Here is a 56318-nt window from a genome sequence, read left to right on the forward strand (position 1 = left end):
AACGGGGTCGATCGTAGCCATCGAAGTCAACTACCGCACTCGTATGAGAGCGGCCGGGTCGGGATGGAGCGCCTGCCTCCGCGCCGGGATTCGGCCGGAGGGAACGCGGCGGGTGCGCCACGTCGTTCGCATTACTGACGAGTGCCCGGCGTATATATAAGGCCATCGTCTCGATCGGCGAGTGGTCCACGTTGATCGTTCCCGAGCGAGCGAATCACGAAGGGTAAGATCTTCCTACGCTCGAGCAAGCGTGTAGTTCGATCGCGCTCCGGAAGGGAAGTAAGCGAAACGCGCACGAGACGGCAAGATCGACTCGAGACTAGCCCGATCCCGATCTCGGGCTGGATACCCTCCTAGTCCGAGGTTGTCCGTTCCCCCCCTAACGGCGATCGGTACGATTTAGCGGTAACGGGCTGTAGGGTCGCGTATGGATCGTTCGGGGTTCGTCAGACTCGCTCTCGTCGCGCTCGGACTCGTCGTCCTGAGTTTCTTCGTCCGCGGGTTCAGCCAACTGCTGTTCGGTCGTGGCGTCGCGGAGGTGCTCCAGGCGCCGTTCGCCGTGGTCGGGTTCGCGTTGCTGGTCTATCTCTTCTTTAGAGCGACTCTCGACGCGACCGGGATCTGGCCGATCGGACGCTCGGAGTCGTGATGGAAACGGTTTTTCGAACGCCGCGCAAAGGGCGGGATATGACAGTCGAGATGCGGGAGATCGCCGATCTCGGACCGGACGACCGGGTCGCGTTCTTCGAGCGCGACGCCGGTATCGAGGCCGTCAGGGGAGACGTCCGGGAGATCGTCGACAGAGTACGGGAGGAGGGTGACGTCGCCGTTCGGGAGTTCACGAGCGAGTTCGACGGCGTCGAGGTCGGCAATCTCGAGATCACCGACGACTGCGAGCGCGCTCTCGAGGAGGTCGACGACGAGCTGCTCGAGGCCATCGAGACGGCCGCGGCGAACGTCCGGGAGTTTCACGAGGCCCAGCTCCCCGAGGACTGGCGCGAGGAGTTCGGCGACGGACGGGAACTGGGACGGCGATTCCGTCCGCTCGAGCGCGTCGGCGTCTACGTCCCCGGCGGCTCGGCGGCCTACCCCTCGAGTGCGATCATGGGCGTCGTTCCGGCGGTCGTCGCGGGCGTCGACCACGTCGTCGTCGTCACCCCGCCCGCGGAGGAACTCAGCCCGGCGACGCTGGCGGCGATCCACGTCGCAGGCGCGGACGAAGTGTTCAGCGTCGGCGGCGCGCAGGCCGTCGCGGGGCTGGCGTACGGAACCGAGACGATCACGAGCGTCCAGAAGATCGTCGGCCCCGGAAACAAGTGGGTCACGGCGGCCAAAGCCGAGGTTCGGGGTGACGTCGAGATCGACTTCCTCGCGGGGCCGAGCGAGGTCGTCGTCGTCGCCGACGGGACGGCCGACCCGGGACTCGTCGCGAGCGAACTGGTCGCCCAGGCCGAGCACGATCCGAACGCGTCGGTCGTAGCCGTCACCGACGACGAGGCGACCGCGGCGGCCGTCGCCGACGCCGTCGACGAGCAGACGAGCGAACGCGAGCGCGAGGGCGTGATCCGAGAGGCGCTCGCGAACGACGCCAGCGGCGTGCTTCTCGCTCGTTCGATGAGCGAGGCGATCCTCTTTACCGAATCGTACGCGCCCGAACACCTGTCGATCGTCGCCGAGGACGACGAGTCGATCCTCGAGCGCATCGACAGCGCGGGCAGCGTCTTCCTCGGTCCCGAGACGCCGGTCGCGGCGGGGGACTACGCGAGCGGGACGAACCATGTGCTGCCGACGAACGGTTCCGCCCGGATCACCGGGGGGCTCTCGACCGAGACGTTCCTGCGGTCGACGACCGTCCAGCGCCTCTCCGCCGGGGCTCTCGACGACCTCGGGGAGACGGTGACGACCCTCGCCGACGCGGAGGGACTCGAGGCCCACGCCGAGAGCGTTCGGATCCGACTCGATCGGGAGCGGGACGCGTAGCCCGATCCTACGCGCGGTAAGCACCGTCGATACACGTCACTAATCTGTAATTGGATTTACGTAGCTGCGGAACAGAGTACCAGAGGAAATGGAGCCGTGTCAGGTCGATCCGACCGATGCACGCGTCCTCGAGCGAAACTACGACTACGCACAGAAGAACGTTCGACTACTCTCGATGTGGTACGAGTGCGAGCTCGAACGGATGATCGAGCTGCTCGCAGAGAACGATGTTGAACTCTCGGCGAACGACGAACGGCTGTTCGGGACGTACTATCGGTCGGTTCAGCAGCGCCCGCGCGTATAGGGCGCAGAACGGGGTATCGATGGTTGGCGACGGACTCGGAGCGGTGCAAACCGCGAGTCGACCCGCTTTCAGGGGTCGGAAATTCGGCGTCAAGGTTAACACCGTTGCGCGGGAAGGGACGTACATGAGCACTGATAGCGTGGATGGCGCGAGCGCGGAGACGCGTCCAGAGATCGAGGTAACCGAGACGGCAGCCGAGCAGGCGCTGTCTCTGCTCGAGAGCGAGGGGCTCGACGCCGGAGTAGCCGGTCTTCGACTGTTCGTCCAGCAAGGCGGCTGTGCGGGGCTGTCCTACGGGATGCGGTTCGACGACGCGCCCGACGAGGACGACACGATCTACGAACACCATGAGCTTCGGGTGTTCGTCGATCCGGCGAGTCTCAAGTACATCGAGGGAAGCATCCTCGACTACGAAAGCGGACTGCAAGCCGAGGGGTTCCACGTCGAGAACCCGAACGTCGTCAGCGAGTGTGGCTGTGGCGAATCGTTCCGGACGTAGTTACTCCTCGAGTTCGAACGCGACCGTTACTTCGGCCTGATACTCCCGGTTCTCGGCGCTTGCGATCTCGACGCCGAGTTCGTCGACCTCGACCCAGTAGACGTTCTGGAGGGTGTTCTCCGCGCGGTCGATCGCGTCGTCCGCGGCGTCGTCGAAGCTCTCCGTACTCGTGCCGATCAGCGTGATCTTCTTGAATACCATCGCCCGTAATCGTACACCGCTGTGGGTATTCAATGTATGGTCGGTAATAGCAAGACGCCGGTGGGCGAGGCGGTCTCCGCTGCCCCACAGAAGGTTCGTCAACGCTTTTGACGTCCCCACCGCAGTGCGAGATATGAACGGTTTCGACGATTCGATCGACGTCACCGAGATCGACGAACTGACTCCACCGGACCGGACGCTGATGGGACCGGGTCCCAGCGACGTCCACCCCCGCGTGTTGCGAGCGATGAGCACCCCGCTCGTCGGCCATCTCGACCCCTCGTTCGTCGGGATCATGAACGAGGTACAGGAGCTGCTCCGATACACGTTCCGGACCGACAACCGGTGGACGATCCCGGTCTCGGGGACCGGGTCGGCCGCGATGGAGGCGGCGATTGGCAACGTCGTCGAGCCCGGCGATACGATGCTGGTGCCGACGAACGGCTACTTCGGCGGCCGAATGGCCTCGATGGCTCGCCGCGCCGGCGGCGACGTCGTCGAGGTCGACGCGCCGTGGGGTGAACCGCTCGAGCCGACGGCCGTCTCGGACGCGCTGGCCGAACACGATCCCGACGTCTTCGGCTTCGTTCACGCCGAGACGAGTACGGGCGTGCTCCAGCCCGGCGTCGCCGAACTCACGGCAGCGGCTCACGACCACGACGCGCTGGTGATCGCCGACACCGTCACCTCGCTGGGCGGGGTCGAACTCCGCGTCGACGAGTGGGACATCGACGTCGCCTACTCCGGCCCCCAGAAGTGTCTCTCCTGTCCGCCCGGCGCGAGCCCGCTGACGCTGTCCGAGACGGCGATGGAAAAGGTCCTCTCCCGCGAGGAGGAGACCCGATCGTGGTACCTCGACCTCTCCCTGCTCGAGGGGTACTGGGGCGACGAGCGCGCGTACCATCACACTGCACCCGTCACGAACGTCTACGCGCTGCGGGAGGCGCTGCGGCTGGTCGCCGAAGAGGGGATCGAACAGCGCTGGGAGCGCCACGAGCGTCTGGCCGGCGCGCTGAAAGCCGGCGTCGAGGGGATGGGTCTGGAGATGAACGCCCCCGACGAGTACTGGCTCCCGAGTCTGAACGCCGTCCGAGTTCCCGATGGGGTTGACGACGGCGAGGTCTGTACCGAACTGCTCGAGCGCTACGATCTCGAGGTTGCGAGTGGACTCGGCGATCTGGAGGGCGAGATCTTCCGCATCGGCTGTATGGGCCACTCCGCGCGACCCCAGAACGTGATCTACGCGGTGACGGCGTTAGGCGACGTCCTCGAGTCGATGGGGGCGGACGTCGACCCGGGCGCCGGTGTAACTGCGACGCGCGGGGCACTGGAGTGACTTGCTCGGAAAAGGGAACGAGGGTATCAGGCGGAGACTGGCGGTCCCGACGGAACCCGTTCGACCTGATAGTCGTCGCCGTCGACGACGATGATTGCCCACTCGTAGCTCGGATTCGTGCGCTCGAGTTCGCGCTCGAGTGAGTCGGCGTCTTCCGGTCGGGCGACGAAACAGTGGAACTGTCCGGCCGCGGACGGAAGCGTTCCGGGCTCAAGGACGGGATTGACGTGGACGACCTTCCACTTTCGTTCGGCGCGGAACACGGGGCCAGTGCCTTCGACGGTGTAACCCAGGTCGGCGAAAATCGACTTGGCCTGTTCGACGAGACGCATGTTAACAGGTCCCATTCAGTACAGAGTATGTGACCCACCCTCATAAATCTATGTCTGGCACATGCATTCGGCTCGGGAGCAAAAGATCGCGAACTAATATCGCCGAGCGGACAACGACTACAAGCCGACTGTCCGTCCGGACGACAGTAAGACGCGATTGTCGTCGGTAGTCGCCGAACGTGGCACGTCACCCCTCGAGTCAATCGCGGTTACTCGTGGGCGGCGTCCCACTCGGTCGGCTTCCGGAAGTTCCCGCATTGGTTACACTGAATACGTCCCATCGAGTCCATCGCGTTGTCGAAGCTCTCGCAGTTGGTACAGAACCAGCCGTACCGTCGCCGTGCCTCGGGCGACTCGTAGGCGACGAGAAACGGTCCCTTGGATCCCCTGTCGCCGTCCGTCTCCGAGACGTAGACGGTGTCGCCGTCGGCGGTCGACCTCGTTTCCATACCCGCCGTAGTATCGCTCGGAGTAAAGGACTGTCTCTCCGGATCCGTGCGAGTTAGTGCCTTTCGTGTGAAGGATTGGCGTGCAGAACTGTCCCAACTGAAAGGTTTACCCGGGCGGATACCGTCCGACTTTGTGATGACGCTGGTCGTGGTCCCCGTCCGATACCCCCTGTCGAAACACTCCAGACGAACCCTCGAGCGGGCGATCGAGGTCGCTCGCGAGCGCGACGCGGAGCTGACGATTCTGCACGTCGATCTCTACCAGAACGGGAAGAAGGTGAGCCGCATCGACCTCAAGGATGCCGTCGAGTCGACGTTCGGTCGGATCGAGAACGCCCGGTACGTCGTCCGGACGGGGTTTCTCGTCGAGGAGAGCATCCTCGACGAGGTCGCCGCCGAGGAGGCCGACGCCGTCGTGATCGGAACCAAACAGGCGAGCCGGCTGCGCCGTCTCTTTCGGCGGTTTACCGACAACCCCGACATCGACGGCTACCTGCGAACGCATCTCGACTGTGAGGTCATCACCGTCGAGGGAGCCCGCGCGAGGTAACGATTACCTATCGGGGTTGGCTGTGTCGCCGTCGGCGTCGACTGTGGGACCGACGTTCGGACGGGCCGTCTGGGAATCGTCGACGACCACTCTTGCGGTTCCACTGTCTGCATCGAAGACGTGGTGGCGGTGGGGGTAGGCGAACTCGATGTCGGCGTCGGCGAAGCGTTCGCGGACCGCCGTCCGCACCGCCGACCGAGCGACTGCCTGCTTGTAGGGGTGTTGAACCCAGAAGAACAGCTCCAGCACGATGCCGTTGTCGGCGTACTCGCGGACGTTACAGATCGGGGCGGCGGCGTAGCGTGCGCTTCCGATCCGGATGTCGGGTCCGCCGGTGATGACGACGTCAACCGACCGCGCCGCCCGCTTGGCGTGGCTGCGGGCGGCTTCGAGGTCGCTCTCGTAGGTGATCTCGAATTCGAGGGAGAGCCGCGTTCGCTCGTCCTCCGCCGAGTAGTTGATCACGTCCCGCTGCTGGATCTCGGAGTTCGGAATGACGATGAAGGTGTTCTGGACGGTGAAGATCTTCGTGTACCTGATCGTGATGTCCTCGACGAACCCGGTGTGGCCCTCGTCGACGATCTCGATCATGTCGCCGATCTCGTAGGGTCTGTCGGCGAGAATGAACAGGCCGTTGACAAAGCTCCCGACGAGCGGCGCGAGGACGACCGCGACCACGGCCGAGATGACGGTCACCGAGAGGAGGATCTGCGTGTCGCCGACGCCGAGAATGCCGGCGACGACGATGAGGGTCACGAACAGGACCGAGAACCTGACCGCTCGCAGGACCGTTCGCGTCACGCTCGGGCGCTCGATGCGGCGCGCGACGGTCCGGCCGGTCAGCCGAACGACGAGCTTCGAGAGGTACCAGCCGACGACGACCACGACGGCCGCGAGGAGAAGCTGGCCGACGATTCCGGGAATCGCCTCGGGAAGTATCTCGTTGGTGCGCTCGAGGGCTTCCTCCTCCGGAACCTGTGCGACCTCCAGCATGGCAGCACACTCATGGCCGGCGTGGTTAAGGGTTCTGACCGTCATCGACGCCGAACGATGACTCGATTTTCGAACGCGGTAGTACTCGCGTTGTAATAAATCATTTATCCGTCCGAATCCTGCCATCGGGTATGGCACCAGACGAACTTCGCTCGACCGTCGAGCGGGTCGGGGATCGGTTCAACCTCGGCGAGTACGAGATCGACGCCTACCTGACCGTCCTCGAGCAGGGACAGCTGACCGCAAGCGAGATCGCGGATCGGACCGAGATTCCCCAGCCCCGCGTCTACGACACCGTCCGTAGCCTGAGCGATCGGGGACTCGTCGAGCTGCGTGAGTCCCGACCGATGAAGGTCGTCGCGATCGATCCGGCCGACGCCTTCGACGAGGTCCAACACTCCCTCGAGCAGATGATCGACGAACTCGAGGCCCGATACACGGCGCCCGCGCGAGACACGGAGGCGGTGTCGCTCGTCAAGTCCCGCTCGACGATCCTGCGCTATCTCGAGGAGATCATCGCCGACGCCGAGTACGAACTCTCGCTGTCGCTGACGCCGGATCTGCTCACCCGATTCGAAGACGAACTTTCGGGGGCACTCGATCGGGGCGTGAGCATCGATCTGATCGTGACCCCGGCCGCAGAGGCGCCCGCACCGGACGATTTCGACTACACCGCTATCGCGACGACGACGCGTGCCCGACGCGGGATCACGACGCCGGTGCTCGCCGTCGCCGACGGTAACTACTCCATCTACGCGACCCAGGACGCGCTCCGAGACGACAAGGACCGCTACGGCGTCATCTTCAACCGCTCCGCGCTCGGGTTTCTGGTCTCAGGCTTCTTCGGTACCGTGCTCTGGACGACCGCCGAGGAGACGCTCGGCGAGGACGCGGATCCTCGAAGCTACCCGCGAAAGTACGCCTCGATCCGACGCTGCGTGAAGGACGTCATCGAGGAGGGGGGAGAGTTCTACGCGACGATCGTCGGCCAGGACGTCGCCGTCGGCGGTCAGCGGATCGTCCGCGGGCAGATCATCGACGTCTCCTTCGAGGTCAGCGAGGAGGTCGCCGCGATCACCCTCGAGAACGAGGACGGCTCGGAGGTGACGGTCGGCGGCCGGGTCGCCGCTCTCGAGGACGTCGAGGCTCACGAGATCCACATCGGCCGACACCGACCGCCCGAACTCGAGGAGTAGTCGCTCGAGTGTGATCTCCTCGGAGGGGTTGAATCTCCGATCGTAACGGTATTCGACGATTACGCGGTCCGTTCGTGGAGATTTTCAGTACATTGTGACCTTTATACGCCAACGATTAAGGTTCTGAATGTAGTCGCGAACAGGGATGGTGAAAGACAGGTGTGAACACACAACACCCACCGGCGTCTCTCGCCGATCGTTCGTCGCGGCGGCCTCGGCGGCCGGCGCCGGGTCGGTCGGGATAGCGGGGTGTCTCGGGCGCGGGGCGGAGGAGGGCGCTGTCGTCGCCTACGGCGACACCGACTTTCAGGACATCATGGATCCGGCGGGGGAGCTACATCGGGCGCTCTGGGACGCGGGTCTTGACGAGGATATCACCGTTGCGGTCCGCACCGGGCCGGACGAGACCGAACAGCGCAGATCCGCCGCACAGTCCGCGCTCCAGGCAGAGCGGTCCGAACCGGACATTTTCATGATGGACAGCGGATGGACGATCCCGTTTATCCTGCGCGGCCAGACGGTCGACCTCGAGGATCGGCTCTCGAGTGACACCCTCGGCCTGATCGAGAACGACTACCTCGATGCCGCAGTCGAGACCGCTCGCCACCCCGAGAGCGGAGAGCTGCACGCGCTGCCGCTGTTTCCCGACTTTGGGACGATGCAGTTCCGGCGTGATCTCGCCGAGGACGCGGGGTACGACACCGACGACTGGGGGACCGAGCCGATGTCCTGGCAGGAGTTCTCCGAGGTCGCGGCCGACGTCCGCGTCGACGCCGGGGTCGACTTCGGATTCACCACGCAGGCGGCCGCCTACGAAGGGCTGGCCTGCTGTACGTTCAACGAGGTGATAAGCACCTGGGGCGGCGCGTACTTCGGCGGCCTCGACGAGCTGTTCGAGGCGGGCAACCGCGAGGTTACGGTCGACGACGAACCCGTCCTCGACGCCATCCGGATGATGCGGGCGTTCGTTCACGGCGCCGAGGACGAGCACGCCCTCGAGGGGTACGAGCAGATCGCACCGACAGCGATCGCTCAGTACACCGAGGAGGACGCTCGCGGTCCCTTCGCGGCCGGCAACGTCGTGATGCACCGCAACTGGCCGTACTCAATCGCGATTGCTCACGACGACGGCATGGGCGACCAGGTCGGGATGATGCCGATGCCCTACGGCGTCGAGGAGGACGAGGCTGCCTACGACGGCCTCGGAGGGACCGCCGCCGCGCTCGGCGGCTGGCACCTGACGCTGAACCCCGCAAGCGAGAACCAGGAGGAGGCGCTCCAGGTGCTCGAGGCGTTCGCGACCGAGGAGGTCATGCTCACGATCTTTGCGATTCAGGGCTGGATCCCGCCGATCGTCGAGCTGCTCGAGGAGGTCGATCCCGAGGAGACCGGTCCCGTCGCGGAGTACGCCGAGACCATTCAGATTGCGGGCGAGAACGCTGTCCCCCGGCCTGTAACCGACATCTGGCCGGAGCAGTCGGCCCACATCTACCAGGAGGTGAACAGGGCCTACCGGGGCGTGAAGTCGCCCGAGGAGGCGATGGCCGACCTTGCGGACCGACTCGAGGCCAGCGAGGCCGACGTAGGTGAGCAAGATGTCGAGTGATACCGGAATCGGAAGCGAGACCCCCGAACGCGAACGAACTGGCAACGCCGTCGTCAACTGGATGGAGGGGCTGAGCGAGGCGGCTTACGCCTACCTCCTGTTGATCCCGGCGTTCCTGCTGCTCGCCTTCATCGCCTTTTACCCGCTGCTCATGACGTTCGTCATGTCGCTCCAGGAGGACCGAACGCGGGGCGCGGAGACCCTGGGCGGCTTCGTCGGCGTCGAGAACTACGTCAATGTTCTCACGGGCGACGTCAGGCTGGCCCAGCAGTTCATGGACGTCTCGCTGTCCGCGTCGTTTCCGTTCGTCGACTTCGGCGTTCCACTCCTCCAGCAGGCGCTGTTCGTTACCCTCGGCTTCGCCGTCATCAGCGTCTTCTTCGAGACGGTCTTCGGCTTCGGGCAGGCGCTGATCCTCGACCAGGAGTTCCGCGGCCGGCGCTGGGTTCGGGTCGCGATCATCCTCCCGTGGGCCGTCCCGATCGTCATCCAGGGGATGATCTTCTTCCTGCTGTTCCAGCCGGAGGTCGGCTTCGGGACCGATCTGATGCAGTGGCTCGGTCTGTTCGGACCAAACCCGCTCGCCGACAGCGGGGACGCGTTCGTCATCGTCCTCGTCGCCGACATCTGGAAGTCGACGGCGTTTATGGCACTCTTGATTCTCGCCGGACTCCAGAGCGTCGACCGGAGCCTCTACGACGTCGCCCGGGTCGCGGGCGCCTCCCCCTGGCAGCGATTCAAGCTGATCACGCTGCCGCTGATTCTGCCCGCCTTACTGGTCGCAATGTTGTTCCGGACGATGGACGCGATGCGCGTGTACGGGCTGATCGAGTCGAGCGTCGGCTGTACGACGGTGCCGTCGCTGACGTGTATGGTCGTCGAGGCGATGTTCGGCGGCACGCGCATCTTCGGGACCGCGGCGGCCGTCGCGTTCATGACCGCGCTGGTGATCGGACTGTTCATCTCGGTGTACATCGCCCTGTTCCGGGATACGGAGGCGGGATTCTACTGATGAGCCCAAATGACTACGACGAGACACGAGACGACGGAACCCCCTCCGAATCGAGCGACGAGAGCGCCAACGTTCGTGGAAACCGGGCGGATCCGCGCCGTCATCTCCCGGACGGCGGTCGGGCTCCGAGTCGTCTCGCCGACGGTGGCGCCACACTCGGGGCCGGCGGTGACGCCGAACTCGATCGCGGCCCGTTCTCGCGGTGGGTCGACCGATCGATCCAGAATCCCCAGCGCGTCTACCGGGCGATGTTCTACGTCGCGGCGATCTTTTTCCTGTTCACGACGCTGTTTCCCTTCTACTGGCTGTTGATGGTCGCGCTCACGCCCGAGGGACAGCTCCGGGACATCGTCTTCACGCCGAACGGGTTCAATCCGGGCGCGTTCGTCGAGGTGTTCCAGACCCTGCCGTTTCACTGGTACATGTTCAACAGCTTCGTTATCGCGACGGCCTCGACGGTGCTGGTACTGGTCATCGCCAGCCTCGCGGGCTACGCCTTCGGTCGCCTCGAGTTCCCGGGGAAGACGCCGCTGATGTTGCTCGTGTTGGTCGTGTCGTTCTTCCCGCCGGCGGCGTTTTTCATCCCGCTGAACGACCTGTTCAACACCCCCGTCGAGATCCTCGAGCCGGTGATGAGCGACGGGACGCTGTACAACACGCCGGGGGCGATGGTGATGCCGATCTCGGCTATCTTCATGCCGCTGGCGATCTTCATCCTCACGACCTTCTACGCCCAGATTCCCGACGGGCTCGAGGACGCCGCTCGGGTCGAGGGAACCACCCGATTAGGCGCGCTGTTTCGGGTCATCATCCCGCTGTCGGCGCCCGGCGTCGCGACTGCCGGCGTGTTGACGTTCATCGCGGTGTACAACGAGTTCTTCTTTTCGTTCCTGATGACCGACGGCGAGGCAGAGAACTGGGCGCCGATCCTCGATGGGATTCTGGGCTACCAGGGCCAGTACGAGATCCTGTTCAACCTGATGGCCGCTGCGAGCATCATCGGCGTGCTCCCGGTCGCGATCCTCGTGATCGTGGCCCAGGAGAAGATCGTCAGCGGGCTCACCGCGGGCGCACTCAAGGAGTAAGACACTATGGCACGAGTACGACTCGAACACGTTACGAAACGCTACGACGATGTCGTCGCGGTCGACGACATGAACGTCGAGATCGAGGACGGGGAGTTCGTCTGCCTCGTGGGTCCCTCCGGCTGCGGGAAGTCGACCACGATGGAGACCATCGCCGGGTTGACTCGCCCCTCGGAGGGAACGGTGTACATCGGCGACACCGACGTCACGAACCTCGCTCCCAAGGATCGGGGCGTCGCAATGGTCTTCCAGAACATCGCGCTGTTTCCCCACATGGACGTCTTCGACAACGTCTCGTTCGGCCTCCGACTGCGGACGTTCGACGACGACGAGGTCGAACGGCGCGTCGAACAGGCCGCCGACATCGTCCAGCTCGAGGGGATGCTCGACCGGATGCCCGACGAGATGTCCGGCGGCCAGCGCCAGCGGGTCGCGATCGCCCGGGCGATCGTCCGCAACCCGGACGTATTCCTGATGGACGAGCCGCTCGCGAACCTGGACGCCAAACTTCGGGTTCACATGCGAACCGAACTCCAGCGACTCCACCGCGAACTGGAGACGACGATCATCTACGTCACGCACGACCAGGCCGAGGCGATGACGATGTCCGATCGGATCGCGGTCATCAACGCGGGCGAACTCCAGCAGATCGATCCGCCGCTGGTCTGTTACAACGAGCCCGCGAACCTGTTCGTCGCCGGCTTCATCGGCTCGCCGTCGATGAACTTCGTCCGGGGCGAGGTCGTCGCCGACGGCCTCGAGACGAAGAACTTCACGCTCGAGTTCGACCCCGCGGGAGCGACCGGCGTCGGCGTCGGCGACGACGTCACCCTTGGGGTCCGGCCCGAGGACGTCCACCTCTCGAGGAACGCCGACGATCTCTCTCGACCGACCAGGGGGATCGAAGTGACGACGGACGTGCTCGAGCCGATGGGCGACGAGATCTTCGTCTACCTCGTGCTTGACGAAGGAGCCGAGCGGACGATGGAGGAGGACCCGTTGGATTCCCCGGACCAGCTCCTGATGAGCGTCTCTCCGGACACCGACATCAGCGAGGACGAGACCCTCGAGGTCGTTCTGGACGGGTCGAAGATCCACCTGTTCGACACCGCGAGCGGCGAGGCGCTCGTCCACGGAATCGCCGATCGTTCGGGGTCGGATCCGGGGACGGCGCCGACCGAAGCCGAAGACTGAGTTTCGTTTCGTTGCCGGTTCGATAGTTTCGACCGCAGCCGAACGGCGGCGGGCCGATAGACTCTCCTACATAGAGAATAGCTACCAGTAGACCGAGCGAAACGTGTTCGTGTCACGGGAGGCGTCAGTGAACGAACGACGGAACAAAGGAAATCGAATACCAAACCCCGCACGACTCCCCGAATTCGAACCGCCGCTCGAACCACCACACCCCAAGCATGACCACATGACAACAGCACGAGGCGACATCAGAACCGGTATCGTCGGACTCGGGAACATCGGTCGCTACCACGCCGAACGCCTCCTCGAACTCGACGTTCCGCTGGTCGGCGGGATGGACGTCGCGGCCGACGCACGAACCCGTTTCGCCCGTCGGTACGACGTCGACGTCTACGACGATCACCACGAGCTGTACGACGCCGTCGACGCCATCATTATCACGACGCCGAACAAGTACCACGAGGAGTACGCCGTCGACGCCTTCGACCAGGGTCTGCACGTCCTCCTCGAGAAACCGCTCGCTCACTCCCTCGAGAGCGCCGAACGGATCGCGAGCGCTGCGGCCGACAGCGACGGCTACTGCATGGTCGGATTCAACAATCGGTTCGCAAACACGGTCCGAATCGTCAGCGACCGGATCGAACGGGGCGAACTCGGCGACGTGTCACACATCGAGGCGAACTACGTGCGCCGACGGGGGATTCCGGGGCGCGGGTCGTGGTTCACCCGGCGCCAGATCGCGGGCGGCGGCGCGCTGATCGATCTCGGCGTCCACGCCATCGACCTCTCGCTGTACCTGCTCGGCGACCCGCCCATCGTGGAGGTAACCGGCGTCACCCGCGGCGAGTTCGGCTCTCGAGAGGAGTACGCCTACCTGGACATGTGGGGCGACGACGCGGGACCCGCCGGCTTCGACGTCGACGACTCCGCCAGCGCGTTCATCCGGACTGCGGACGATCAAACGATCTCGCTCGAGGTCGCCTGGGCGACCAACCGTCCGGAGAACAACGAGTTCGTCGTTCGCGGAACCGAGTCTGCCGCGGTGTTCGACCTCCTCGACGGCGATCTCTCCGTTCACTCCGCGAGCACCGCCGGCCCGGACCACCTCGAGGATACCTCGATCGAGACCCGGCAGAACGACACCCACACCGAGGAGCAGCGATCGTTCTTCGACTCGATCGCGGCCGGCGAGGTCGACAACGAGAGCATTCAGCAGGCCCTTACCGTCCAGCGGGTGATCGACGGGATCTACCGCTCGAGCGAGACGGGTCGGACGGTCGCGATCGACGAGGAGTAGCCGGGGCTCACTCACGAAAGCGACCGACGGTCGTTTCTCCCGTCGACTGATCGGTCACGTCGACCCGACCGTTACCGGAAACGGTGATGTCGTATCCGGCGTACTCGAAGGAGAGTGATAGCTCGGTCGATGGATCGCTCCGAAACAGTGCGTCGAGCGCCTCGGGATCGACAACGGCGTACAGCGGTTCGTAGGCCGGCGGCTCGATCGCCGTCACGTCGACCCCCTCGTGTTCGGCGACTGCCTCGATGATCGCTCGTATCGGATACTCCGCTCCGTCGGCCGCCGACGGAGCGCTCGGAGCAGTCATACGAGCAGTACCAGACACCTACCGATAAGGGTGGTGGTCCGTGTACGTTTCTGACAACCGTCCAGTACGGTCCGCCTACCCCTCGTCGCGGGCGTTCTCGAACGTCGCGATCGCCTCCTCCCGCCTGTTCGCGTGATCGACGATCGGCTCGGGGTAGTCGGGGGCGAGTTCGGCTCGCTCCTCGGTGTCGAGGCTGGGCCACTCGTGGATCCGATCAGCCGGGACGTCCTCGAGTTCGGGGACGTGTTCCTGGATGTAAGCAGCGTCGGGATCGTACTCTCGACCCTGTTTCGTCGGATTGAACACCCGAAAGTACGGCTGGGCGTCCGCTCCGGTCGAAGCCGCCCACTGCCAGCCGGCGACGTCGCTCGAGGTCTCGTGATCGGCGAGGTGGCGCCGGTACCAGTCGTACCCCTCGCGCCAGTCGACCAGGAGATCCTTCGTCAGGAACGAGGCGACGAGCATCCGGACCCGGTTGTGGACCCATCCCTCGGAGCGAAGCTGGCGCATCCCGGCGTCGACGATCGGGTACCCGGTCTCACCAGCCCGCCAGGCTGCCAGTTCGTCCGGATCGTTTCGCCACTCGAGGTCGCTCTCATAGCCGCTGAAATCCTCCGTGACGGTCTCGGGATTGAACGCCAGCAGGTGAACGTAGAACTCCCGGAACGCTAGCTGCCGGCGAAACGCGACGACGCTCTCACGGGCGTCCTCGTCGGGTGCGTCCTCGAGCGCCCGGGCGGTTTCGACGTACACCTCACGGGGACCGATCGTTCCCCACTTGAGGTGCGTCGAGAGCCGGGAGGTCGACCCCGCGGCGGGGACGTCCCGTTCGTCCGCGTAACGGTAGATCGCGTCCGAGAAGAACGTCTCGAGGCGCTCCCGCGCCGCGTCGCGGCTTACTGTTGGGGGGTCGGCGTCGGGCTCGTCGAACCCAAGCTCCGAAAGTGACGGGATCGGGTTGGCCTCGCTCTCGCTTGCGTCCTCGAGGTCGGCGAGTTCATCGGTTGTCGGCGCCGGCGCGGGATCGGCTTTCTCCCGGTCGCGCCACTTCTTCCAGAAGTAGGAAAACACCGAGTAGTGGTCGCCCTCGTTCGGCGAGATCGATCCCGGCTCGTGGTGAAGGCCGTCCGTAACCGACTCGTGATCGATTCCCACCTCTTCGAGGGCCGCCCGGACTGCCTCGTCGCGCTCGGCGGCGAGTCCGCTGTAGTCCTCGTTCCAGACCACTCGAGCGGCGTCGCGCTCGGCTGCGAGTGAGGGAATTACCTCCCTCGCGTTCCCGCGGACGACGAGGAGATCGGAGCCGCGGTCGCGGTACCACGCCCGGAGGTCGGCGAGCCCCTCGAGGAGACAGGCGACGCGGACCGGCGAGGCGTACTCGAGAATCGTCGGGTCGAGAACGAACACGGGGACGACCCGATCGGCTCGGGCAGCCCGGGCGAGGGCGCGGTTGTCGACGCCCCGCAGGTCCTTGCGGTGCCAGTGAACGATCATATTCGGTGCGACACGGCTAAGGGGGAAAGTTTTGGACCCTTACTCGATTGGGAGTCACTCGCTCCCTGGCTTCCCGATCCGATCGAATCGTCTGGCGAGGTACCGGCGACCGGTGGAGACGATCCCGTCGACGGTGTAGTTGACGCCGATGTAGACGCTGATCAGGGCGAGGACGGTCCCCGCGACGACGTCCAGGAACCAGTGAATACCTAAATACATCGTCGACAGCGCGACACTGATGGCGAGAAAGCCCGACAGCGGAACCCACAGCGGGTACCGGTCGCGAGTCAGCCAGGCCAGGAAGAACACCGTCATCGATAACGACGTGTGCAGCGACGGGAAGACGTTCGTGTTCTGATTGACCTGGTTGGTGAGCGCCCGCGACTGCGGGAAGGCGTCGTACAGCAGTGGCTCGAACACCAGCGGATCGAAGTTCCGGGGACCGTAGGCGATAAAGAGCATGTAGCAGACCAGACCGATCCCGTAGTTGGCCGTAAACGCGAGCAGCAGCGTCGACAGCTCCTCCATCTCCTCGAGCGCGAAGTAGGCGACGATCGGGAACAGCAACAGGAACGCGTAGCCGTAGATGTAGATGAAGACGAAGAACTCGGTCAGCGCCTCGGTCTGGATCGACTGGAGGAAAACGACCGGCGTCTCGCCGAGCAGTCGCTGCTCCAGTGCGAACAGGGTGTGAGTGATGTTGTGTCCGACCACCCGACGCTCGAGACGCAGGGCGACGTCCCGGGTGGACCACCGCAACGCGAGCACGACTCCGAGCGCAGCGATCGGCAGCAGGCAGGCCTCCAGTCGCCATCGATAGCCCCGAACCGCGGCGACGAGACGTCGGGGCCCGACGAACACGAGCGTCGCCGTGACGAGCATCGTCGTCACGACGAGCGCGAGTTCGAGGACGACCTGGGCGAGGCTCATACGGGATACGTACGTCGCGGGAGACATTAATACGGCCCGGTCGGATCATCGCCGTCTCGCACGAACGACCGGACATCGTTTTTGGACCGACGGACGTCGTTTTCGGAGCGACCGCGAGCCGTGCTACGGTCGTTCCGGACACTCGGGACGGCAGACCGTCCGGATACTCGGGACGACAGACGGTCTCACTCGAGCAGGGCGCCGTCCTCGTACCGATAGTTTTCGGCCTCGAAGAGCGACCGCGCCTGCTCCGCGTCGACCTCGCCGTCCGAGCCCGGAAAGGTGGTGAGTTCGGTCTCCTCGTCGGTCAGTTCGCTCTCGTAAACCCCGAACAGCGAACCCAGCGATCGGGCCGGCTCCGCGAATCCGTCGAGGAGCTCGGCAGCGGCGTGATCCCGGTCGAGCAGTCGCGAGAGAAGCCGACGAAAGTGGGGGTTGCCGAGCTGTTCGTGGTGGCTGTTGTAGCCGACCATGTAGAACTCGTCGGTCTGTTCGGTTAGCACGGACCCGCCCGGCAGATCGCTGACTCGTCCGGTCTCGTCGGCCGGGAGCGGGGTCCCCGTGAGGTCGATCTCCTCTTCCTCGAGCAGGTCGACGACCGCCCCCGAGTTCGGCGCGACGACGAACCTGATCCCGTCGAACTGCGGAAACTCCTCGACGACGGAGGGTCGATCGTCCGCGTCGTAGAATACGTGGTCGGTAAACGGAACCAGCTCCACCTCGGTGTCGTCGGTGACTGCCTCGAGTTCGAACAGTCCCGAACCGATCGGTTCCTCGTTGTCGTGGACGAGCGCTTCGGTCTGACGTTCGCCGACGACGGTCGACCGGGGTTCCCAGACGTGAGCGGGCAACACCGGAACCTGAAACGCACGGATCGCCGTCTCTCGGTTCGTGGTTCGAAGCGAGAACTCGACCGTCCGGGAGTCGACCGCCTCGACGCTCTCGACGAGACTCTGCTGGCCCCGATACTGGGGTGCGGGGACGCCGCTCTCGGTATCGCCGAGGGACGTATCTCGAAGGAATCGGTGGGTGAACGCGACGTCCTCGGCATCGAGAGACTCCCCGTCGTGCCAGCGCTGGTCGTCTCGCAGGGTGACTCTCGCCTCGAGCAGCGAGCCGCCGTCCCACTCGACGTCCTCGGCCAGCCAGGGGATCGCCCCGTCGTCGGTCCGATACACGAGCGGGTCGTAGAGTAGCGCCAACAGCGCGGGAATCTGGTTGGAGTCGACGACGATCGGATTCAGTCGGCTGGTGAGCGCCTCGCCGAAGACGCCGACCTCGAGTGGGCGGTCCTGTGGCCCCTCGTCGGGAGGCTCCGAGAGAATCTCGAGGTAGTCGATCGGTCGGTACGGCGGGCCCGAAACGGTCTCCGACAGCGTCGTTCCGACGGCGCCGATCCGGGACGGAAAGGCGACGACCGTGTACGGAACCGTCTCGGTGAGGTGGTCGAACAGCTCCGAGAGCACCCGGTCGCGGTCCTCGTCCGCGGTGGTAAGCTGGGTCTCGAGCAGATCGTCGGCGGTAACGTCCGAGAACTGAAACGGGTTCTGCCAGCCCGCTTCGGTGGCGTACCGGGAGTGCAACAGCCCACGAAGCGCGTCGTACTCGTCGATACCGGCGTGTCTGGCGACGAAGACGTCGTAATCGCCCCCCAGCAGAACGTTGCGGTGTAACTCCGCTTTGGCGATCGGCTCGAACGTAGCGTCGATTCCGGCGGTCTCGAAGTTCTCCCGGAGCTGGCTCGCGATCTTTGCGGCGATGATGTCGTCGTCCGCGGGGACCGCCTTGATCGTCAACGAGACCTGGTCCGGACCGGGGCTCTCGGCGCGGGACCAGAGCCTCTCGGTGCAGCCGGCGAGGGAGCCGGCGATACCGGTTGCGGTCCCCGCGAGTAGCCTCCGACGCGTCGTCGGAGAACCGACGTCCTCCATATACGCAACGGTATGGTACCGCGGTGTATAGGACTTACTCCCAAATCGACAACTCGTATATCTGCCGTACGGAGGATCTACCGCGCCATACCACGACCTGGAGCAGCTCTGCTAGGCGGAGGAAACGTTAAGAGAGTTGATTGTGTACGTCAGATCCGTCTCCCGTCGCGACTCCCGGCTGGGACCGATCGGTCCGCGATCGAACGCGTCGGAGGCCGACAGCGTGATCCCGATGACAGACAGAAGCCTTCACCTTCCGGTCGCAGCACAGCCCTCGGTCGACTCGCTCGTCGAACTCGCGGCGTTCGGCGAGTCCCACGGCTACGAGTACGCCTGGCTCCCCGAGACGTGGGGCCGGGACGCGGTCACCGTCCTGACCGCGATGGCCCGAGAGACCGACGAGATCGGACTCGGCCCGAGCATCGTCAACGTCTACTCCCGATCGCCAGCGTTGCTCGGCCAGACGATGACGACACTCCAGGAGGTCGCCGACGGACGGCTTCGGGCGGGGATTGCGCCGAGCGGCCCCGCCGTCATCGAGGGCTGGCACGGGATCGAGTTCGACCGTCCCCTCCGGCGGACCCGCGAGTACCTCGAGATCATGCGCGCGGTGATGAGCGGGGAGACGGTCAACTACGACGGTGATATCTTCTCGCTGGCGGGGTTTCGACTGCGCTGTGAGCCCCCGTCCGAACCCGTCCCGATCGACGCCGCGGGAATGGGACCGAAATCGGTCGAGCTCGCCGGTCGGTTCGCCGACGGCTGGCACGCGATCGTCTTCACCCCCGACGGGCTCGAGGACCGTCTCGAGGATCTCCGGCGCGGGATGGAACTCGGTGACCGCGACCCCGAGGACGTCCGCGTCACGCTCTCGGTGACGGCCTGTGCGCTCGAGGACGGCGATCGCGCCCGCAACCTCGCCCGACAGCACCTGGCGTTCTACGTCGGTGCGATGGGAACGTACTACCGGGAGTCACTCGCCCGGCAGGGGTACGAGGAGGCGGCCAACGAGATCGCCGCCGCGTGGGCCAGCGGCGAACAGGACCGCGCCGTCGAGCGGATCCCCGACCCACTGCTCGACGACCTCGGTGCTGCGGGAACACCCGAACGCGCCCGCGAGGAACTCGAGAAGTTCGCGGCTATCGATGGCGTCGACGATCTCGCAATCGGGTTTCCTCGCGGCGCCGACCGCAACGAGATCGAGGCGACGATCGAAGCGCTCGCACCCGACCACTGAAAGAGCGGACGAGAGCCGTCGCTACGGGGAAGGCGAGGATGGGAACGGACCCGTAGCCGACACGAGGAGCTGCAAAACTGAGCGGAAATCCCTCGGTGCAGAGATCGATCGCTGCAAGCATCGGGCGCCGGTCCCGCTACCGTGACGAGATCCCGTAATCGACGTGTACTTCGGGTGTGCTCGCTGAGTCGGACATCTCGACGCCATTCCAGTCGACGACGTAAACGTTGGCCATCTGGCCCGAGAAGCGAAACCGCTGGACTCCGACCTCGATCGTTCCTTCCGCGACGCCGCCCGAGACGACCGTCCCTTCCGCAACGGGATCGTCCGCGAGCATCTCGATCTCGCCGCCGACCGCGATCTCGAAGTTCGACGGCACCCCGCGGCCGACGATCGTAACCAGATTCGGAAGCCGATCGTCCCGGCTACCGGAAGCGTCGTTCTGCACCGAAGTTTCTGATGACATAATTCCATAAGTTGAGCATTCCGGCATAAGCTTTCTTGTATAATAAAAAGCAGCTCAAAATTAAATACAACGTTTCGAGCGGAACGGTCTCGGAAACCTCAGTCGTGGTTACTTCGCCCTCTAGGCCGTATATCGGCTGCTATCGGAAGACTGTTCATCGTACATCATAATAAGGATTTCTGATACTGAGCTGCGGGTGAGGCGTCCCCGGTGTCGCGTCACCGACCGATGGTGGGCCGTCTCGAGGGGCGAATATAGGCACGATCACTCGATCGGGAGCGGAGTCGTCTCGATGCACCCTCGCCGTCCGTCTAGCACGTCGAACCGCTCCCCCCGTCGGCGCTCGAGCCAGTGTAGCAGTCGCTCGGCCCACTCGAGTTTGCGGGCCTTCGTCGGGTCGACGGACGGGTCGTCGAACGTCCAGCCGACGAACCGGAGTCGGGCGGCTCCGAGGTGGTCCGCGAGAAAGGCGGCCCGATCGCCGTCGGTAAAGCCGCCGGGATTCCGAACCGAACCGCGGGGCGCGACCTGCGTCGTCGGCAGGAGCCACTCGCCGCGACAGTCGGGTACGACGGCCCGGAGCTGCGGGACGTTGTCGCCGTGGGCGTGAACCGCGGCCGGTGTTTCCCGCTCGGTCAACCGCCTGACGGTGTCGGGGTTCTTGTCGAGATCGGTGACCATGCAGTCGACGCCGACGCCGGCTTCGAGAAGGGTGTCGGCGGCCGTCGAGGCGGCGAAGACGACGTCGGCCTCGCGGGCGTCGTCGAGTTCGTCCGACAGGTTCGGGCCGGCCCCCGCAATCGCGACGGTCGCTCCGTCAGCTGCGTCGAGTCGCTTGAGGTCGAACGGCTCCGTGAGTGAGGCCAGGACGTCCCGTGCGCGCTCGTCGCCGTTGCGGTCGTAGCCGAAATCACGGCGAATCGCCTCGTACACCGGTTCCCACTCGTCGAACTCCATACGCGTACTCTACGCTGCTGGCGTATGTGTCTGTGCGTTCCACTGATGGCGTATGTGTCTGTGCGTTTCGCTGCCACTATCTGTATCCGTGCGTTCGACGGAGATTGGCGTCGTCACTGGTCGACGTAACGACACAATAATTCCGTGTTGTGGGCCGGGCGTCGCCTCCAAAGTACCCCTACCCGGGAGACCGCCCGGCGTCCATCACGTCCTTTCGGAGCCTCCGACATAAGCTTTCTCTTGACTTACCAGTTCGATTGAACGGCTCCGAACGGACCGATACCGTCCCCTCTCCCGCGAGAATCGCGTCGAAACCGCCGAACGCCGAACGGTCCGTGCTCCTCAGTCGGTCCGCCCGCCGAACGCGTCGGCGATCACGGCCGCGTCCTGCGTCTCCGCCACGTCGTGCGTTCGGACGACGTCGGCGCCGCGTTCGATCGCCATTGCCGTTGCGGCCAGACTCGCCGGGAGGCGGTCCTCGGTCTCCCGGCCGACGAGATCGCCGAGGAAGTTCTTCCGGTTGATCGAGACCAGTATCGGTCGCTCGAGGGCCCGAAACTCCGCCAGCCGACGGAACGTCTCCCGGTCGTCCTCGAGCGTCTGGGCCTCGCTCCAGCCGCCGAAGGCGGGATCGACGATCGTCCTGTCGGTGAGCCCGTTCTGTTTCAGCGCCTCGTACACCTGATCGACGTACTCCGCACGTTCGGCCCACTCCGGGGACTTCCGGGTGGCCCAGTCGGTTTCCTCGACCGCGCCGGGACGTTCGAGGTAGGGTGGGCTTGCCATCTTCCCGACGGCGGCGTCGTGGGCCTCGCAGACGGCCGGCATCTGCGGATCCGCGAACCCGCAGATGTCATTGACCATGTCGAACCCCCGCTCGAGGGCCGCGTCTGCAACCTCGTGATACCGGGTTTCGATCGAAAAAACCGCCTCGCCCTCGACGCGGTCGATCGTCTCGCAGGCGACGTGGAGCCGCTCGAGTTCCTCCTCTGCCGGCAGCACCTCGAAACGCTTGTTCGCCGACTCGAGGCCGACGTCGACGATGTCGGCACCCTCGCCGATCAGTTCCTCGTCTACGTATCGGGCCGCCTCGCCGGGGTCGTCGTAGACGCTCGGATCGTACGGCGACTCCTCGCTGACGTTCAAGACGCCCATGATCCGGGTCGGGTAGCCGTTGCCGATCCCGAGTCCGGCCGCGTCGACGCTATCCATACCCGGCCCTGAGAAAGCGAAGTAAAAAGGCATCGCGGTCCCGGCGAACGACGCGGTCGGGGTGTTACGGTCCCGAAGAGGAGAACGGACGACGAACGCGGTTCCGAGGAGAGCAACGAGCTGCCGACGCCGATCGGTCGCCTACGAATCGTCCTCGAGGGGAGCCAGCCGCGAGTCCCGCAGCAGGACCTTCTTGACGATGACGGGGTTCTCGAGCAGGCGGTGTTTCGCGTGAGCGCCTCGTCCGCGCCCGCGACCCTCACGCTCGGACTGGATAACGTTCAAAAAGTTCTGCTCCTGGAGAATTTCCTGGACCCGTCGCTCCGAGAGAACGTCGAAGCCTAGCCGACGGGCGACCTCCTTGTACTGGTTGTAGATGATCTTCGTCGGAAACTCCTTTTCCGTGCTGTTCTCGGTCAGAATCGTCAGCGAGTAGAGGATCGCCTTCGCCTGCTGGGGCGAGCCCTCGATGAGTTCGTTGAACCGGTCGGCCTCGGTCTTCTCCTTGGCGTCGCGAACGTGGTCGGCGGTGACGCGGTCGGCGTTCTGTTTCTTCGCGATGCGGCCTGCGTTCCGGAGAATGTCGATCGCCTTGCGCGCGTCGCCGTGTTCCTGGGCTGCGAGGGCGGCCGTCAGCGGGATCACGTCGCCCGAGAGCACCCCGTCGTGGAAGGCGTCTCGGCGTTTCTCGAGAATTTCGACGAGCTGGTTGGCGTCGTACGGCGAGAAGACGAGCTCGTCCCGCGAAAGGCTCGATTTGACCCGCTCCGAGAGGTGATCGGGGAAGTCGATCTTGTTCGAGATGCCGATGATACCGATGCTCGAGTCCGAGATCCGTCGGTTCTCGCCCGCGCGCGAGAGCTTTCGGAGCACCTCGTCGTCCTCGAGCATATCGATCTCGTCTAAGATGACGATCGTGACGTCGGTACAGCGGTCGACGGCCTGCCAAAGCCGCTTGTAGTAGTCGCCGGTCCCCAGCCCGCGATCGGGAACGGTGATCCCGCTCTGTTCGGGATCGTTGACCAGCTGGGCGATCGTCTTGACGATCGAGGCCTCGGTGTTCTGTTCGCCACAGTCGATGAAGGCGTAGTTGACCGTGACGTCGTCGCGTTTGGCCTCCGAGATCACCCGCTTCGCCACCGACCTCGAGATCAGGGACTTGCCGGTTCCGGTCTTGCCGAAAATAAAGAGATGGTTGGGCTCGCTGCCGAATATCGCGGGGTTCAGGGCGTCCGCAACGCGTTGCATCTGCTCATCGCGACCGACGATCCGGTCCGGACCGGGCAGGTGCGTGATCTCGAGCAGCCGCTCGTCGGCGAAGATCGGATCGTCGTATCGGAAGAGCGGATCGCGGTCGTCGTTCGCGGACATTGCAGTACACCGTCCCTTCCCACCGAACTGAAATAAAGGTATGGAGATTGGTCGCGGATGTAAAACGGGTTCGTGGGGCGTTCTGGACGGTGTTTTGAGAGTGTGCGCTCGCTTCTACCGATATCGCCGTCCTCGCGCTTGTGAGCGGGTAGATGCGTGAGAACTTCCGACGGGCACCCCCCTCGCGGATGTAACGGGTTCCAAGCGCGTCTCCCCCGCGGAAACTGCTGGTGGCTCTTCTAACCGAGCCGAGGGTCCGAAACTGAAAACCGAGTATCGTCGTTCCAGGGTCCAGAGGTCGGTATGTCGACGTTTGCGTAACCTATCAGCCGATTCGCTCGGGACACACACCCCCGTCGCGGATGTAACGGCAAACAGGTGGGGGGGGTCTCGAGCTGAGAGCCGAAAATCGCCCGCTCTTCTCGCTGAGAGAGAAGATTTACAGCCGCGACGGAGGTGTGTAACCAAACAGAACCCCCACGCTCGTTCAGCGTTACAAACGCGAGGGGGGTGTGTCCCCTCCGACCGTCGCGTTCGATCGGAATGACCTCCTCGAGCCCGCTCCAGCCGTCGGCTACGGGGGAAAACAAACGAGAGCGAGGAGACCCTCTTCGGGTTGCAAGCGGCGGATCGGAAGGTGACACTCGAGTTGAATGAGGCCTCAGAGCGTGAAGGCGGGACGTCCCTCCTCTTTCCTCCTTACTAGACTAGTACTCTACTCTACTACTACACAACCAATACAATCAACACAGACAACACAGATAGCACAGACGGCACAAACTACATCTAACCCACCTATGGTACCTATCGTAGCTATTTCAAACCGCCTGCCATTTGTGACTATAGTAGGTATTGTAACTATTGTAGCTAACCCATCCATTCCAAGCGAGTGAGTGTCCGATCGGTAGTGGGGCCCGACGAATTCCGATACGGAGTCTTCAACACGGCTCGGCCGGCCGAACCGACGTCGCCTCAAGGGCAGTTCTCGAGCCACCTCCCGCCTCGAGGTGCGTTCGGGACCAGTCGACTTTTGCAAGCGGCCTCGCTACCGACGGTATGAACCTTCGCTTCCGTCCTCTCCCTCGAGTCGACGACCGGTCCCGAGGACGCCGAGACAGCCTCCACCAGCGACGTCCGATCCATGACTGAACCAGCCGAGACGAACACGGATGATCCGAACGCGACCCCCGCCGACCGAACGCCGCCGGCAGTCGCCATTGTCGACGCTGAGACCCCGGGAAACGTCGGCACCATCGCCCGCGCGATGAAGAACTTCGGTTTCGAGGACCTCCTGCTCGTCGATCCGCCGGAGCTGGATCCCGACGGCGAGGCGTACGGGTTTGCAGGGCAGGCTCGAGAGGATATCCTCCCGAATGCGACCGAGCTATCGTTCGGCGAGCTCGCCGAGAGCTATCACACGATCGGCTGTACCGCGGTCACGAACGAGGACGACCGAAGTCACATGCGCTATCCTTACTCGACGCCGGCCGACTTAGCCGAGCGACTGCCGACCGTCGAGGCGTCGACGGCGCTAGTCTTCGGTCGCGAGCGGGTCGGGCTCACCAACGAGGAGCTCGCGCGGATCGACGAGGTCTGCGCGATTCCCGCAAGCGAGGACTACCCCGTACTGAACCTCGGTCAGGCCGCGACGGTGACGCTGTACGAACTCCGTACGCTCACGCTTCCCGCTGATGGAACGCAGCTACCCGACCTCGAACGCACCCGAGCACCGGAGCCGACGCTCGATCGGCTCTACGACCAGTGGGGTGCCCTGCTCGAGGAGCTCAACCATCCCGACGAAAAACGCGACAAGACGATGCGGATGCTCCGGCGAGTGTTCGGCCGCGCGGATCTAACCGAACGCGAGGCGAACACGCTGCTCGGGATCCTCCGCAGGGCGACGGAGCGCCCCGCCGAAGACTGAACGTCGCTTGCGCTCCGAGAACGGATCGGTGAGTCTGACTTCTTCCCACAACTGAAGTCGTAGACTTTCCCCTCGAGTCTCAGATGCAAATCGATCGGAGGGTCGCGGTTCTGCGGATTCGCGGTTCGCGGCTCTATCGATCCGAAAGCGCCTTTGTGGGCTTCCGATCCGAGACGCGTTCTACCGGGGCCGGCGCGTAGCCGCCATCCTCGGTAATCGTTCCCGTCCATCCGCAGTCCGGGCAGGCCACCAGCCCCTGTCCGTCGACGAGCCGTTCGCCGCAGTCGGGACAGTCGTTTGATCGCGGCGACGGTGCCGTCTCGGCGCCGGTGTCATCGCGCTCGAGACCGTTCGCCTCCACGTCGCTACCCTCGCCGATACCGATCGGAGCCGCCGATACGAGACCCTCGCCACACCGGATGCGGGCGATCACGTCCTCGGTCGTGATCGTCTCGTCGTCCGTCGAGTGTGGGTAGACGGCGACCAGTTCGTCGTCGGCGTAACATTCGAGACACAGCAGCGGGGTCACGAGGACCTCGCGACGCTCGTCGGTCACCTGCGAGGTCGTGGTTCGGATCCGAAACGGCGGCCGGATCGAGACGTTTCGTCGGTCGGCCCACTGTTCGAACCGGTCGTACGTCTCGAGGACCTCCTGGTAGGGACTGTTCTCGGAGAGTCCCACCTCCTTGGGCCAGCTTCGTACCAGCAGTTCGTCGATCGTTCCCTCCTCCTCGCAGGCGCGCAAGCTCTCGACCTGACTGTCGACGGGCTCGAGCAACAGCGGCGCCCGGACGTGACATACCACCGTTAGTGTTCGTGTCTGTGCGTTCATACTGGATCCCCTCTCTCGTGTGAGCTAGCCGACGTTATTTCGTATAAACCTTTGTGGAGGTGTTTCTCGAGGCATTCGGTACCACTTAACGTAGAAGTTCGTCGTCAGCGGCGAGTCCTCAGTCGGCCCTCGACTCCGGACTGACGGGCTCGGTATCGCGAGGAACACCGCCGTCGGTTCTAGCCTCGGCAGGGGACGAGCGACGAGTCTCAGTCGGGTTTCGCAGCGTCCGAATCCCGGTGACCGGACGCCGGAGTACCTCTGGTCGACGTTCGAGGACGCGAGCGAGCCGTCGACGCTTGATGACGGCGAAGCCGGCGAGGATCGTCACCAGCCCCAGTACCGTCAGCGAGTCGACGACGTAACCGAGCAGGACCCAGCTCACGCCGATCGCGACGGCGGGCTCGGCGTACCCTACCAGCGCGACCTGGGTCGGGCCCGCTCGGTCGAGGAGCTGGAAGTACAGCAGGAAGGCGAACACGCTCGAGACGAGCGTCAGGTAGGTAAACGAGAGCAGCGCCGTCGGCGTCACGTCGATCGCTGCGACCGACTCGCCTCGGAGCGGGGCGCCGACCAGCAGGACCGCCGCGCCGACGAGCATCGCCCAGGCCTGCAGCGTCTCGAGGGGAAGCCCGGCGTCGAGCGGCCGCGCGAGAACGGTCCCGACCGCGAACGCAATCGCGGCGCCGAAGACGAGTCCCGCACCCAGCAGGAGTTCGGTGTCGAGTCCCGCCGGCGAGGGGCGAACGACGGCGACGACCCCGATCAGGCCGAGCACGAGCCCAACGACCCCCGCGGACGAGAGTCGCTCCCGCGGCAGGATCGCTCCGGCGAACGCCGCGGTGAGGATCGGGGCGGTGCTGGCGACCGTCGCCGCGATCGCACCCGAGACGTACAGCTCGCCGACGTACAACAACGCGTGGTAGAACGCGATGAGGAAGAGCCCGGCGACACCGACCGAGAGCCACTCGGTTCGGTCGACGGGCCGGAGCCGATCGGTCACGACGGCGGCGTAGCCGAAGACGATCAGTCCCGCGACGCCGTAGCGGAGCCCGGCGAACAGCAACGGAGGTACGTACTCGAGGCCGATCTCGATCGCGACGAAGGAGGTTCCCCAGCAGATCGCGAGGATCGAGAACAACAGTATATCTCCGTACCCAGACCGAAAGAACGCGCGTCGAATCATAGAACGTTCGAAATCAGTCGGCATACTTAGACCCTTCTACAACAACACTCTCGAGATCGGATGCAGAATCACACATATGAATTCGATCCGAGCCGGTCCCCGAAAAGAGGGGTTACTATTAGAGAAAGATCCAACCTCGAGCGTCCGAGTCGAAAGGCCGATCACGTCATCGCTCGAACTCGCGGTATGGACGAACGCGACGTGCGCCTGCTGAAGGCAATCTCCGAGCGCGAGACGGGCAGCCCCGAAGCGCTCCACGAGGCGACTGGAATTCCAGTGTCGACGATCCACTACCGACTCAACAACCTCCGCGAGGAGGGGATCATCGCCAACGACCGCTACGAGATCGACCTCGAGGAGCTCGGCCTCGACGTTACGGTCATCGTCGAGATCCACGCCGACTACAGGGGTTCCTACGAGGAGTTCGCGGACCGCCTGCTGACCGTCGAGGGCGTGACGAACGTCTACTTCACGATGGGCGAGACCGACTTCATCGTCGTCGCCCGCCTCAGTGAGAGCGGGATGGTCGAACGGCTAATCGCCGAGTTCGAACAGCTCGAGGGCGTCGACCGCACGGACTCGACGTTCGTCATCTCGGCGATCGAGGAGCGGGAGGCCCTACAGAGCTACGAGCTGGAAACGCTGCTCGAGGAGCTGGTCGACTAAGCGGATCGATAGCGCCTCCGGACTCGATCATCGTCGCCGCGATTCCGAGGGGCCGCTATGTAGCGAGTTCGAAGGGAACGGCCGGCGTTGAGGCTGCATGCCGATCAACCGCAACTGGGTGGGACTGAAAGGGGCTGGTGCGTTGAGCGGACGCGAAGCATCCGCGAGGTCGTCGGCACGAAGCGCCGACTGCTCGAGGGACCAACGGTCCCTCGCCGCTCGGGAGAGCTTCGCTCTCCCGTTGCTCGGGGAGCAAGGCGAAGTAAGCATTGGACCGAACGCAGTGAGGGAAGCGCGTGGTTCGAGAGACCTTCGGTCTCTCGTCATCAAGCGAAACCGTCGGTTTCGCAGAGATCGCGAATCGAAGATTCGCTCACTCACGAAAGGCGCTCCGCGCCTTTCGAACGACAGCGAGTCGCAGCCCTCGAGCGGGCCAGGGGCTTTCGCGGTGATACCGACGAGACCAGTCCTGCTCGCACGAACACAGGGGCTGCCACACCCTCCCCAGCCGACTCGCTCACTCCGTTCGTTCGTCCACAGGAAGACACAGCGCGTCTTCCAAGCCTTCGCTCGTTTCCTCGCGAAGACCTCGCACAATGTCGTCGACCGTCCTCCCTGACGTTCGGCCGGTCGACAGTGCGCGCCACTGCAGGTGGAATGGTCGGACCGAGCTGAGACATCGTTCACCTCTACGCAACACGTGATTTCGCTCGAGTATACCCCGCCCACTACGCGAATCACCGATTCCGCTGGAACTTTGACCTGGTACCGTTCCACTCTGTACCATGGCACAGGAGCAAGCCGAGGTCGCCGGCCCGCTCGACGCGTTTCGGCAGTTCTTCTCGCTGCAGCGTGACGTGCTGGTACTGTCGCTGGCGATGTTCGCGTTCAGCCTCGGATTCCAGATGACCAACCGGTTTCTGCCGGATTACCTCGTGTACCTCGGCGCGGGCGGGTTTGTCGTCGGGCTGTTCGCCACGCTGGGCAACGTCATCGGTGCCATCTACCCATACTACGGTGGGGTCGTCTCCGATCGCGTCGGCTCGCGGTACGCCCTGACTGTCTTCGGCTTTCTCTCTACCTTTGGCTTCGCGATCTGGCTCGGCTCCGCCTACGTGCCCGCGATCGATCTCGGCGTCGTCATCCTCGAGCCGTGGGTGTGGGTGTTCGTCGGGCTACTATTAGCGCAGTGCTGGAAGTCCTTCGGCATCGGCGGTCACTACGCCATTGTCAAGCAGGCGACCGAGCCGAGTCGGCTGGCTCGCGGGTTTGCCAGCACGGAGACGTTCCGCCGGACCGCGTTCCTGATCGCGCCGCTGATCGTCGCAGCGCTCGTCGCCGACGAACTCATGCCCGGCTTCCTCTGGGTGCTCGCGATCGCGATCGTCTTCGCCCTCCTCGGGACGATCGTCCAGCACCTGCTGTACGAGGTCGACGCCGACTCCGTCGGCAAGGAGTTCGAGGGCATCGGCCAGATCGTCGACGACCTGCAGGCGCTGCCGGACCCGCTGCGACCGTTGCTCGTGGCAGACACGTTCGTCCGCTTCGCCAACGGGATGGTGTACGCCTTCTTCATTCTCGTGATCACCCAGCTGCTCGAGATCGGGCTGACGCTCTCCTTACCTCTCGTGGGGACGATCGACCTCTCGCCCGCCGCCTTCTTCGGCGTCCTTCTGGGAGTCGAGATGGTCGTCGCGCTGTTGACGATGGCACCGACCGCGAAGGTCGCCGAGTATGTCGGCCTCAAACCGGTCGTCGGGCTGGGATTCTTCGTCTATGCGATCTTTCCCGTACTGTTGATCTTCGGCCCCCAGTACCTCGGCGGGATCGACGAGGCGTGGCTCCTCGTCGCGCTCTTTGCCTTCTCGGGACTGCGATTCGCCGGCCTGCCGGCTCACAAGGCGCTCGTCGTCGGCCCGGCAAAACAGGGGTCGGGCGGCCGCGTGACGGGATCGTACTACCTGATCCGCGGTGCGATCGTGATCCCTAGCGGTGCGCTGGGCGGGTTTCTCTGGCAGTTCGTCAGCCCCGAACTCTCCTTTACGATCGCCACCGTCGTCGGGATGATCGGCGTCGTCTACTTCGCGCTCTTCGGCCAGGAGTTCGAGGCCTATCAGTAACGACGCTGCTCGCTCGCAACCATCACCTCGAGCTCGGAGCCGAACTCGATCTCCAACTTAGGCCCGCTGCTGGATCTCCTCGCGCAGCAGCCGACTGACGAGGTCGCCGTCGGCCTTCCCGCGAAGCGCGCCCATGCACTCGCCCATCAGGCCAGAAAAGGCCTGCATCCCTTCCTCCTCGACCTGGTCTTCGTTTCGCTCGACGACCTCGACGATAGCCTCGCGGACCTCGCTCTCGTCCGCGCCGCCGAGCCCTTCCGCCTCGGCGGCCTCCTCGGCCGTGCGATCGGGCTCCTCGGCGAGCGCCGCGAGCAGGTCACCCACACCCTCGTTGGGGAGGTCGCCGTCGTCGGCCATCTCGAGCACCGCCTCGAGGTGCTCGTCGGTCAGGTTCTCGACGGGGACGTCGTCCCGTCGCAGTTCAGTGAGCGTCGACTCGAGAGTCGAGGCCGCGAGCGTCGGGTCGATCCCCGCTGCGGTGACGTCCTCGAACAGCGGCATCCGGCGGCCGTAGGCGACCTGCTCGGCCAGTCCCTCGCCGAGGTCGAACTCGTCCTGGTAGCGCTCGACCTTCTCGGTCAGGAGTTCGGGCTCGGGCACCTCGCTCGGATCCGGCTCGACGGGCGGAACGTCGGTTTCGGGATACATCCGCGCCGCGCCGGGCAGCGGCCGCAGGTAGCGGGTCGTCCCGTCGTCGTTCGCACCGCGGGTCTCCTCGGGGACGCCCTCGAGTGCCGTCCGGGCGCGCTCGGCGACCGCCTCGATCGCCGACTCGGCAGTGTCGGTGTCGTCGGCGACGATGGCGACGGCGTCCTCGGGGTCCGCGCCGACGGCCTCGCGAAGGGCCGCGACCTCCTCGTCGGTGACGCCGTAGGCGGGCAGCTCGTCGGTGTGGAAGATCCCGCCCGCGCCGTGGCGCTTCGCGTGGTCCGAGAACTCGGTACCGAGACGGCGGTCAGGAGCGATTTCGCGACCCACGAGGCCATCGAACCCCTCGAGGAGAACGGCCATCACGGACCCGCCGGAGCTCAGGGCGCCGCCGATGACGCCGCTGTCGGTATCCTCGAAGAGGTCGCTCGCATCCTGGATCGCGCCTACGGACGCCTCCCGCTCCGCGAGTTCGTCGCGGATCTCGACGAGCTCGACCTGGCGGGCGACCTCGTTGCGGACGATGTCGTCGATGTCGTCGAGACTCTGGACGCCCTTGATCTCGACGCGGGCGCCCTCGGCGATGGAGACGTTGACGTCCTGGCGGATCGTCCCCAGGCCGCGCTTTACCTTCCCCGTCGAGCGGAGCAACATCCCGATCCGCTCGGCGGCCTCGAGAGCCTGCTCCGGTGACGAGATGTCCGGGCTGGTACCGATCTCGACCAGCGGAATCCCGAGCCGATCCAGGCTGTACCGGACGCCGTCGTCGGTTTCCGCGACGCGCTGGGCGCTCTCCTCCTCGAGCAGCAGATCTTCGATGCCCACCGTGCCCGCACTCGTCTCGATCTCGCCGCCGGTGGCGATCAGCGTCGAGCGCTGGAACCCCGACGTGTTCGAGCCGTCGACGACCAGCTTTCGCATGACGTGGGCCTGATCGACCGGGTTCATCTCCATCAGCTGGGCCACCTCGAGGGTCGTCTCGAGGGCCTCCCGGTCGAGTTCGTGGGGCGGCTCGTCGTCCTCCTCGACGAGGCAGGTCGAGTCGTACGCGAGGTACTCGAACTCGCGGTCGACCTTGCTCTCCTCCAAGGCGGCGTCGTCGATCTCGCCCAGCTCGCTGCGGGTGGGGTGGAGATAGCGGGTGAACCGCCGCGTCGATTCCTCGGGCTCGCGCAGTTCGGTCGGACACTGGCAGAACAGCTTCGTCGCCGTGTCGAGTTGCTGGTGGATCTCCAGCCCGGCGACGAGTCCGAGCTCGTCGTAGTCGTACTCGGTCATTGACGGCCACTCTGGGGCGCGAGGGTAAAAAACCGTTCAGTCCGGCCCGCGGACGCGAGCGCTTCGTCCCGCCAACCCCGTCGGCCCGTTCGTCCTCGCGAACTCAGTCGTCGTCGGCCTCGAGCTCCGTCCTCGACGGTTCCGGACGGGCTGCCGCCTCGGCGACCGCCTCGAGGACGTCCGTCGGCGGAGCGACGACACCTCGCTGCCGACAGCGCTCGTACAGTTCCCGCGCCCGCCCGCCCGCGTGATTCCGCTCGGTGAACGGCCGGTCCTCAAGGACGGCGAGCGAGTCCATCTCGGCGAGTTCCTCGAGTAACAGCTGGTTTCCGGCGCCGACCTCGAGATCCGCGGCGACCGTCACGTCGGCGTCCTCGATCGCTCCGCGGGCCACCTCCCGATCGGCGTCCGAGAGCGGGGTGAACGGCTCGACCGAGATCGTCTCGAACCCCTGTCCGCGGGCGAGTTCAGCAGCGGCGTCGCCGCTCGCGACCGGGCCGACCGTACACGTACAGTCGGCCGCGGCGAGTTCGGCGACGACGCTCGCGGCGGTCGAGCCACCGCCGACGACGTGGACCCGATCGGGAACGGTCGCCTCGGCGTCGGTCGATCGCAGCGCGCTCACTGTCGGCGTCCTCGTCACCGGACTCTCGGTCACGACGGCGTTCGCGTCGAACGCCGCGGCGAGGACGCTCCGGTTCAGCACCGACTCCGGAGGCCCCGACTCGAGAACCGACCCCTCCGAGAGGACGACGAGTCGATCGCAGTACCGCGCGGCCAGGTTCAGGTCGTGGATCGCGGCGACGGCGGTGCGGCCCTCCGCGACGAACTCGCGAACGAGCTCGAGGGTTTCGATCTGATGGTTGACGTCGAGGCTCGCCGTCGGCTCGTCGAGCAGGAGAATGGGGGTTTGCTGGGCGATCGCCCGCGCGAGGACGACCCGCTGGCGCTCACCGCCGCTGACCTCGTCGATCGGTCGGTCGGCGAACTTCGCCGTGCGAGTGCGCTCGAGGGCGCGATCGACCGCTGCCCGATCGGCCTCACCGGGCGGCGAAAAGCGCGAGCGGTGGGGGTACCGGCCCATCTCCACGATGGTCCGGACGTCGAACGAAAAGGAGAGGTCGGTGTTCTGCGGGACGACCGCAACCAGTCGGCTCGCGGCCTTCGAGGACCGCTCGTGCAACGGCGCGCCGTCGACGTCGACGGCCCCTCGGTCGGGCTCGAGCGAGCCGCTCATCGCTCGAAGCAGCGTCGTCTTTCCCGCGCCGTTCGGGCCGACGAGACCGACGAGCTCGCCGGGTTCGATCGTGATGGAGACGTCCTTGAGGACGGTCGTCTCGCCGAACGAAACCGCGACGTCCTCGACGTCGATCTGCGCCCCATCTCTCGCCGTCGGCAACGCATCACCGTCGGTCACAGCGCGTGCACCTCCCGGCTGGTCAGCAGGTAGAGAAAGAAGGGTGCACCGACGGTCGCGGTGACGATCCCGACGGGGACGATCGGCAGCCCGAAGGCACCTACCCGGGCGACGGTGTCGGCGATCACGAGAAAGGAGGCACCCGCGAGCGCGCTGGTCGGCAGCAGGATCCGGTGGTCGGGGCCGACGATCAGGCGCATCATGTGGGGGACGACGAGGCCGACGAAACCGATGATGCCGGCGACGGCGACGCCCGCGGCGGTGACGAGACTCGCCAGCGCGAGCAGGAGGAGCTTGGTCCGCTCGACGCTCACGCCGAGGCTCTGGGCGTCCTCCTCGCCGAGCAGGAGGACGTTCATCTCGCGGGTGTAGGCGCCGAGCACGAGCACGCCGACGAGCGTGACGGGTAACGCGAAGCCGACGTCGCCCCAGGTGCTGCGGTGGAGGTGGCCCATCATCCAGATGACGGCCTCCCGGAGGTTCTCGCCGCTGTGGACGATCATAAACGAGATCACCGCGCCGAGAAACGCCTGGATCGCGACGCCCGCGAGCAGCAATGTCGCGACCGGGGTCCGCCCGCCCTCGGTCGCGATGGCGTAGACGAGGAAAGCGGTGACCAGAGCGCCGACGAACGCGGGCAGGTGGACGCTCCCGATCGGCACCAGCGCCGGAAACGCGATGGCGGCGACGGCGCCGACCGCGGCGCCCGAGGAGACGCCGATGATCGACGGATCCGCGAGCGGGTTTCTGAAAAAGCCCTGCATGACCGTCCCCGCGGCTGCCAGTGCGAAGCCGACCGTCGCGGCCAGTAGGATCCGTGGCAGGCGGACGTCCGCAACGATCGTCCGGTGGGTCGCCGGTACCTCGTGGGCGCCGACGCCGACGAGGCTGAGGATCACTCGCGAGACGGTCAGCGGGTCGATCCGAACCGGGCCGAGTGCCGCGCTCGCGATAACGACGCCGACCAGCAACGTCGAGAGCGCGACCGACCACGCGACGATACGGTTCGGAGCGGACACGGCTGCAAACTCGCTTGCAGTAGACAAATATTTGTTGGAGTGTCTCGCAGTGTCGGTCGATGCGAAATTCAGTGATCGTTTTCGTTGCGGTGTTGACGGCGCTGGCCGCGTTTACTCCCGCTGTCGCGGCGGGAGGGGGGATGGCCGACGTCGCACAGGAGGAACCGACCTGCGAGTTTCCGTTCGAGGGGGAGGACGCAACCGGTGAGACGGTAACCGTCGATGAGGAGCCCGACTCGGTCGTCGCCTTACAGCCCAGTGACGCGCAGGTAATGCACGAGATCGGGGCCGAAGACAAGCTCTCGGGGATGCCCGTCGGCGAGTACACCGACTACCTCGGGGCCGACGAGGAGCTCGACATCACCGAGGACGACGGCGTCACGCCCGTCACCGAGGAGGTAATCGACCGCGATCCCGACGTCGTCCTCGCCGCGAACGCCCTCGAGGGCGACGACGTGGTCGACCAGCTCCGGGACGCCGGACTCGACGTCTACGTCTTCCCGACCGAGGAATCGCTCGACGGCGTTGCCGAGAACGTCCGCCTGACCGGCGAGATCGTCGGCGAGTGCGACGGCGCCGAGGACGCCCTCGAGGAGTTCGAGGAACGCCTTGAGACCATCGAGGCGACCGTCGAGGACGAAGAGCACCCGCTCGCGTACTACGAGATGGGCGACGGCTTCACCGCCGGTGAAGGCACCTTCCAGGACGAGATCATCACCACCGCCGGCGTCGAGAACCTCGGCGCGGAGGCCGGCATCGAGGGCTGGGCCGAGATCAGCGACGAGGTCGTCGTTGAGGAGGATCCCGAGTGGATTATCTACGGCGAATCCTGGGGTGACGAGCCGCCCGTCAGCGAGGCCGTGATGGGAACGACCGCCTTCCAGGACGAACAGTTCGTCGCGGTCAACGACCAGTTCATGAGCCAGCCCGGTCCGCTCGTCGTCGAGGCGATCGAGGAGATCGTCGCCGAGGTCCACCCCGAGGCGTACGCCGAAGCGACCGACGAGGCCGAGGACGACGCCGCGGACGAGACCGACGATGCAGACGACGAGGCGGACACTGACGACGCGGACGCCGACGACGCGGTCGACGAACCCGCGGACGACGCAGCCGAGGACGACGACTCGATCCCCGGCTTCGGCGTTCCCGCGGTCGTCGCCGCGCTGGTTGCCGTCCTGGCCGTTCTCGCTCGCCGTCGGTAGTATCGACTCGCATACCGCCGACCGACCATCCGCGCTCGAGTCGGTTCCTCGAGCGCGGACCCGACACTTTTGAAAAGTGTTTACCCGGAGGCCGCTCGAGTCGGAGGTATGGTCGAGAACGTCATCTGGCCCGCCTATCTCGATGCCGACCTCTCCCGGGCCGAGGGACGACGCGTCGCCGAGGAGCTGGCCGTCGAGGAGCCGACGGTCGACGAGATCGCAAAGGCCGTCCAGCAGATCGGCTACGACGCCACGATCGAACGCGAGAAATCCTATTCCCGGGAGCACTGGGCCGATCGCGGCCGAGTCGTCGTCCGAGGGTCCGACGACTCGAAGAACGACCTCGTCCAGGCCGTCGCGGCGTACGTCGTCGCGATGCGGGACTGATGCGCCGAGTCGGAGAGGTCGTCCGTACCGCCCAGGGGCTCGCAATCTTGCGGGCGAACCCGGACGCCGACGACGATCGGCTCCGCGAGGAGATCGGAACCATGGTGCTCGACGACTCGCTGGAGTCGGTCGGACGGGTCGTCGACGTCTTCGGCCCCGTCGACGGTCCCTACCTGGCGGTGACGCCGGACGACGACGTCCACCTCCCGACGCTGGTCGGGTCGGCGCTGTACGCGCGCTGACCGGCGGCGAGGGCTCGAGGGGGTAACGAAAAGCACCAAGAGGAGCGGGTGCGAACGCCGCGGCATGGACCACCGGACCCGGGTGCTCGCGGCCGTCGGCGCGACCGTGGCGCTGTTTCTGGCCGTGCAACTCGGCGCGCTGGCGCTGATCGAGCCGTTCCACGACGCCGACCGCCAGGCCGTCGAGGATCCGGAGAACCCGACCAACAGCCTGGTCTACTTCGCGGTGATCCTCGTCGCAACCGGATTCATGCTCGCGACGTTCCGGTACGACCTCGAGTGGGTCATCAGGGCGCTGGTCATCGGCGTGAGCGTCTTCCTCGCCTGGTTCGTGCTCACCGAACTCGTTCCGCCAGTGGTTACGGCGGGGCCGGTCAACGTCGTCGCCGTCGGCGCAGCCCTAGGTGTCGGCGCCGCACTCCTGCTGTACCCGGAGTGGTACGTCATCGACCTCACCGGCGTCCTGATGGGCGCCGGCGCCGCGGCGCTGTTCGGGATCAGCTTCGGTCTCCTGCCCGCGATCCTGTTGCTCTCGGCGCTTGCGATCTACGACGCCATCAGCGTCTACCGGACCGAACATATGCTTGACCTCGCGGAGGGCGTGATGGATCTCAAGATTCCGGTCGTGCTGGTCGTTCCGACGACGCTGTCGTACTCGTACCTCGCCGACGGCTCCGAGGCGTCGCTCGAGGACGATCGAGAGGGCGGCGAGCCGGGTCCCGACGAGCGCGACTCGAGTCGGGCCAAGGAAGGCTCGGCCGACGGGACGCCGACCGCCGAAAGCGAACCCGACTCACCAACGTCACCGGAAGCCGACTCCGACGCCGAGAAGCCGGGCGACGCCGGCCGCGACGCCCTGTTCATCGGGTTGGGTGACGCCATCATCCCGACGATTCTGGTCGCCAGCGCGGCGTACTTCCTCGAGGCGGGCGCCCTCGACGTGCCCGGAATCGCGCTGAACGTGCCCGCGCTGGGGGCAATTCTCGGGACACTTGCTGGACTGCTCGTGCTCATGGGAATGGTTCTGAAGGGGCGACCTCACGCCGGGCTCCCCCTGCTCAACGGCGGCGCGATCGGGGGGTACCTGCTGGGGGCGCTCGCGAGTGGCGTCTCGATCGCGACCGCGCTCGGCCTCTAATCGGAGAGCGGCTCTTCCTCCTCGCGGCTCTCGACGATCTCCGCGTCGACGTCGTCGTCGTGCTCGAGCCCCTGGACCATCGCGTCGATCCGATCGCGCTCGGAGTCGATCGGGAAGTCCTCGAGATCGGGGTAGACGCCGACGATCACGAGATAGTCGTCGTCGTGTTCGAGCTGGGCGATATCGAGCAGGATGTCGATCCCGTGTTCGCCGTGTAACACCGCCTCGCCCTCGAAGGTCTCGAGCGTGATCGTCTCCTCGAGCGCGCTCACCGACCGCTCCCCGACGGACTCCTCAATCCGCAGCTCCTCGTACTGGGTCTGGATCTCCTGAACGAGCTCCTCGTTTTCCATCTCGCCGACGGGATTGAACTCCTCGCCGGCGACGCTGACCTGCGGCGTCGAGATGACGGCGAACACGCCGGCCTCGATCTCGCCGCCGAAGATGTCGAGCGGGAGGTCGATCGTCCGGGTGTACTCGGAGCCGTAGCTGGTCACCTCGATCTCCTGGCCGGCGACCGATTCGGTGGAGACGATCTCCTCAGTTCCCTGGTACTCGTAGCCGGTGTCGTCGGTCGCGCTCTCGGCGACGACCGCCGGCGTGGCCGAAAACGTCGTCGCGTCCTCGAGGAAGTCGTCGAGACAGCCGGCCGACACAGTGACTCCCCCGACCGCGGCCGCGGCGACGAACTGTCGTCGGTTCATCTAGCCTGAAAGAACCGCTTGCCGGCCATAAGTGGCGCGGCCGACTCGAGGCGTCCGTTTCGTGATCAGCAGTTTGGCCGAAGAGTTTCGACAACCCCCCGACTAGTGACGGATCTACCTCCCGACATGAGTAGTATGGACCGTCCGGCGTTGTGTCTAGTGCGTATGGACCGTCCGGCCTCGAGTCTGCAGGCCCGGCTAATCACCGTCGGGTGGGACTGAAAGGGGCAGGGGCTTTCGGGTGATACTGACGAGTAGCAAGTTCTACTCACACGAACACACGGGATTGCCACGTCCTCCCCAGCCGATTCGCTCACTCGCTGCGCTCGCTCGCTCATCCCTCGCACAATGTTATCGACCGCCCTCGCTCGCGCTCAGGCGGTCGACAGCGCGCGCCTCCGCAAAAAGAGTAGGACGGGCCGAAGTACTACGTCGTTCGTCTGTACGTAACGCGAGTTTCACAGCCACACGGATCGATCAGCGGGTCGCTTTTTGTTCGTCAATCTACAAGCTCCGAAGTCATGTGGGACCATCGGGGAGTTTCGATATAACAGGATGAGGTTTACACGACGCAGGGCGGACGGTCCAAGGACGACCGCCGATCGCACCGCTCGAGAAATTCGCCGAACGAGGCGCGTGAAACCGATCCGGTCCGAGCAGAAGTCGGCGACAGCTACTCGCCGGAAGGGAGCCGGTAGCTCGCCCCGTCGTCGGTGTCCTGAACCTCGACGCCGAGCCCCTCGAGCTCGTCGCGGAGCTCGTCGGCCCGCTCGTAGTTCCCCGCCTCGCGCTCGTGCTCGCGCACGTCGAGCACGAGTTCGACGACGTCGCCCGCGAGCTCCGCGCTGCCGTCGGTTTCGCCGGTAAAGGAGAGTCCGAGGACGTCGCCGAGTTCCTCGAGGGTCTCGACGGCCTGTCGCAGTCCGCGGTAGTCGGCCCGCTCACCCTCGCGTCCCTCGAGGTGGCGGTTGATCGCCGCTGCGATCTCGAGCAGCGCCGACTGGGCCTCGCGGGTGTTGAAGTCGTCGTTCATCGCCTCCCTAAAGGCCTCGCGGGCCTCGGCGACTGCCTCGCGGAGTTCGCCGTCCTCGGCTTTGGTGCCTGCGTCCGGAGAGTCGATCGCCGCGGTCGCCGCCTCGTGGGCACGCTCGAGTCGGTCCCACCGTTCCTCTGCCTCGGCGATCGTCTCGTCGGAGTACAGCTGCTGGCTGTTGTAGGAACCCGCGGTGAGGAACGTGCGGACGACGTTCGTCCCCCAGCGGTCGACGGCCTCGTCGACGGTGACGAAGTTGCCCAGACTCGAGGACATCTTCTCCTCGTCCATCTGGAACAGCTCGCAGTGGAGCCAGTAGTTCGCGAACTGTTGGTCGGTCGCCGCCTCAGACTGGGCGATCTCGTTTTCGTGGTGGGGAAAGACCAGATCGCGACCGCCGACGTGGATGTCGAGGGTGTCACCGAGGTGGGTCGTGCTCATCGCCGAGCACTCGATGTGCCAGCCGGGGCGGCCCTCGCCCCACGGCGACTCCCAGGTCAGCGCAGTCTCGCAGGCCTCCTCGGCGGGCGCGGCCCCCTCGTGGCGGTGTTCCTCGATCGCGTCGCTGTCGACGCCGTCAGCCTTCCAGAGCGCGAAGTCCGCGGGGTTTCGCTTCTCGGAGCGCTCGTCGGGATCGCCCTGAGACTCGATCTCCTCGAGCTCCTGATTCGAGAGCTTGCCGTACTCCTCGAAGCTAGTGACGTCAAAGTAGACCGAGCCGTTCGCCTCGTAGGCGTACCCCTTCTCCAGCAAGGTCTCGACGAGGGCGACGATCTCGGGGACGTGCTCGGAGACGCGGGGGTAGACCTCCGCCCGCAGGAGGTTCAGCGAGCGCATGTCCGCGAGGGTACGTTCGATGTAGGTTTCGGCGACCTCGCTTTCGTCGTCGCCGAGGTCGTCCTCGCCGACGCGAGCGACGATCTTCTCGTTGACGTCGGTGAAGTTCTCGACGTGGCGGACGCCGTAGCCGAGCTGTTCGAGCCAGCGGTGCATGACGTCGACGTGGACCCACGAGCGGGCGTGGCCCAGGTGGGGCGGGTCAGAAACCGTCAGGCCGCAGTAGTAGAGCAGAACGTCGTCGGGATCCTGCGGCTCGAACGGCTCCGTCTCGCCCGTCAACGTGTTCGTCACGTTCAGGGTCATTACAGGGGTGTATCCGTGGCCTGCAGTTAAAACGTGTCTTTACCTTCGAAGCGCTACTCCCGGACGGGAACGGCCTCAAGGGCGCCCTCGACCGTTCGAAGGGCGTCGGCTCCTGCGGCCCCTTCCACGACGAGCATCATCGCTCCCTCCCCGACGCCGGCCGCGATCGGATCGATCCCCTCGATCTCGAGCCGTCTCAGCGTCGTCCCGAGCGCGGTCGCGTCGACGTCGCCCGTCGCGACGATCGCCGTCAGGTCGCCGCTGTCGGACCTGAACGACGTCCCGCCGATCGCGAACAGCGCCGTCTCGGGCTGAGAGCCGTCGATCGAGGCCGGCGTGATTCCCCGCTCCATTCGAACCCGGACCTCCCGGGCGTCGGTCTCGTAGGCGGGAAGCTCCTCGGCGTAGCGACGGATCGCCGTCGCGACCGCGTCGGTCTCGCCGTCGACGTCGAGATACCGTGCTGCCGCGGTGTAGTTGACGACTCCGGCCCGCAGTGCGTCGACGAGAAACGGGCTCCCGTCGACGGCTCGACGCGTTTCGCTCGCGAGCGACATAGGTGTACAGCTGTGACACACAACCGCGGAGGGATAAGCCTCGTGATCGGCGGCGACCGCGGCGCTTTTGCCGCGAGCGCTCCATCGGTCGAGTATGAAACCCGACGACGTCGAAGCCGTGATCGAGTCCGAACTCGAGGGCGCCGAGGCAGCCGTCACGCACGCACGTGACAAACACGACGACGATCACCTCGCCGCGACGGTCGTCTCGCCGACGTTCGAAGGTGAGTCGCTCGTCGGCCAACACCAGCAGGTGTACGACGCCCTCGAAGACCACATGACGACCGACATCCACGCTCTCGAGCTGTCGACGTACACGCCCGAGGAGTACGACGACCTCGAGTAGCTGGCGTCGGGCGGCCCTGCGACCCGCGCTCCGATCCGTCCCCACCGACGGCCGAACCGCAGGATACTCGTGTTCGCTCGCGAGAACGTTCGTATGGAGTCGCTTCACCCGCGGATCAGGCTGTTGTGGATCGCACAGACGGCGATCCTGGCGGCTGTGCTCGGTGCCGTCCTCGTCGCCGTCGACCGGTGGCTCGTCCCCGTGCCGACGGCCGGACTGGTGGGTATTGTCGCCGTCGCAGCGGTCCTGGGTATCGCCTACGCCGTCCGACTCTACCAGATCTGGCAGTTCGAGCTGCAGGGCGACGCCCTCTATCTCGAGCGTGGCGTCATCACGTTCGTCGAGACCGCCGTCCCGTTCGTTCGGGTTCAACACGTCGACACGCAGTTCGGCCCGATCGAACGAGTCCTCGGGCTCTCGAGCGTCGTCGTCTACACCGCGGGCTCGCGAAACGCCGACGTCCGAATTCCCGGCCTGACGCCGGACCGCGCCCGGAGGCTACAGGATACGCTCCGAGAACTTGCCGTCGAAAGCGAGGCCGACGACGCCGTATGAATCGGCTGCATCCGTTCAGCGCGGCCGTCTACGCGCTCCGGTACGGCCTGCTGTGGCTGTGGGTTCCGTTCTTCCTCGTCACCGCCCTTGCGGGCGCGATAGAGGTCGTCAACATCGCGTGGCTTCCCGTCGCCGCCCTGCTCGGCTTCCTCTCTGGCGCCGCATACGGTATCGTCTACTACTACCGCTTCGAGTACGGGATCACGCCGGACACGTTCGACGTCGCCTCGGGGGTCATCGCGCGTCGCTCCCGCGAGATTCCCTATCGGCGGATCCAGAACGTCGACGTCCGCCAGGGCGTATTGCAGCGCGTCCTTGGGCTTGCGGTCGTCACCGTCGAAACCGCTGGCGGCGGACACAGCGAGGCCGCACTCCAGCTCGTGAGCAAGTCGGAGGCCGATCGCCTCCAGCACCAGATCCGCCGCCGAACCGCCGGCGTCGACGCTGACGACCCTGACCGACCCACCTCCGAGGCATCCGAGGACAGTCGACCGCTCGATCATGAACCGCTCGACAAGCAGTCGTCTCGAGTCGATGGAACCGCCGAGGCGTCGCCAGCTTCCGAGACGCGATCCCGGCGCGAACCGACCGAACCGAGCCGAAAACGGCTGTTCGCCCTCGACTCTCGAGAACTTCTCCTCTACTCGCTGACGACGCTGCGACCGGCTGCCCTCGCCGCCGTTGGGTTCCTGTTTTTCTTCGCGACCGATACGGTTCTCGACTTCCTCGTGACCCTCTCGCAGCCGTTCGGCGGTCCGCAGGACCTCCAGACGGGCGACACACAGAGCTACGGCGTCCTGACAGTCGTCTCGATGGTTAACGGGATCGTCATCACCTACCTCGTCAGCGTTGCCTACACGTTCGCAACGTACTACGACTTCCGACTCGGTCGGGTCGACGAGGACTTCGTCTACGAGCGGGGGCTGCTCCAGCGCTACAGCGGCTCGATCCCGGCAGAGAAGGTGCAGTCGGTCACGATCACCGACAACCCGCTCCAGCGACTGATCGATTACGCCGGGCTATGGGTCGAGACGGCCGGCTACGGCCCCGACAGCAGCGGCGGCAGCCAGTCGGCCGTTCCCATGGCCCGCGCGGCTCACGTCCACCGGTTCGCGGAAAACCTCACGCACGTCGAGACCCCCGCGTTCGCGAGTCCGCCGCCGATCGCCCGCCGTCGCTATCTCGTTCGCTACTCCCTGATCGCCGCCGGCGTCGTCGCCGCCGCTCTCGCGCTCGCGCAGGTAACGCCCCTCGAGCGGTGGTATCTCGCCGCGGTCGTCTTTGTGGCGGTCCCACCTGCGGCCCACCTGCGGTACGTCAACCTTGGCTACTACGTCGGCGAGGACCACCTGGTGATCCGCCGTGGATTCTGGCGCCGCCGGACGACGGTTATTCCGTACTTCCGGATCCAGACTGTCTCCACCCGACGATCGATCTTCCAGCGCCGGCTGGGCATCGCCTCGCTGGTCGTCGACACCGCCAGTTCGCGAACGCTGTTCTGGGATACCCCGACGATCTACGACGTCGACCTCGAGGACGCCCGTGGCGCCCACCGAACCGGCCGGAAGCGTCTGCAGTCGGCCCTGAGAGAGCGGGCTCGCACCGACGACGCCAGCTTTTCGGTGGATTTTACCTGACCCCTCTCGAGGTGTCGGGTATGACACGCGACGACGAGTTCCGTCTCGAGGAGGACAGTCTCGGCGAGATGCAGGTGCCGGCCGACGCCTACTGGGGCGCCCAGACCCAGCGCGCGATCCAGAACTTCCCGATCTCGGGCATCTCGTTCAGCCGCCGGTTCGTTCGCGGGCTCGGCGTCGTGAAGAAGGCCGCCGCGCAGGCCAACCGCGACCTCGGCCTAGTCGAGGACGACGTCGCCGAGGCGATCGTCGAGGCCGCAGACGAAGTCATCGCCGGCGAGCACGACGACCAGTTCCCGGTCGACGTCTTCCAGACCGGCTCCGGGACCTCCTCGAACATGAACGCCAACGAGGTCATCGCGAACCGCGCCGCCGAAATCATGGGCGCCGAGATCGGGGACCGCGTCGTCCACCCCAACGACCACGTCAACTACGGGCAGTCGAGCAACGACGTGATCCCGACCGCGATGCACGTCGCCTCCCTCGAAGCCGTCGAGAAGGACGTTATCCCGGCGCTGGATACGCTCCGGGAGTCCCTCGAGCGCAAAGAGGAGGAGTTCGACGACGTCGTCAAGACGGGACGGACCCACCTCCAGGACGCGACGCCGGTGACGCTCGGCCAGGAGTTCGGCGGCTACCGCACCCAGGTCGAGAAGGGACTCGACCGCGTCGACAAGGTTCGGAACCACCTCGCAGAGCTCGCGCTGGGCGGCACCGCTACCGGGACGGGGCTGAACACCCACGAGGAGTTCCCCGGTCGCGCAGCGGAGTACATCACGAAAGAGACCGGCGTCCAGTTCCGCGAGGCCGACAACCACTTCGAGGCCCAGGCCGCCCACGACGCCATGTCCGAAGCTCACGGCGCCCTCCGGGTCGTCGCGGGCTCGCTGAACAAGATCGCCAACGATCTTCGGCTACTGGCCTCCGGTCCGCGAAACGGCCTCGGTGAGATCGAACAGCCCGAGAACCAGCCCGGCTCCTCGATCATGCCCGGCAAGATCAACCCCGTCGTCGCCGAGGCGGTCAACCAGGTCCACAAGCAGGTCGTCGGCAACGACGCCGCCGTCTCCGCCGGCGCCGCGGAGGGCCAGATCGACCTCAACCTCTACAAACCCGTCCTCGCCCACAACTTCCTCGAGTCCGCGGAGCTGCTCGCGAACTCGAGTCAGATCTTCGCCGAGCGGTTCGTCGACCCGCTCGAGGCCAATCGCGAACACTGCGAGGAGCGCGTCGAACAGTCGATGGCGATGGCCACCTCGCTGAACGTCCACATCGGCTACGACAAGGCCAGCGAGGTCGCCAAAACGGCGCTCAAGGAGGACAAGACGGTCCGCGAGGTCGTCCTCGAGAAGGGCTACCTCGACGAGGAGGAAGCTGACGAGGTGCTCGACCCCGAGAAGATGACTCAGCGCGGTATCCTGGGCCGCGAGGAGTGAGTCCGGCGTTTCGAACGAACGTCTCGTAGCTCACCGCGGACCGACTCGAGTATCGGCCCATCCATCACAATCCTGTCATAGCGTGACAGGGGTCGACTGCTCGAGGGTGCGTTCTCGGGAACGTCTCGCGAAACGAAGCACACGGACTCGAGTACTATCGACTACTGTTCGTTCTTTCTTGTCTGTCGGTCGAACCCAAACCGACCGAATGAGGCCGAATCAAGCGCGATCCGGGCGCAAGAAAAGAACCCAAGCAGTTTTTACGGATGCTCGCGTCAGACGAAATATGCACACCTGTCGTAACTGCAACCAGTCGTTCCAGACCGAACTCGCCCTCGAACTCCACCGGGATACCTGCGAGAAAGCCCAACTGTTCTGTCAGGTATGCGGCGACCGCTTCCGCGAGCGAGACGCGACCGAGGACGGGTGGCACTACGAGTGCCCCGCCGAGGGCTGCGACGGAGAGGGGCTTCGAGAGGACCTCTATCAGGTCGACGACGTCCGAACGGCGACACACTGACCACTCCGCCCGGTTTTCGGCTCTCTGTCGACTCGACGTGCTCTCCACTCCTCGCTCCCGTTCGATCTCGAGATCCGACTTTTTATTCGCGCCCCCTCCCTTCGGTTCCTCATGGAGCGACTCAATCCCCGGATCCGCGTCGTCTGGCTGTTCTTGGCGGTGTTCCGGGCCGGAATCGTCGGCGGATTTCTCGTCGGCGCCGCGCTGGTACTCTCGGAGACAGGGTTGTGGGCGAACTCGCCGGACCTGCTCGTTCCGGGTGCGATCGGTCTCGCGGTCACCCTCGGACTCGTCCGCGTCGCCGTCGCCTGGCGGCGCTACGCCGTCTGGCGCTTCGAGGTGCAGGACGACGGCCTCTACATCGAGCGAGGGGTCTTCACCCGGATCAAGACCGTCGTCCCCTACGTTCGCGTCCAGCACGTCGACTCGAGGCGGTCGCCGATCGAGCGAACGACCGGGCTGGCGACCGTCGTCGTCTACACGGCGGGCTCGCGAAGCGCCGACGTCGCGATCCCCGGTCTGACGCCAGAGCGAGCCGAGCAGCTCCGTGAGGACCTGCGCCGGCTCGCGATCGAGAGCGAGGGAGAGGACGCCGTATGAAGAAGCTTCACCCGCTCTCGATCGCGGTCAGATCGATCTCGCGCAGCGTCAACGTCGGGCTCCTCTTTTTTATCGCCGGCGTCTTCGCCTCCCCCGGCGGTGCCGGGGGGACGCTCGTCTCCGTCGGTGGGATGGTGTTGCTCGGAATCGTCGTCGCGGTCGTCTACGAGGTCGCCTACTACGAGCGGTTCCGGTACGAACTCACGGCGGACACGTTTGACGTCGCCTCCGGGGTCCTCGCGAGACGCGACCGGGAGGTACCGCTGCGACGAATCCAGAACGTCGACGTCCGTCAGCCGGTTCTCAGCCGGCTGTTCGGGCTCGCGGCCGTCCACATCGAGACCGCCGGTGGCGGTCAGACGGAGGTTTCCCTGCAGTACGTCGACGAGGAGGAGGCTCGACGACTCAGACGCCAGCTTCGACGCGGCGCGCGAGCCGAAGACGACGAAGACGAGGAGTCGGCGTCCGAGACTCGAGACTCGAGCCCGGACGACGAAGAGGAGCTTCTCTTCGAGATCGAACCCCGGGAGCTGGCGATCCTCAGCGTGTTCACCATCGACCCTGGGGCCAGCCTGCTGGGCGGGATCGCGCTGTCCTTTCTCAGCGGGTTCGATCCAACGACGCTGATCCCGGCAGACCTGGTCGACGGCCTACCCGGCGCCGAGGGCGGGCTCGTCGCCCTCGCGTGGCTCGTCGTCCTGTTCCTGCTCGCAGCCTGGGTCGTCAGCGCCGTCCTCACGTTCAACCGCTACTACGGGTTCCGACTCACTCGCGTCGGCGACGAACTCTACTACGAGCGGGGGCTCGTCCAGCGCTACAGCGGAACGATCCCCCTCGAGAAGGTCCAGACCCTGACGATCACCGAACGCGTGCCGTTCCGGTGGTTCGGCTACGGCGCACTAGCGGTCGAAACCGCCGGCTACGCGCCCGGGCAGGGCTCTCGTGGAACGGAGTCAGCGATCCCGCTTGCGGGCTACGACCGCGTTGTCAGGCTGGCCCGATCGATCGAGCCCTTCGGCGAGGTCGACCTCGAGGCGCCGCCCAAGCGCGCACGGGAACGGTACGGCGTTCGGTACCTGCTGGTCGTCGGTACGTTAGTCGCCGCCGGCTACCTGCTCACGACCGCGACGGCGCTCGAGCGGGGGTACCTCCCTGCTGTCCTGGTCGTCCTCGTCCCCGTTGCGGCCCACCTGAAGTGGCGCAATCGAGGCCACCAGCTCGGTGACCGTTACGTCTTCACCCGAACCGGGTTCTGGAACCGGACGACGAAGGTCGTCCCCTACTACCGCGTCCAGGCGGTGTTACACACCCAGTCGATCTTCCAGCGACGGCGCCGCCTGGCGAGCGTCACGGCCGACACCGCCAGCTCGGCGTCGCTTCTCGGCCGGGCCGCGACCGCCTACGACGTCGACGACGAGAGCGGGCTCGAGATGCAACTCGAGATCGAGGAGCGGTTGCAGGAACGGCTTCGGGCACGAAAGCGAGAGCGGACGGTCGGAGAGTGGTTTGGCGGTCAGAACGAATCGACCGGCCTCGAACCGAATTCCGATACCCCGTCCGACAACTCGGAAGAGTTCGAGCGGTAGGTGGCTCACCGTCCGCGAATCACCGCACCGAAACGTCCGAGTCCGTGACCGAGATATCGGCCGAATTCATGTAGCGGTATAGAATTTATACGGTGGAAGCCGAACAATCGGAGTAGTATCGTACCTATCTGGAACTACCGTGGAACCAGTCCTCTCGATCGAAGAACGAGTCAAAAACACGTCTCGAATCCCCCAGGTTGAGCCGATCGAGAGAGCGGGTCGATCTCACCGCCGATGGGGTCTATAGGTCGATCACTCGTCTTTGGAGCGACGAGACAGGCGTCATCAGCGATAGTCATCGACCGAGCGTGCCCCTCGAGCTCGTGTTCAAGGACCTCACTCGGAGGTTGATGGAGTGGGACACCACTATTGCGGGGAGAAACACCGTTCCTCAGCCACCACCGCCACCGAACGGATACGTCCGTCTCTTTCTCCTCCGGTTCGAACGTCCACCGTTCGCTTTCCGTCCCAGGATCGATTGCGTGTAGACTATTCGACCTGTCCGCCCCGTTCGATTCGACAACCACCAGCGAACCGTCCGAGAAGACGATGGTTCGTTCCCAGTCGGAACGTCGTTTCGTCTCGTCTTCGATATAGGCGTCTCCGGCGGAGTCGCTGGCGTTACCTGGTCCGTTTCACCGGTCGCCGCGTCGAGAGTGATCGACGTTTCATCGAACGCCCGAAAAAACGGGATCAATCCTGGCGACGGCATTACCCCGAACGGCGTCGTTGAAATCGTTCTCGTCCGGCTGAAAAGAGTCGGAGATGTCGACTTTCCACTGCCGCTTGCCTGTCGCCGCCTCAAGCGCGGTGGGTTCGCCGTCCGTACCGGTATCCATCGTAACGACCGCTCCGGTATGGACGGGACTATCTGAGACGGTTTGTGAAGCGATCTCGCCAGCACGCTTCGCCGGTGTGAGCGTCGATAGCGATCGGGTTCGGACGATCTCGGAAGTACGAGCAACCCCGAATCGAGTATCGCTACAATACGTCGGCTAAATGCCTCGCTCGTCCGTCCTTCGCTTCCGCCAGCCGTGGCTAACGCCTTCGAAACCGTTTCTCCGGCTTCCCGATCCAGTCGATAAAAGAGGGAATCACCGTCCACGACGAGCGAAAGTCTCTCTCTCTCCCGAGATAGAGTCCGGTCTCGTCCATCTCCTCCCCAGCATGGAGCGCGTAGGAGGCGGTGGACTCGGCTGCTACCAATGCGACGAAACCGAGCCGTTAACTGTGACCGGTAGTTCGGGATTCTGGATGCCAACACTCTCCACCTTGGATAGCCCAGCCCCAGGCGGATGTTTGGTCGAGACGGTGCGAGTGTTTCCGCCGTCGTAGTTAGAAAGGGGCTAGTTGGTCGGGGAGATATCTAGCAGGGGGAGATCGCAGGTATCGCCATCACGAGTCTCGACCCGTGTTCGTTCTCCGCCGAGTACACCGACTCCATGCAGGATCTACAGACGGTCAGAAGGTTGTGTTTTGTGAGGGATACCGTCGACCAGCCGAGAACACACCGTCCGCACTTGTCAGGGATAAATAAGCCTTCTTCCAGCAATCAGGTCCATAGACTGACCGAGTCAACGCATCTTGGAGGAGGCTGCCCCGTCGAACCCCGCCGCTCTGCTCAGCAACCCCTTCCTGACGGCTACCGATGATGGCGATTCCTCGAGTGCCTACCCGATCGTGTGTAACACACACTCCATGGACGTCCCCCAACTGTGCCATCCGAACTGGCGATACGGGGCCACCGGTTCTTCCACTGGATCTGGTTACCTCGTTTGACTGTTCTCTTCTTCGGAAGAGCGACCGACAGCGGACGTCGCTGCAATACCCATGAAACCCTCGAGGAAGAACGACGACTCTCGCTCGAGGACTTGGACTGTTCTCACTATCTAGTTATCCCAACTCGTGACCCTGCAGTAGGGAGAGATGAGTATATCACCTTGTGGCACTTTCTACAACTATAGACTGAAATCTAGTACTATTTATGCTCCTGAATTCGGTCCAAGAGTGGGTATAAGATCACTTAGATTGAGGCACAGTCAGATTGAAGGGTTCGGAGTCTGATGGGTTGCGTATGGCCGATTCCCAGGATACCTCTCGAACCGCCGTGAAGACCTACGTTCCCGTCTACCAGAAGGAAACGTGGCAAGACCACGCCGACGACCTCGGAATGAGCCAGAGCGAGTTTCTCCGAACGATGGTCCAGGCCGGACGTCAGGGGTTCCAGCGGGAGATCGAGGAACCCGGTTCTCCGGACGCAGACCCCGGGGGTAACGACCTCGAAACACGTCTCCTCGAGTTACTGTCCGCTGACACCTACACGTGGGAGGAACTCCTCGAGGCGGTTAGCGACGATATCGAGTCTCGCCTCGACGACACGCTCGAGGAGCTCCAGGCCGAGAACCGGGTTCGGTACAGCGGACGCCACGGCGGGTACACGATCGTGGGTGACGATGGCGAGTAGCGTCGACGCCCCCGACACGATCGAGGATCCGATCGCGTACTTCCTGGACGACCAGCGCTACCACGGCAAGAGCGAGCGCACCCTCGAGGCCTACCAACGAGTGCTCCGCCAGTTCGAGGCGTTCGCCCGCGAGCGCTTCGACGCCGAGGACGTCTCGTCGGTCGGTCGCCGGGAGTGTATGGCCTGGGTCCACTCGCTTCGCGAACGCTTCGAGCCGAGCACGATCGCGACCTACGCCTCCTATCTCAACCGCTTCTACGAGTACATGAATCGGGTTGGCGCGTTCGAAGAGAATCCGATGGTGCTCGTGATGGAGGAACTGTCCGAGTCGATCGACACGAACCCGACCCGACGGGATATCTCGGTGCCGGAGATGCGCGAGTTCGTCGGCTCGATCGTTCACCCCCTCGAGCACGCGGTCGTCGTCACCCTGCTGAAGACGGGGATGCGGGTGGGCGAGCTCTGTAACCTCGATCTGCGGGACTGTCACCTCGCGGTTCCAGAGCTCGAGCTTGAGTGGACGTCGCGGGTAGAACTCGAGCGACGCCCGGCCTCGCTGTTCGTCGACTCCGAGCCGGCTCGCGGAAAGACGGTAAACGGCGAACAGCGAACGGCCTCGAACAAACGAAAACGGGAGACGGTTATTCCCGTCGACGACGAACTCCGCCGGGTACTGCTCGAGTGGTTGGCGATCCGTCCGGACCCACTGTCGCCAGCAGACCCGCTCTTTCTCGGTACCGGCGACGACTGGGGAGAGCGACTCGAGCCCGCGGACGTGCAGTACGTCGTCGAGAAACACGCCCGGGAACGGGGCTGGTACCGAACGGGCGGCGGGGCGACCGAGAACGTCACACCTCACTACTTCCGGCACTTTTTCACGACCCACCTGCGGGATCGGACGGGTGATCGGGGGATCGTCAAGTACCTCCGCGGGGACGTCGCGAGCGATATCATCGACACCTACACCCACAACTGGGGCGATCAGGTCCGAACAATCTACGAGCGGAATATCTATTCGCTGTACTGAGCGGCCGACGGTCGAATCCGGATCGACGCTCGAGCGAGGGAGTTGGGGGACTGCGGGAGACGCTCGAGAGCGGTGGCCGTCGACCGATCTCCTCGAGGTACACGCACTCCCGACCGCGATCTCGGATCGGTCGCCGTCGACTCTCCGGAAGGCGAGGTAGCGGATGCGTTCGACGTGGGTACCGCGCCGGGTTACCGTCGGTCGGTCACTATGATCAGACCGAGTTACTCCCTCGAGGGGAATCGGTGAACCGTTCGCATCGGCGGGAATTAGTGGGGTCTCGGTCTGCGGATACACAGACCGATGGGTCGCGGTCGTGGACGGTCTCGACCTCGTGCAGGCTACGAGTCGATTCCTCACTTTCTGTTGGACCGATGGTGCGTCGGAGCGCGGGGTCGATGCCGCAAGTCGACGGAGTTGCCGTCACCTCGGGGAACGTTGGACGGGGAACTCGAGGGTCCGAGAGGCGTTCGTCACTCGAACTCCGTTAGGCGTCGTTCGTGTCCGACCGCCATCATGACAGCTCTCGACGAAACGGTTTCCCTCGAATTCGAGCGACTGCCCTCGGACACATAAATCACATATCGATATACAAAATTCCGGAATCGATTTCGGTGGTCGAAGTGGGAGATTCGGCCGGGGCAGACGCTCTCGAGGTGAGTATCGATCGTTTCGAGAACGGGAGGGTTAGTTCGGGAGCGCGAGTTCGGTCTCGGGGGCACCGTTCGCGATCGCCGATCGCACCGCGGCGACGGCGTCGGTCACCTCTGACCCGTTCTCGAGCAACACCGTCTCGCTGGGGAACAGCTGCTCGCCGAGCACGAGGCCGTGCTCGCGGGCGGTAGAACCGGTGACCGTCAGGTAGACGCCCAGCCCCGCGTCGGCGATTGCGGCCTCCTCCTCGCGGCCCTCTGTCGGGTAGCGAAAGTCGACGCCGCCGAGCGTCTTCGTTCCCAACACGGCCTGTACCAGCCGTTCGTAGCGGGGTTCGATACAGAGCGGTCCCTCGTAGTCCTCGAGGAAGTCGCGGTCGATCGGCGCCTGTTGGGGCGCCGTCTCCGGGGTCGCCATCAGCGTGTGGTAGACGGTGTCACCGAGCCCCGTGACGACACGGACGTCGGTGTCGACGGGGTTGATCCGGGCGTTGACGTCGGCGATCCGGTTCAGCGGTTCGGGACGGAGTTCGACGACCTCCTCGAGGACCAAGTCGGCGCTGTCGAACCCGAGCGCGAACTCGTGGGTCCGCAGCGCGCGGAACGGCTCCTCGCGGCCGACGAGCTGGATCTCGGTGCCGTTCCCGTCCTCGAGGGGAATCGTGACACTATCGAAGACGATCCGTCGAGGCTTGCCGGCCCGGTCGTCACGCAAGAGGGTGTACTCGGGCTCGGTCGGATCGTCGACGGTGCTGTAGGTGGCGAGGCGATGGTAGACGTCCGCCTCGGCGTCGAGGCGTCCCTTGGTGAGGGCCTTTTCGTGGCGGAGCGTCGAGGTGATATCGTCCGCGAGGGCCGGTACGTCGAGGCGCGTGGCAATGCGATCGAGCACGCACTCGAGCGGGCGACCCTTTCGCGGAACGGCAATCGGAATCGTCTCGCCCATCGACCGGTTCTCGGCCGTCGAGCGGTAAACGAGTTGCGTTTCGGGCAGGAATGCTAGAGGTCGACACGATCGCCGATCTCGACGAGCTCGAGCCGATTCGGATACTCGAAGCTCTTGGCGTGGTGGTGGAGCACCTTCGGATCGGACGTCAGGCCGCGCCACATGTCCCAGTGACTCGGCAACAGCGCCTCGAGCTCGAGGCCGGCGGCGGCCTCAACGATCTGGTTTTCGTCGTTGTACCACCGCGTCCGCTTCGGTTCGCCGGTCTCCTTGTCGGGAATCCGCCCGACGGTGCCGAACGCGAGCGCGCCGAGGTCGATGTCGTACGCCGAACCGATCCGCTCGAACTCTTCGGACGGTTTGGTGTCGCCACCGTGGAAGAAGGTGCCGGCGTCGTGTTCGACGACGTAGCTGACGGGGTGGGTCGCGTCGGGATCGTTCGCGTCCTCGATGTGGACCGTGAACTCGCCGATCTCGATCGTCTCGCCCTCCGCTACCTCGACGAGCTGGTCGTCCGCGACGTCGTACTCCTCGGTCCAGGACTCGTCCTCGCGGGCGACGGTCAGGCTGTCGTCGGGCGCGTAGAACGTCGCGCCCGCGTTCTCGAGGATCGGCGCCTGGCTCGGGCCGTGGACGTGGTCGGTGTGTTCGTGTGTCGCGAGGACGGCGTCGGCCTCGTCGATATCCTCGGGGTCGAACGGAACGGGGATCATCCGCACCGTTCGAGGGGGATCGCCCACGCCGACGTACGGATCGATGAAGATCGTCGTCCCGCCGCTGCCCTTGAGCACGAACCCGTTACAGCCGAGATACCAGACGGCGACGCCGTCGGGGGCGGCGTCCTCGATCTCGCGGACCAGCCAGTCGTCCCAGTCGCTGGATGTCATACTCGAGGATGTGCGAACCGGCTGGGTAAGTGTTGTGTCTCCCGGCTCGGTACCCCTCCGAGTCACGCCGACCGACGGTTGGTTCGACCTCGGGCTATTGTTGGTTACAGACCTTCCACTGCCGGGTGAATCTTGATGCGGAGTCGTTCCGGTGTGACTCACACATGTCGAACGATTCCATCCTCCCGACCGGACAGCGACGAGACGTACTCCAGACTGTCGGCGGGCTCGCCGGGTTCGCGCTCATCGGCTCGACGTCGGCGGCCGGTGCCGGCGACGACGGTGACGTAGAGGGGGACGGCGCGACCGAGAACGGCCGATACGCCCTTCCCGAACTCCCCTACGAGTACGACGCGCTCGAGCCGTACATCGACGAACGGATCATGGAACTCCACCATAGCGCCCACCACCAGGCGTACGTCGACGGCGCGAACGCCGCCCTCGAGACGTTCGAGGAGATGCGCTCCGAGAGCGACTACGAGGACGTCAAGGCCGCCAAACGGGACTTCTCGTTCAACTTCTCGGGACACATCAACCACACCATCTTCTGGCAGAACATGAGTCCCGACGGCGGTGGCGAGCCGGACGGCGACCTCGGGGCCGCGATCGACGAGGGGTTCGGCTCGTTCGAGGCGTTCCGCGAGGAGTTCACCGCCACCGCGGAGAACGTGGAGGGCGACGGCTGGGCGATGTTGTTCTACGAACCGGTCGCGGATCTCCTGTTCATCGGACAGGCCGAATCGCAGAACGGGCTAGCCCATCAGGGCTCGATCCCGATTCTCACCCTCGACGTCTGGGAGCACGCCTACTACCTCCAGTACGAGAACGAGCGCGGGAGCTACGTCGAGGAGTGGTGGAACGTCGTCGACTGGGACGACGTCTGCGATCGTTACGAGTTCCTGACGCAGGTCGAGGCCGGAAAGGGCAAGGACGACGACCACGCCGACGAGACGGACGGGTAATCGGCGCAACCGTCCTCGCGGCTGGCCTGTGGGATTTGAGACGCTAGGACCGCACGTCGGCGACGATCGCGCCGAAGCCGACGACGAGAACGGCGATATCGACCGACGGGGCCGGCGACCGGGAGCAGCGACAGCGCCGAGGGGACGATCGTTCCCGCGAGCAACGCGGCCCAGCGGTTGTCGGTCCCGAGGCTCACCGAGACCAGCACGGCGCCAACGATGAGGACGACGGCCAGCCCGAACAGTCCCGGAACGACGACCAGCAGTCCGATGGAGCGAACACGAAGAGAAGCGCGCCGATGGCGAGCGTCACTACGGCTTCGGCGACGAGTTCCCCGGCCGGGGACGCAAGCGGATCCGCCGTCTGGGCCGCGGCAGGCCTAAGGAGAAGCCAGCATGCGACGGACGCAATCACGAGGAACCGGCGCTCGAGTGACACACGCCGAAATAGTCACTGGAATATCATATACGTTCTGACCGAAAACGGGCAACCCGGTTACCAGGTGCCGTGGAACGTGTCGAACGAGAGGTTCTCGAGCGGCTCGTTGCCGACGGCGATCTCGTACTCGCCGGGCGTGAGCATCGGCTTGTGGAACTGCGGGCCGTCGTCGGTCGTGATGCGGGGACAGCCGGTGTTGACGAACGCGTCCATATTGAAGTTCCGCAGGCGGTCGGGCGTGACTTCGTCCATCGTGATGAGGTAGGCGTCGTCGTTGTCCGCGAGGATCTCCTGGGCCTGATCCCAGCGACCCTGTCCGATCTTCGTACAGAAGATGACGCCCCACTTCTGGGCGTCCATCGCCTTGTGAACCGAGGCGTAGCGCTGTTTCAGGAACTTTTCCGTATCGGCGACCGTGACGACGTTGTTGACTGGGTCGGCGATGACGACGTGTTTCTCGGGGTGTTCCATCGCCAGCCCGAGCGGGTGGAACTTTCCGCCACCGACGTACAACACCTGATCGGCAGGGACGTCCGCGCTGGCGTAGTTACAGCCAAGGACCTGTCCCTCGTGGGTGAGCCGTTCGTCGCCGCGACGGCTCTGGACATCGTACCCCCGCTCTTCCAGGAACTCGGTCATCTCCTCGTAGCGATTCATGTGCTGGGCGGTCGTGACGAGGCCGACACCCTCCGTCTCGTCGGGATCCTCGAGCGTGTCGAGGGCTTCCTCCATGATCGGCTGTACCTCGACGTTCGAGAACAGCGGCACGTAGATCACCTTGTCCGTGTCCTTCATCGGCGAGTGACCGAAGTGAGCGAACAC

53 protein-coding genes and 1 pseudogene (1 of these 54 running past the window's edge) are annotated in these 56318 nt (G+C 65.0%); 30 read left to right on the forward strand and 24 right to left on the reverse strand.

Features of this window, described 5'->3' with window-relative positions; all coding sequences use genetic code 11:
- The first annotated feature begins 427 nt into the window (after positions 1–427).
- The 4 genes from QA600_RS08235 (at position 428) to QA600_RS08250 (ending at position 2783) form a co-directional block, all read left to right on the forward strand.
- On the forward strand, positions 428–649 hold the full coding sequence (locus QA600_RS08235; protein ID WP_278291469.1) for a hypothetical protein: 222 nt from the start codon (positions 428–430) through the stop codon (positions 647–649).
- A gap of 38 nt (positions 650–687) precedes the next feature.
- Positions 688–1980 (forward strand): histidinol dehydrogenase, encoded by a 1293-nt coding sequence (gene hisD / locus QA600_RS08240; RefSeq protein ID WP_278291470.1) that lies wholly within the window; start codon positions 688–690, stop codon positions 1978–1980.
- Between the two features lie 88 nt (positions 1981–2068).
- Complete coding sequence (locus QA600_RS08245) at positions 2069–2284, forward strand: hypothetical protein (RefSeq protein ID WP_278291471.1); 216 nt, start codon at positions 2069–2071, stop codon at positions 2282–2284.
- A gap of 124 nt (positions 2285–2408) precedes the next feature.
- Complete coding sequence (locus QA600_RS08250; RefSeq protein ID WP_278291472.1) at positions 2409–2783, forward strand: iron-sulfur cluster assembly accessory protein; 375 nt, start codon at positions 2409–2411, stop codon at positions 2781–2783.
- On the opposite strand, the gene QA600_RS08255 is transcribed toward QA600_RS08250, so the two are convergent.
- The gene (locus QA600_RS08255) at positions 2784–2984 is read right to left on the reverse strand and encodes a dodecin (RefSeq protein WP_005555208.1); all 201 of its coding nucleotides are present in this window, start codon (positions 2982–2984) and stop codon (positions 2784–2786) included. It abuts the gene before it with no gap.
- A gap of 133 nt (positions 2985–3117) precedes the next feature.
- Here QA600_RS08255 and QA600_RS08260 point away from each other — a divergent pair, with 133 nt between their 5' ends.
- Entirely contained in the window at positions 3118–4320 is a 1203-nt protein-coding gene (locus tag QA600_RS08260; RefSeq protein WP_278291473.1) for an alanine--glyoxylate aminotransferase family protein, read from the forward strand.
- Between the two features lie 26 nt (positions 4321–4346).
- Here QA600_RS08260 and QA600_RS08265 read toward each other — a convergent pair whose 3' ends face one another.
- Both QA600_RS08265 and QA600_RS08270 read right to left on the reverse strand, forming a co-directional pair.
- Positions 4347–4652, reverse strand: a complete 306-nt coding sequence (locus QA600_RS08265) for a hypothetical protein (protein WP_278291680.1) — start codon at positions 4650–4652, stop codon at positions 4347–4349.
- A gap of 209 nt (positions 4653–4861) precedes the next feature.
- The gene (locus QA600_RS08270) at positions 4862–5101 is read right to left on the reverse strand and encodes a DUF5816 domain-containing protein (protein WP_278291474.1); all 240 of its coding nucleotides are present in this window, start codon (positions 5099–5101) and stop codon (positions 4862–4864) included.
- A gap of 136 nt (positions 5102–5237) precedes the next feature.
- Here QA600_RS08270 and QA600_RS08275 point away from each other — a divergent pair, with 136 nt between their 5' ends.
- On the forward strand, positions 5238–5651 hold the full coding sequence (locus tag QA600_RS08275; RefSeq protein ID WP_005555213.1) for a universal stress protein: 414 nt from the start codon (positions 5238–5240) through the stop codon (positions 5649–5651).
- 3 nt (positions 5652–5654) lie between these two features.
- Here the strand turns inward: QA600_RS08275 and QA600_RS08280 are convergent, their stop codons facing one another.
- Positions 5655–6644 carry a mechanosensitive ion channel family protein gene (locus QA600_RS08280; protein ID WP_278291475.1) on the reverse strand — a complete coding sequence of 330 codons (990 nt, stop codon included), beginning with the start codon at positions 6642–6644 and terminating at the stop codon, positions 5655–5657.
- 131 nt (positions 6645–6775) lie between these two features.
- Between QA600_RS08280 and QA600_RS08285 the strand changes: the two genes are divergently transcribed.
- The 6 genes from QA600_RS08285 (at position 6776) to QA600_RS08310 (ending at position 14034) form a co-directional block, all read left to right on the forward strand.
- Positions 6776–7840, forward strand: coding sequence for a TrmB family transcriptional regulator (locus QA600_RS08285; RefSeq protein ID WP_278291476.1), 1065 nt, complete (start codon positions 6776–6778; stop codon positions 7838–7840).
- A 145-nt stretch (positions 7841–7985) separates the two neighbouring features.
- A complete protein-coding gene (locus QA600_RS08290; protein ID WP_278291477.1) occupies positions 7986–9446 on the forward strand; it encodes an extracellular solute-binding protein in 1461 nt (486 codons plus the stop codon).
- Positions 9436–10458: a sugar ABC transporter permease gene (locus tag QA600_RS08295; protein ID WP_278291478.1), complete on the forward strand. Its 1023-nt coding sequence runs from the start codon at positions 9436–9438 to the stop codon at positions 10456–10458. Before QA600_RS08290 ends, QA600_RS08295 begins: the two co-directional genes overlap by 11 nt.
- Positions 10458–11543 carry a carbohydrate ABC transporter permease gene (locus QA600_RS08300; protein ID WP_278291479.1) on the forward strand — a complete coding sequence of 362 codons (1086 nt, stop codon included), beginning with the start codon at positions 10458–10460 and terminating at the stop codon, positions 11541–11543. Before QA600_RS08295 ends, QA600_RS08300 begins: the two co-directional genes overlap by 1 nt.
- A 6-nt stretch (positions 11544–11549) precedes the next feature.
- Positions 11550–12737, forward strand: coding sequence for an ABC transporter ATP-binding protein (locus QA600_RS08305; protein ID WP_278291480.1), 1188 nt, complete (start codon positions 11550–11552; stop codon positions 12735–12737).
- A gap of 226 nt (positions 12738–12963) precedes the next feature.
- On the forward strand, positions 12964–14034 hold the full coding sequence (locus tag QA600_RS08310) for a Gfo/Idh/MocA family oxidoreductase (RefSeq protein ID WP_278291481.1): 1071 nt from the start codon (positions 12964–12966) through the stop codon (positions 14032–14034).
- 7 nt (positions 14035–14041) lie between these two features.
- Here the strand turns inward: QA600_RS08310 and QA600_RS08315 are convergent, their stop codons facing one another.
- The 4 genes from QA600_RS08315 to QA600_RS08330 form a co-directional block, all read right to left on the reverse strand.
- Positions 14042–14344 carry a HalOD1 output domain-containing protein gene (locus QA600_RS08315; RefSeq protein WP_278291482.1) on the reverse strand — a complete coding sequence of 101 codons (303 nt, stop codon included), beginning with the start codon at positions 14342–14344 and terminating at the stop codon, positions 14042–14044.
- A 75-nt stretch (positions 14345–14419) separates the two neighbouring features.
- A complete protein-coding gene (locus tag QA600_RS08320) occupies positions 14420–15838 on the reverse strand; it encodes a deoxyribodipyrimidine photo-lyase (protein ID WP_278291483.1) in 1419 nt (472 codons plus the stop codon).
- Positions 15839–15892: 54 nt separating this feature from the next.
- On the reverse strand, positions 15893–16768 hold the full coding sequence (locus QA600_RS08325; RefSeq protein ID WP_278291484.1) for a phosphatase PAP2 family protein: 876 nt from the start codon (positions 16766–16768) through the stop codon (positions 15893–15895).
- Positions 16769–16953: 185 nt separating this feature from the next.
- A complete protein-coding gene (locus tag QA600_RS08330) occupies positions 16954–18699 on the reverse strand; it encodes an ABC transporter substrate-binding protein (protein WP_278291485.1) in 1746 nt (581 codons plus the stop codon).
- Positions 18700–18931: 232 nt separating this feature from the next.
- Between QA600_RS08330 and QA600_RS08335 the strand changes: the two genes are divergently transcribed.
- Positions 18932–19936: a TIGR04024 family LLM class F420-dependent oxidoreductase gene (locus tag QA600_RS08335; protein ID WP_278291486.1), complete on the forward strand. Its 1005-nt coding sequence runs from the start codon at positions 18932–18934 to the stop codon at positions 19934–19936.
- A gap of 136 nt (positions 19937–20072) precedes the next feature.
- Here QA600_RS08335 and QA600_RS08340 read toward each other — a convergent pair whose 3' ends face one another.
- From QA600_RS08340 to QA600_RS08355, 4 genes and pseudogenes are all read right to left on the reverse strand, one after another.
- The gene (locus tag QA600_RS08340) at positions 20073–20402 is read right to left on the reverse strand and encodes a hypothetical protein (protein ID WP_278291487.1); all 330 of its coding nucleotides are present in this window, start codon (positions 20400–20402) and stop codon (positions 20073–20075) included.
- Between the two features lie 264 nt (positions 20403–20666).
- Entirely contained in the window at positions 20667–21359 is a 693-nt protein-coding gene (locus QA600_RS08345) for a 6-hydroxymethylpterin diphosphokinase MptE-like protein (protein ID WP_278291488.1), read from the reverse strand.
- A gap of 372 nt (positions 21360–21731) precedes the next feature.
- A pseudogene (gene folP / locus QA600_RS08350) lies at positions 21732–22571 on the reverse strand (dihydropteroate synthase); the annotation flags it as partial.
- Positions 22572–22712: 141 nt separating this feature from the next.
- Entirely contained in the window at positions 22713–23942 is a 1230-nt protein-coding gene (locus QA600_RS08355; RefSeq protein ID WP_278291490.1) for an orc1/cdc6 family replication initiation protein, read from the reverse strand.
- A 1141-nt stretch (positions 23943–25083) separates the two neighbouring features.
- On the opposite strand from QA600_RS08355, the gene QA600_RS08360 reads away from it, so the two are divergent.
- Positions 25084–25866, forward strand: a complete 783-nt coding sequence (locus QA600_RS08360; RefSeq protein WP_278291491.1) for an RNA methyltransferase — start codon at positions 25084–25086, stop codon at positions 25864–25866.
- A 133-nt stretch (positions 25867–25999) separates the two neighbouring features.
- Here QA600_RS08360 and QA600_RS08365 read toward each other — a convergent pair whose 3' ends face one another.
- Both QA600_RS08365 and QA600_RS08370 read right to left on the reverse strand, forming a co-directional pair.
- Entirely contained in the window at positions 26000–26698 is a 699-nt protein-coding gene (locus tag QA600_RS08365) for an HTH domain-containing protein (RefSeq protein WP_278291492.1), read from the reverse strand.
- A gap of 118 nt (positions 26699–26816) precedes the next feature.
- Positions 26817–27884, reverse strand: coding sequence for a DMT family transporter (locus QA600_RS08370; protein ID WP_278291493.1), 1068 nt, complete (start codon positions 27882–27884; stop codon positions 26817–26819).
- Between the two features lie 186 nt (positions 27885–28070).
- Between QA600_RS08370 and QA600_RS08375 the strand changes: the two genes are divergently transcribed.
- Positions 28071–28550 (forward strand): Lrp/AsnC family transcriptional regulator, encoded by a 480-nt coding sequence (locus QA600_RS08375; protein WP_278291494.1) that lies wholly within the window; start codon positions 28071–28073, stop codon positions 28548–28550.
- A gap of 785 nt (positions 28551–29335) precedes the next feature.
- Positions 29336–30670, forward strand: a complete 1335-nt coding sequence (locus QA600_RS08380) for an MFS transporter (protein WP_278291495.1) — start codon at positions 29336–29338, stop codon at positions 30668–30670.
- A 57-nt stretch (positions 30671–30727) separates the two neighbouring features.
- On the opposite strand, the gene gatE is transcribed toward QA600_RS08380, so the two are convergent.
- The 3 genes from gatE to btuC form a co-directional block, all read right to left on the reverse strand.
- On the reverse strand, positions 30728–32596 hold the full coding sequence (gene gatE, locus QA600_RS08385) for a Glu-tRNA(Gln) amidotransferase subunit GatE (protein ID WP_278291496.1): 1869 nt from the start codon (positions 32594–32596) through the stop codon (positions 30728–30730).
- A gap of 103 nt (positions 32597–32699) precedes the next feature.
- Complete coding sequence (locus QA600_RS08390; RefSeq protein ID WP_278291497.1) at positions 32700–34013, reverse strand: heme ABC transporter ATP-binding protein; 1314 nt, start codon at positions 34011–34013, stop codon at positions 32700–32702.
- On the reverse strand, positions 34010–35032 hold the full coding sequence (gene btuC / locus QA600_RS08395) for a vitamin B12 ABC transporter permease BtuC (RefSeq protein ID WP_278291498.1): 1023 nt from the start codon (positions 35030–35032) through the stop codon (positions 34010–34012). Before btuC ends, QA600_RS08390 begins: the two co-directional genes overlap by 4 nt.
- A 59-nt stretch (positions 35033–35091) precedes the next feature.
- On the opposite strand from btuC, the gene QA600_RS08400 reads away from it, so the two are divergent.
- The 4 genes from QA600_RS08400 (at position 35092) to QA600_RS08415 (ending at position 38001) form a co-directional block, all read left to right on the forward strand.
- Positions 35092–36234 (forward strand): PGF-CTERM-anchored ABC transporter substrate-binding protein, encoded by a 1143-nt coding sequence (locus QA600_RS08400; protein WP_278291499.1) that lies wholly within the window; start codon positions 35092–35094, stop codon positions 36232–36234.
- 108 nt (positions 36235–36342) lie between these two features.
- On the forward strand, positions 36343–36621 hold the full coding sequence (gene srp19 / locus QA600_RS08405) for a signal recognition particle subunit SRP19 (RefSeq protein WP_005555248.1): 279 nt from the start codon (positions 36343–36345) through the stop codon (positions 36619–36621).
- Positions 36621–36863 carry a Gar1/Naf1 family protein gene (locus QA600_RS08410; protein WP_278291500.1) on the forward strand — a complete coding sequence of 81 codons (243 nt, stop codon included), beginning with the start codon at positions 36621–36623 and terminating at the stop codon, positions 36861–36863. Before srp19 ends, QA600_RS08410 begins: the two co-directional genes overlap by 1 nt.
- A gap of 64 nt (positions 36864–36927) precedes the next feature.
- Positions 36928–38001 carry a presenilin family intramembrane aspartyl protease PSH gene (locus QA600_RS08415; RefSeq protein ID WP_278291501.1) on the forward strand — a complete coding sequence of 358 codons (1074 nt, stop codon included), beginning with the start codon at positions 36928–36930 and terminating at the stop codon, positions 37999–38001.
- Here QA600_RS08415 and QA600_RS08420 read toward each other — a convergent pair.
- The 3 genes from QA600_RS08420 to QA600_RS08430 all read right to left on the reverse strand — a co-directional run bounded on the left by QA600_RS08420 (position 37998) and on the right by QA600_RS08430 (position 41438).
- Positions 37998–38705, reverse strand: coding sequence for a DUF6517 family protein (locus QA600_RS08420; RefSeq protein WP_278291502.1), 708 nt, complete (start codon positions 38703–38705; stop codon positions 37998–38000). The two genes, QA600_RS08415 and QA600_RS08420, sit on opposite strands and share 4 nt — an antisense overlap.
- Positions 38706–39378: 673 nt before the next feature.
- Positions 39379–40881 (reverse strand): cysteine--tRNA ligase, encoded by a 1503-nt coding sequence (gene cysS, locus QA600_RS08425; RefSeq protein WP_278291503.1) that lies wholly within the window; start codon positions 40879–40881, stop codon positions 39379–39381.
- A 53-nt stretch (positions 40882–40934) separates the two neighbouring features.
- Complete coding sequence (locus QA600_RS08430) at positions 40935–41438, reverse strand: hypothetical protein (protein WP_278291504.1); 504 nt, start codon at positions 41436–41438, stop codon at positions 40935–40937.
- 94 nt (positions 41439–41532) lie between these two features.
- Here QA600_RS08430 and QA600_RS08435 point away from each other — a divergent pair, with 94 nt between their 5' ends.
- The 7 genes from QA600_RS08435 (at position 41533) to QA600_RS08465 (ending at position 48118) form a co-directional block, all read left to right on the forward strand.
- Entirely contained in the window at positions 41533–41784 is a 252-nt protein-coding gene (locus tag QA600_RS08435; RefSeq protein WP_278291505.1) for a BolA family protein, read from the forward strand.
- A 93-nt stretch (positions 41785–41877) separates the two neighbouring features.
- Positions 41878–42339, forward strand: a complete 462-nt coding sequence (locus tag QA600_RS08440) for a PH domain-containing protein (protein ID WP_278291506.1) — start codon at positions 41878–41880, stop codon at positions 42337–42339.
- Complete coding sequence (locus QA600_RS08445) at positions 42336–43976, forward strand: PH domain-containing protein (protein WP_278291507.1); 1641 nt, start codon at positions 42336–42338, stop codon at positions 43974–43976. Before QA600_RS08440 ends, QA600_RS08445 begins: the two co-directional genes overlap by 4 nt.
- Positions 43977–43996: 20 nt before the next feature.
- Positions 43997–45412 (forward strand): class II fumarate hydratase, encoded by a 1416-nt coding sequence (locus tag QA600_RS08450; protein WP_278291508.1) that lies wholly within the window; start codon positions 43997–43999, stop codon positions 45410–45412.
- A gap of 286 nt (positions 45413–45698) precedes the next feature.
- Positions 45699–45932, forward strand: coding sequence for a transcriptional regulator (locus tag QA600_RS08455; protein WP_278291509.1), 234 nt, complete (start codon positions 45699–45701; stop codon positions 45930–45932).
- 111 nt (positions 45933–46043) lie between these two features.
- Positions 46044–46532, forward strand: a complete 489-nt coding sequence (locus QA600_RS08460) for a PH domain-containing protein (RefSeq protein WP_278291510.1) — start codon at positions 46044–46046, stop codon at positions 46530–46532.
- Positions 46529–48118, forward strand: a complete 1590-nt coding sequence (locus tag QA600_RS08465) for a PH domain-containing protein (protein ID WP_278291511.1) — start codon at positions 46529–46531, stop codon at positions 48116–48118. Before QA600_RS08460 ends, QA600_RS08465 begins: the two co-directional genes overlap by 4 nt.
- Positions 48119–48786: 668 nt before the next feature.
- Here QA600_RS08465 and QA600_RS08470 read toward each other — a convergent pair.
- A complete protein-coding gene (locus QA600_RS08470; protein WP_278291512.1) occupies positions 48787–48957 on the reverse strand; it encodes a hypothetical protein in 171 nt (56 codons plus the stop codon).
- A gap of 1235 nt (positions 48958–50192) precedes the next feature.
- On the opposite strand from QA600_RS08470, the gene QA600_RS08475 reads away from it, so the two are divergent.
- Together QA600_RS08475 and QA600_RS08480 are read left to right on the forward strand one after the other, a co-directional pair.
- Entirely contained in the window at positions 50193–50582 is a 390-nt protein-coding gene (locus QA600_RS08475) for a DUF5805 domain-containing protein (protein ID WP_278291513.1), read from the forward strand.
- Entirely contained in the window at positions 50572–51609 is a 1038-nt protein-coding gene (locus tag QA600_RS08480; RefSeq protein ID WP_278291514.1) for a tyrosine-type recombinase/integrase, read from the forward strand. The genes QA600_RS08475 and QA600_RS08480 overlap by 11 nt, the downstream gene beginning before the upstream one ends.
- A 687-nt stretch (positions 51610–52296) precedes the next feature.
- Here QA600_RS08480 and QA600_RS08485 read toward each other — a convergent pair.
- Together QA600_RS08485 and QA600_RS08490 are read right to left on the reverse strand one after the other, a co-directional pair.
- Positions 52297–53208 (reverse strand): hypothetical protein, encoded by a 912-nt coding sequence (locus QA600_RS08485; protein WP_278291515.1) that lies wholly within the window; start codon positions 53206–53208, stop codon positions 52297–52299.
- A gap of 53 nt (positions 53209–53261) precedes the next feature.
- Positions 53262–54095 (reverse strand): MBL fold metallo-hydrolase, encoded by an 834-nt coding sequence (locus QA600_RS08490; RefSeq protein WP_278291516.1) that lies wholly within the window; start codon positions 54093–54095, stop codon positions 53262–53264.
- A gap of 164 nt (positions 54096–54259) precedes the next feature.
- Here QA600_RS08490 and QA600_RS08495 point away from each other — a divergent pair, with 164 nt between their 5' ends.
- Positions 54260–55057, forward strand: coding sequence for a superoxide dismutase (locus QA600_RS08495; protein WP_278291517.1), 798 nt, complete (start codon positions 54260–54262; stop codon positions 55055–55057).
- A 496-nt stretch (positions 55058–55553) separates the two neighbouring features.
- Here QA600_RS08495 and dph2 read toward each other — a convergent pair whose 3' ends face one another.
- Positions 55554–56318, reverse strand: the 3' portion of a protein-coding gene (gene dph2, locus QA600_RS08500; protein ID WP_278291518.1) for a diphthamide biosynthesis enzyme Dph2. The gene runs 285 nt beyond the window's last position; only the last 765 of its 1050 coding nucleotides appear in the window; its start codon lies off the right edge, out of view; its stop codon occupies positions 55554–55556.

Origin of the sequence: Natronococcus sp. A-GB1, from assembly GCF_029688845.1 — an archaeon.
In the GTDB taxonomy this organism is placed as follows: Archaea; Halobacteriota; Halobacteria; order Halobacteriales; family Natrialbaceae; genus Natronococcus.

What these genes read in the sequence shown, in the direction of transcription:
- QA600_RS08235 (WP_278291469.1), top strand. Translation starts at nt 428, where the DNA reads ATGGATCGTTCGGGGTTCGTCAGACTCGCTCTCGTCGCGCTCGGACTC.
- hisD (WP_278291470.1), top strand. Translation starts at nt 688, where the DNA reads ATGACAGTCGAGATGCGGGAGATCGCCGATCTCGGACCGGACGACCGG.
- QA600_RS08245 (WP_278291471.1), top strand. Translation starts at nt 2,069, where the DNA reads ATGGAGCCGTGTCAGGTCGATCCGACCGATGCACGCGTCCTCGAGCGA.
- QA600_RS08250 (WP_278291472.1), top strand. Translation starts at nt 2,409, where the DNA reads ATGAGCACTGATAGCGTGGATGGCGCGAGCGCGGAGACGCGTCCAGAG.
- QA600_RS08255 (WP_005555208.1), bottom strand. Translation starts at nt 2,984, where the DNA reads ATGGTATTCAAGAAGATCACGCTGATCGGCACGAGTACGGAGAGCTTC.
- QA600_RS08260 (WP_278291473.1), top strand. Translation starts at nt 3,118, where the DNA reads ATGAACGGTTTCGACGATTCGATCGACGTCACCGAGATCGACGAACTG.
- QA600_RS08265 (WP_278291680.1), bottom strand. Translation starts at nt 4,652, where the DNA reads ATGCGTCTCGTCGAACAGGCCAAGTCGATTTTCGCCGACCTGGGTTAC.
- QA600_RS08270 (WP_278291474.1), bottom strand. Translation starts at nt 5,101, where the DNA reads ATGGAAACGAGGTCGACCGCCGACGGCGACACCGTCTACGTCTCGGAG.
- QA600_RS08275 (WP_005555213.1), top strand. Translation starts at nt 5,238, where the DNA reads ATGACGCTGGTCGTGGTCCCCGTCCGATACCCCCTGTCGAAACACTCC.
- QA600_RS08280 (WP_278291475.1), bottom strand. Translation starts at nt 6,644, where the DNA reads ATGCTGGAGGTCGCACAGGTTCCGGAGGAGGAAGCCCTCGAGCGCACC.
- QA600_RS08285 (WP_278291476.1), top strand. Translation starts at nt 6,776, where the DNA reads ATGGCACCAGACGAACTTCGCTCGACCGTCGAGCGGGTCGGGGATCGG.
- QA600_RS08290 (WP_278291477.1), top strand. Translation starts at nt 7,986, where the DNA reads ATGGTGAAAGACAGGTGTGAACACACAACACCCACCGGCGTCTCTCGC.
- QA600_RS08295 (WP_278291478.1), top strand. Translation starts at nt 9,436, where the DNA reads ATGTCGAGTGATACCGGAATCGGAAGCGAGACCCCCGAACGCGAACGA.
- QA600_RS08300 (WP_278291479.1), top strand. Translation starts at nt 10,458, where the DNA reads ATGAGCCCAAATGACTACGACGAGACACGAGACGACGGAACCCCCTCC.
- QA600_RS08305 (WP_278291480.1), top strand. Translation starts at nt 11,550, where the DNA reads ATGGCACGAGTACGACTCGAACACGTTACGAAACGCTACGACGATGTC.
- QA600_RS08310 (WP_278291481.1), top strand. Translation starts at nt 12,964, where the DNA reads ATGACAACAGCACGAGGCGACATCAGAACCGGTATCGTCGGACTCGGG.
- QA600_RS08315 (WP_278291482.1), bottom strand. Translation starts at nt 14,344, where the DNA reads ATGACTGCTCCGAGCGCTCCGTCGGCGGCCGACGGAGCGGAGTATCCG.
- QA600_RS08320 (WP_278291483.1), bottom strand. Translation starts at nt 15,838, where the DNA reads ATGATCGTTCACTGGCACCGCAAGGACCTGCGGGGCGTCGACAACCGC.
- QA600_RS08325 (WP_278291484.1), bottom strand. Translation starts at nt 16,768, where the DNA reads ATGAGCCTCGCCCAGGTCGTCCTCGAACTCGCGCTCGTCGTGACGACG.
- QA600_RS08330 (WP_278291485.1), bottom strand. Translation starts at nt 18,699, where the DNA reads ATGGAGGACGTCGGTTCTCCGACGACGCGTCGGAGGCTACTCGCGGGG.
- QA600_RS08335 (WP_278291486.1), top strand. Translation starts at nt 18,932, where the DNA reads ATGACAGACAGAAGCCTTCACCTTCCGGTCGCAGCACAGCCCTCGGTC.
- QA600_RS08340 (WP_278291487.1), bottom strand. Translation starts at nt 20,402, where the DNA reads ATGTCATCAGAAACTTCGGTGCAGAACGACGCTTCCGGTAGCCGGGAC.
- QA600_RS08345 (WP_278291488.1), bottom strand. Translation starts at nt 21,359, where the DNA reads ATGGAGTTCGACGAGTGGGAACCGGTGTACGAGGCGATTCGCCGTGAT.
- QA600_RS08355 (WP_278291490.1), bottom strand. Translation starts at nt 23,942, where the DNA reads ATGTCCGCGAACGACGACCGCGATCCGCTCTTCCGATACGACGATCCG.
- QA600_RS08360 (WP_278291491.1), top strand. Translation starts at nt 25,084, where the DNA reads ATGACTGAACCAGCCGAGACGAACACGGATGATCCGAACGCGACCCCC.
- QA600_RS08365 (WP_278291492.1), bottom strand. Translation starts at nt 26,698, where the DNA reads ATGAACGCACAGACACGAACACTAACGGTGGTATGTCACGTCCGGGCG.
- QA600_RS08370 (WP_278291493.1), bottom strand. Translation starts at nt 27,884, where the DNA reads ATGATTCGACGCGCGTTCTTTCGGTCTGGGTACGGAGATATACTGTTG.
- QA600_RS08375 (WP_278291494.1), top strand. Translation starts at nt 28,071, where the DNA reads ATGGACGAACGCGACGTGCGCCTGCTGAAGGCAATCTCCGAGCGCGAG.
- QA600_RS08380 (WP_278291495.1), top strand. Translation starts at nt 29,336, where the DNA reads ATGGCACAGGAGCAAGCCGAGGTCGCCGGCCCGCTCGACGCGTTTCGG.
- gatE (WP_278291496.1), bottom strand. Translation starts at nt 32,596, where the DNA reads ATGACCGAGTACGACTACGACGAGCTCGGACTCGTCGCCGGGCTGGAG.
- QA600_RS08400 (WP_278291499.1), top strand. Translation starts at nt 35,092, where the DNA reads ATGCGAAATTCAGTGATCGTTTTCGTTGCGGTGTTGACGGCGCTGGCC.
- srp19 (WP_005555248.1), top strand. Translation starts at nt 36,343, where the DNA reads ATGGTCGAGAACGTCATCTGGCCCGCCTATCTCGATGCCGACCTCTCC.
- QA600_RS08410 (WP_278291500.1), top strand. Translation starts at nt 36,621, where the DNA reads ATGCGCCGAGTCGGAGAGGTCGTCCGTACCGCCCAGGGGCTCGCAATC.
- QA600_RS08415 (WP_278291501.1), top strand. Translation starts at nt 36,928, where the DNA reads ATGGACCACCGGACCCGGGTGCTCGCGGCCGTCGGCGCGACCGTGGCG.
- QA600_RS08420 (WP_278291502.1), bottom strand. Translation starts at nt 38,705, where the DNA reads ATGAACCGACGACAGTTCGTCGCCGCGGCCGCGGTCGGGGGAGTCACT.
- cysS (WP_278291503.1), bottom strand. Translation starts at nt 40,881, where the DNA reads ATGACCCTGAACGTGACGAACACGTTGACGGGCGAGACGGAGCCGTTC.
- QA600_RS08430 (WP_278291504.1), bottom strand. Translation starts at nt 41,438, where the DNA reads ATGTCGCTCGCGAGCGAAACGCGTCGAGCCGTCGACGGGAGCCCGTTT.
- QA600_RS08435 (WP_278291505.1), top strand. Translation starts at nt 41,533, where the DNA reads ATGAAACCCGACGACGTCGAAGCCGTGATCGAGTCCGAACTCGAGGGC.
- QA600_RS08440 (WP_278291506.1), top strand. Translation starts at nt 41,878, where the DNA reads ATGGAGTCGCTTCACCCGCGGATCAGGCTGTTGTGGATCGCACAGACG.
- QA600_RS08445 (WP_278291507.1), top strand. Translation starts at nt 42,336, where the DNA reads ATGAATCGGCTGCATCCGTTCAGCGCGGCCGTCTACGCGCTCCGGTAC.
- QA600_RS08450 (WP_278291508.1), top strand. Translation starts at nt 43,997, where the DNA reads ATGACACGCGACGACGAGTTCCGTCTCGAGGAGGACAGTCTCGGCGAG.
- QA600_RS08455 (WP_278291509.1), top strand. Translation starts at nt 45,699, where the DNA reads ATGCACACCTGTCGTAACTGCAACCAGTCGTTCCAGACCGAACTCGCC.
- QA600_RS08460 (WP_278291510.1), top strand. Translation starts at nt 46,044, where the DNA reads ATGGAGCGACTCAATCCCCGGATCCGCGTCGTCTGGCTGTTCTTGGCG.
- QA600_RS08465 (WP_278291511.1), top strand. Translation starts at nt 46,529, where the DNA reads ATGAAGAAGCTTCACCCGCTCTCGATCGCGGTCAGATCGATCTCGCGC.
- QA600_RS08470 (WP_278291512.1), bottom strand. Translation starts at nt 48,957, where the DNA reads ATGGATACCGGTACGGACGGCGAACCCACCGCGCTTGAGGCGGCGACA.
- QA600_RS08475 (WP_278291513.1), top strand. Translation starts at nt 50,193, where the DNA reads ATGGCCGATTCCCAGGATACCTCTCGAACCGCCGTGAAGACCTACGTT.
- QA600_RS08480 (WP_278291514.1), top strand. Translation starts at nt 50,572, where the DNA reads ATGGCGAGTAGCGTCGACGCCCCCGACACGATCGAGGATCCGATCGCG.
- QA600_RS08485 (WP_278291515.1), bottom strand. Translation starts at nt 53,208, where the DNA reads ATGGGCGAGACGATTCCGATTGCCGTTCCGCGAAAGGGTCGCCCGCTC.
- QA600_RS08490 (WP_278291516.1), bottom strand. Translation starts at nt 54,095, where the DNA reads ATGACATCCAGCGACTGGGACGACTGGCTGGTCCGCGAGATCGAGGAC.
- QA600_RS08495 (WP_278291517.1), top strand. Translation starts at nt 54,260, where the DNA reads ATGTCGAACGATTCCATCCTCCCGACCGGACAGCGACGAGACGTACTC.